General features: G+C 53.8%; 52 protein-coding genes (2 of these 52 only partly in view). 25 read left to right on the top strand and 27 right to left on the bottom strand.

Annotated features, from left to right (window positions below):
* On the bottom strand, window positions 1-34 hold the 5' portion of the coding sequence (greA, locus tag BQ5379_RS01180) for a transcription elongation factor GreA (RefSeq protein ID WP_071133740.1). 437 nt of this gene lie to the left of the window's left edge; only the first 34 of its 471 coding nucleotides appear in the window; its start codon is at window positions 32-34; its stop codon lies off the left edge, out of view.
* Between the two features lie 215 nt (window positions 35-249).
* On the opposite strand from greA, the gene BQ5379_RS01185 reads away from it, so the two are divergent.
* Genes BQ5379_RS01185 through BQ5379_RS01210 form a run of 6 tightly spaced genes read left to right on the top strand, consistent with a single transcriptional unit; the run spans window position 250 to window position 7097 of the window.
* Entirely contained in the window at window positions 250-864 is a 615-nt protein-coding gene (locus tag BQ5379_RS01185) for an IMPACT family protein (protein ID WP_071133741.1), read from the top strand.
* An 8-nt stretch (window positions 865-872) separates the two neighbouring features.
* The gene (gene pyrB / locus BQ5379_RS01190; protein WP_071133742.1) at window positions 873-1784 is read left to right on the top strand and encodes an aspartate carbamoyltransferase; all 912 of its coding nucleotides are present in this window, start codon (window positions 873-875) and stop codon (window positions 1782-1784) included.
* Between the two features lie 29 nt (window positions 1785-1813).
* Window positions 1814-2296: an aspartate carbamoyltransferase regulatory subunit gene (locus tag BQ5379_RS01195; protein WP_071133743.1), complete on the top strand. Its 483-nt coding sequence runs from the start codon at window positions 1814-1816 to the stop codon at window positions 2294-2296.
* 45 nt (window positions 2297-2341) lie between these two features.
* Window positions 2342-5188 carry an excinuclease ABC subunit UvrA gene (uvrA, locus tag BQ5379_RS01200; RefSeq protein WP_071133744.1) on the top strand — a complete coding sequence of 949 codons (2847 nt, stop codon included), beginning with the start codon at window positions 2342-2344 and terminating at the stop codon, window positions 5186-5188.
* 17 nt (window positions 5189-5205) lie between these two features.
* Entirely contained in the window at window positions 5206-6453 is a 1248-nt protein-coding gene (locus tag BQ5379_RS01205; RefSeq protein WP_071135491.1) for a M16 family metallopeptidase, read from the top strand.
* Window positions 6454-6455: 2 nt separating this feature from the next.
* Window positions 6456-7097 carry an O-methyltransferase gene (locus BQ5379_RS01210; protein WP_071133745.1) on the top strand — a complete coding sequence of 214 codons (642 nt, stop codon included), beginning with the start codon at window positions 6456-6458 and terminating at the stop codon, window positions 7095-7097.
* Here BQ5379_RS01210 and BQ5379_RS01215 read toward each other — a convergent pair.
* The 8 genes from BQ5379_RS01215 to rplM form a co-directional block, all read right to left on the bottom strand.
* Window positions 7081-7923 (bottom strand): metal ABC transporter permease, encoded by an 843-nt coding sequence (locus BQ5379_RS01215; protein WP_071133746.1) that lies wholly within the window; start codon window positions 7921-7923, stop codon window positions 7081-7083. The genes BQ5379_RS01210 and BQ5379_RS01215 overlap by 17 nt on opposite strands.
* Window positions 7920-8696, bottom strand: a complete 777-nt coding sequence (locus BQ5379_RS01220) for a metal ABC transporter ATP-binding protein (protein WP_071133747.1) — start codon at window positions 8694-8696, stop codon at window positions 7920-7922. The genes BQ5379_RS01215 and BQ5379_RS01220 overlap by 4 nt, the downstream gene beginning before the upstream one ends.
* Window positions 8697-8715: 19 nt before the next feature.
* Window positions 8716-9579 carry a metal ABC transporter solute-binding protein, Zn/Mn family gene (locus tag BQ5379_RS01225; protein ID WP_071133748.1) on the bottom strand — a complete coding sequence of 288 codons (864 nt, stop codon included), beginning with the start codon at window positions 9577-9579 and terminating at the stop codon, window positions 8716-8718.
* 1 nt (window position 9580) lies between these two features.
* The gene (locus tag BQ5379_RS01230; RefSeq protein WP_071135492.1) at window positions 9581-10069 is read right to left on the bottom strand and encodes a GAF domain-containing protein; all 489 of its coding nucleotides are present in this window, start codon (window positions 10067-10069) and stop codon (window positions 9581-9583) included.
* Window positions 10070-10181: 112 nt separating this feature from the next.
* Window positions 10182-11006, bottom strand: coding sequence for a translation elongation factor Ts (gene tsf / locus BQ5379_RS01235; RefSeq protein ID WP_071133749.1), 825 nt, complete (start codon window positions 11004-11006; stop codon window positions 10182-10184).
* Between the two features lie 113 nt (window positions 11007-11119).
* A complete protein-coding gene (gene rpsB, locus BQ5379_RS01240) occupies window positions 11120-11959 on the bottom strand; it encodes a 30S ribosomal protein S2 (RefSeq protein ID WP_071133750.1) in 840 nt (279 codons plus the stop codon).
* A gap of 212 nt (window positions 11960-12171) precedes the next feature.
* Complete coding sequence (gene rpsI / locus BQ5379_RS01245; protein WP_071133751.1) at window positions 12172-12567, bottom strand: 30S ribosomal protein S9; 396 nt, start codon at window positions 12565-12567, stop codon at window positions 12172-12174.
* The gene (gene rplM, locus BQ5379_RS01250) at window positions 12567-13022 is read right to left on the bottom strand and encodes a 50S ribosomal protein L13 (RefSeq protein WP_071133752.1); all 456 of its coding nucleotides are present in this window, start codon (window positions 13020-13022) and stop codon (window positions 12567-12569) included. Before rplM ends, rpsI begins: the two co-directional genes overlap by 1 nt.
* 199 nt (window positions 13023-13221) lie before the next feature.
* Here rplM and truA point away from each other — a divergent pair, with 199 nt between their 5' ends.
* Genes truA through BQ5379_RS01265 form a run of 3 tightly spaced genes read left to right on the top strand, consistent with a single transcriptional unit; the run spans window position 13222 to window position 17839 of the window.
* Entirely contained in the window at window positions 13222-13959 is a 738-nt protein-coding gene (gene truA / locus BQ5379_RS01255; protein WP_071133753.1) for a tRNA pseudouridine(38-40) synthase TruA, read from the top strand.
* A gap of 8 nt (window positions 13960-13967) precedes the next feature.
* A complete protein-coding gene (locus BQ5379_RS01260) occupies window positions 13968-16391 on the top strand; it encodes a glycoside hydrolase family 95 protein (RefSeq protein WP_071133754.1) in 2424 nt (807 codons plus the stop codon).
* A gap of 8 nt (window positions 16392-16399) precedes the next feature.
* Window positions 16400-17839: an aminoacyl-histidine dipeptidase gene (locus BQ5379_RS01265; RefSeq protein ID WP_071133755.1), complete on the top strand. Its 1440-nt coding sequence runs from the start codon at window positions 16400-16402 to the stop codon at window positions 17837-17839.
* A 168-nt stretch (window positions 17840-18007) separates the two neighbouring features.
* On the opposite strand, the gene BQ5379_RS01270 is transcribed toward BQ5379_RS01265, so the two are convergent.
* From BQ5379_RS01270 to BQ5379_RS01280, 3 genes are all read right to left on the bottom strand, one after another.
* Window positions 18008-19552, bottom strand: a complete 1545-nt coding sequence (locus BQ5379_RS01270) for a sulfatase (RefSeq protein ID WP_071133756.1) — start codon at window positions 19550-19552, stop codon at window positions 18008-18010.
* Window positions 19553-19567: 15 nt separating this feature from the next.
* Complete coding sequence (locus tag BQ5379_RS01275; protein ID WP_071133757.1) at window positions 19568-20620, bottom strand: acyltransferase family protein; 1053 nt, start codon at window positions 20618-20620, stop codon at window positions 19568-19570.
* Between the two features lie 72 nt (window positions 20621-20692).
* Complete coding sequence (locus tag BQ5379_RS01280; protein WP_071133758.1) at window positions 20693-21184, bottom strand: PspC domain-containing protein; 492 nt, start codon at window positions 21182-21184, stop codon at window positions 20693-20695.
* 788 nt (window positions 21185-21972) lie between these two features.
* On the opposite strand from BQ5379_RS01280, the gene BQ5379_RS01285 reads away from it, so the two are divergent.
* Window positions 21973-22368, top strand: a complete 396-nt coding sequence (locus BQ5379_RS01285) for a hypothetical protein (RefSeq protein ID WP_205408184.1) — start codon at window positions 21973-21975, stop codon at window positions 22366-22368.
* Between the two features lie 496 nt (window positions 22369-22864).
* On the opposite strand, the gene fabD is transcribed toward BQ5379_RS01285, so the two are convergent.
* The gene (gene fabD, locus BQ5379_RS01290) at window positions 22865-23746 is read right to left on the bottom strand and encodes an ACP S-malonyltransferase (RefSeq protein WP_071133760.1); all 882 of its coding nucleotides are present in this window, start codon (window positions 23744-23746) and stop codon (window positions 22865-22867) included.
* Between the two features lie 144 nt (window positions 23747-23890).
* Here fabD and BQ5379_RS01295 point away from each other — a divergent pair, with 144 nt between their 5' ends.
* The 6 genes from BQ5379_RS01295 (at window position 23891) to BQ5379_RS01320 (ending at window position 33002) form a co-directional block, all read left to right on the top strand.
* Entirely contained in the window at window positions 23891-25978 is a 2088-nt protein-coding gene (locus BQ5379_RS01295; RefSeq protein ID WP_071133761.1) for a glycoside hydrolase family 2 protein, read from the top strand.
* A gap of 22 nt (window positions 25979-26000) precedes the next feature.
* Window positions 26001-26747, top strand: coding sequence for a lysophospholipid acyltransferase family protein (locus BQ5379_RS01300; protein ID WP_071133762.1), 747 nt, complete (start codon window positions 26001-26003; stop codon window positions 26745-26747).
* A 17-nt stretch (window positions 26748-26764) separates the two neighbouring features.
* The gene (locus tag BQ5379_RS01305) at window positions 26765-28672 is read left to right on the top strand and encodes a DNA topoisomerase IV subunit B (RefSeq protein ID WP_071133763.1); all 1908 of its coding nucleotides are present in this window, start codon (window positions 26765-26767) and stop codon (window positions 28670-28672) included.
* Window positions 28673-28698: 26 nt separating this feature from the next.
* Window positions 28699-31401, top strand: coding sequence for a DNA gyrase/topoisomerase IV subunit A (locus BQ5379_RS01310; protein ID WP_083377514.1), 2703 nt, complete (start codon window positions 28699-28701; stop codon window positions 31399-31401).
* A gap of 218 nt (window positions 31402-31619) precedes the next feature.
* Complete coding sequence (locus BQ5379_RS01315; protein WP_071133764.1) at window positions 31620-32138, top strand: shikimate kinase; 519 nt, start codon at window positions 31620-31622, stop codon at window positions 32136-32138.
* A gap of 9 nt (window positions 32139-32147) precedes the next feature.
* A complete protein-coding gene (locus BQ5379_RS01320) occupies window positions 32148-33002 on the top strand; it encodes a UbiA-like polyprenyltransferase (protein WP_071133765.1) in 855 nt (284 codons plus the stop codon).
* On the opposite strand, the gene BQ5379_RS01325 is transcribed toward BQ5379_RS01320, so the two are convergent.
* The 4 genes from BQ5379_RS01325 to BQ5379_RS01340 are packed head-to-tail and all read right to left on the bottom strand — an operon-like array spanning window position 32999 to window position 36936.
* Window positions 32999-34039: a glycosyltransferase family 2 protein gene (locus BQ5379_RS01325; RefSeq protein ID WP_071133766.1), complete on the bottom strand. Its 1041-nt coding sequence runs from the start codon at window positions 34037-34039 to the stop codon at window positions 32999-33001. The genes BQ5379_RS01320 and BQ5379_RS01325 overlap by 4 nt on opposite strands.
* Before the next feature lie 35 nt (window positions 34040-34074).
* The gene (locus BQ5379_RS01330; protein WP_071133767.1) at window positions 34075-34962 is read right to left on the bottom strand and encodes a glycosyltransferase family 2 protein; all 888 of its coding nucleotides are present in this window, start codon (window positions 34960-34962) and stop codon (window positions 34075-34077) included.
* A 28-nt stretch (window positions 34963-34990) separates the two neighbouring features.
* Window positions 34991-36637: an ABC1 kinase family protein gene (locus tag BQ5379_RS01335; protein ID WP_071133768.1), complete on the bottom strand. Its 1647-nt coding sequence runs from the start codon at window positions 36635-36637 to the stop codon at window positions 34991-34993.
* Window positions 36634-36936: a hypothetical protein gene (locus tag BQ5379_RS01340; protein WP_071133769.1), complete on the bottom strand. Its 303-nt coding sequence runs from the start codon at window positions 36934-36936 to the stop codon at window positions 36634-36636. Before BQ5379_RS01340 ends, BQ5379_RS01335 begins: the two co-directional genes overlap by 4 nt.
* Before the next feature lie 200 nt (window positions 36937-37136).
* On the opposite strand from BQ5379_RS01340, the gene BQ5379_RS01345 reads away from it, so the two are divergent.
* The 5 genes from BQ5379_RS01345 (at window position 37137) to BQ5379_RS01365 (ending at window position 42042) form a co-directional block, all read left to right on the top strand.
* Complete coding sequence (locus BQ5379_RS01345; protein WP_071133770.1) at window positions 37137-37829, top strand: response regulator transcription factor; 693 nt, start codon at window positions 37137-37139, stop codon at window positions 37827-37829.
* Between the two features lie 60 nt (window positions 37830-37889).
* Window positions 37890-39335, top strand: a complete 1446-nt coding sequence (cls, locus tag BQ5379_RS01350; protein WP_071133771.1) for a cardiolipin synthase — start codon at window positions 37890-37892, stop codon at window positions 39333-39335.
* Between the two features lie 87 nt (window positions 39336-39422).
* Window positions 39423-40055, top strand: coding sequence for a porin family protein (locus tag BQ5379_RS01355; protein ID WP_071133772.1), 633 nt, complete (start codon window positions 39423-39425; stop codon window positions 40053-40055).
* A 6-nt stretch (window positions 40056-40061) separates the two neighbouring features.
* Window positions 40062-41054 (top strand): PhoH family protein, encoded by a 993-nt coding sequence (locus BQ5379_RS01360; RefSeq protein ID WP_071133773.1) that lies wholly within the window; start codon window positions 40062-40064, stop codon window positions 41052-41054.
* A gap of 22 nt (window positions 41055-41076) precedes the next feature.
* The gene (locus BQ5379_RS01365; RefSeq protein WP_071133774.1) at window positions 41077-42042 is read left to right on the top strand and encodes a phosphoribosylaminoimidazolesuccinocarboxamide synthase; all 966 of its coding nucleotides are present in this window, start codon (window positions 41077-41079) and stop codon (window positions 42040-42042) included.
* Window positions 42043-42122: 80 nt separating this feature from the next.
* Here the strand turns inward: BQ5379_RS01365 and BQ5379_RS01370 are convergent, their stop codons facing one another.
* The 6 genes from BQ5379_RS01370 to BQ5379_RS01395 all read right to left on the bottom strand — a co-directional run bounded on the left by BQ5379_RS01370 (window position 42123) and on the right by BQ5379_RS01395 (window position 50312).
* Window positions 42123-43265, bottom strand: a complete 1143-nt coding sequence (locus BQ5379_RS01370; RefSeq protein ID WP_083377515.1) for a sialidase family protein — start codon at window positions 43263-43265, stop codon at window positions 42123-42125.
* Between the two features lie 221 nt (window positions 43266-43486).
* On the bottom strand, window positions 43487-44845 hold the full coding sequence (locus BQ5379_RS01375) for a citrate/2-methylcitrate synthase (RefSeq protein ID WP_071133776.1): 1359 nt from the start codon (window positions 44843-44845) through the stop codon (window positions 43487-43489).
* 21 nt (window positions 44846-44866) lie between these two features.
* On the bottom strand, window positions 44867-46135 hold the full coding sequence (gene icd, locus BQ5379_RS01380; protein ID WP_071133777.1) for an NADP-dependent isocitrate dehydrogenase: 1269 nt from the start codon (window positions 46133-46135) through the stop codon (window positions 44867-44869).
* A 2-nt stretch (window positions 46136-46137) separates the two neighbouring features.
* Window positions 46138-48408 (bottom strand): aconitate hydratase, encoded by a 2271-nt coding sequence (locus BQ5379_RS01385; RefSeq protein ID WP_071133778.1) that lies wholly within the window; start codon window positions 48406-48408, stop codon window positions 46138-46140.
* A gap of 115 nt (window positions 48409-48523) precedes the next feature.
* A complete protein-coding gene (locus BQ5379_RS01390) occupies window positions 48524-49204 on the bottom strand; it encodes an SIMPL domain-containing protein (protein ID WP_071133779.1) in 681 nt (226 codons plus the stop codon).
* A 4-nt stretch (window positions 49205-49208) separates the two neighbouring features.
* A complete protein-coding gene (locus BQ5379_RS01395; protein WP_071133780.1) occupies window positions 49209-50312 on the bottom strand; it encodes an acyltransferase in 1104 nt (367 codons plus the stop codon).
* Between the two features lie 347 nt (window positions 50313-50659).
* On the opposite strand from BQ5379_RS01395, the gene BQ5379_RS01400 reads away from it, so the two are divergent.
* The 4 genes from BQ5379_RS01400 to BQ5379_RS01415 are packed head-to-tail and all read left to right on the top strand — an operon-like array spanning window position 50660 to window position 52911.
* A complete protein-coding gene (locus BQ5379_RS01400) occupies window positions 50660-50932 on the top strand; it encodes a hypothetical protein (protein WP_143039360.1) in 273 nt (90 codons plus the stop codon).
* Complete coding sequence (locus BQ5379_RS01405) at window positions 50919-51761, top strand: ABC transporter ATP-binding protein (RefSeq protein ID WP_071133782.1); 843 nt, start codon at window positions 50919-50921, stop codon at window positions 51759-51761. Before BQ5379_RS01400 ends, BQ5379_RS01405 begins: the two co-directional genes overlap by 14 nt.
* Window positions 51751-52548, top strand: coding sequence for a hypothetical protein (locus BQ5379_RS01410; protein WP_071133783.1), 798 nt, complete (start codon window positions 51751-51753; stop codon window positions 52546-52548). Before BQ5379_RS01405 ends, BQ5379_RS01410 begins: the two co-directional genes overlap by 11 nt.
* Window positions 52549-52557: 9 nt before the next feature.
* Window positions 52558-52911: a GntR family transcriptional regulator gene (locus BQ5379_RS01415; RefSeq protein ID WP_071133784.1), complete on the top strand. Its 354-nt coding sequence runs from the start codon at window positions 52558-52560 to the stop codon at window positions 52909-52911.
* 144 nt (window positions 52912-53055) lie between these two features.
* Here BQ5379_RS01415 and BQ5379_RS01420 read toward each other — a convergent pair whose 3' ends face one another.
* The 4 genes from BQ5379_RS01420 to BQ5379_RS01435 form a co-directional block, all read right to left on the bottom strand.
* Window positions 53056-54234 carry an MFS transporter gene (locus BQ5379_RS01420; RefSeq protein ID WP_071133785.1) on the bottom strand — a complete coding sequence of 393 codons (1179 nt, stop codon included), beginning with the start codon at window positions 54232-54234 and terminating at the stop codon, window positions 53056-53058.
* A gap of 121 nt (window positions 54235-54355) precedes the next feature.
* Window positions 54356-56194: a M56 family metallopeptidase gene (locus BQ5379_RS01425; RefSeq protein ID WP_071133786.1), complete on the bottom strand. Its 1839-nt coding sequence runs from the start codon at window positions 56192-56194 to the stop codon at window positions 54356-54358.
* A 60-nt stretch (window positions 56195-56254) separates the two neighbouring features.
* Window positions 56255-56656, bottom strand: coding sequence for a BlaI/MecI/CopY family transcriptional regulator (locus BQ5379_RS01430; RefSeq protein ID WP_071133787.1), 402 nt, complete (start codon window positions 56654-56656; stop codon window positions 56255-56257).
* A gap of 215 nt (window positions 56657-56871) precedes the next feature.
* A protein-coding gene (locus BQ5379_RS01435) for a threonine/serine exporter family protein (RefSeq protein WP_071133788.1) crosses the window boundary here: on the bottom strand, window positions 56872-57671 show its 3' portion. Its footprint extends 601 nt past the window's final position; the window shows 800 of its 1401 coding nt (coding positions 602-1401); its start codon lies off the right edge, out of view — the gene reads right to left on this strand; its stop codon occupies window positions 56872-56874.

Here is a 57671-nt window from a genome sequence, read left to right on the forward strand (position 1 = left end):
GCCCGGCTTCGGTTATGTAAGTCGTTTTTGCCATAACTTTTGGTTTTTCTATGCGATAAAAAGAAAGACCCCCGAAACCCTGCGGGTGACGGGAATCCACTTCGTTTGAAACTGAAACAAAGGTAAGTATTTATTTCCGATAAACCAAACCCCGGGTGCGGTGAATCTCGTCCCGAAAAATTATTCTGCGGAGGCTTTGGTTATCCGGGGGCGAATGGCTATTTTTGTTCAGTTTATCCGACTCGGAGCGTGATTAGCGATACCTATCTCACCATCGCCGCCCCTGCCGAGGGGCTTTATAAAGACAAAGGCAGTCGTTTCCTGGCCTTTGCTTATCCGATTTGTTCCGAAGCCGACGTCAAACCCCTGGTCGATGCCCTGAAAACAAAGTACTACGACGCCCGACACCATTGTTATGCGTGGCGGCTCGGTACGGAACTCTCCGACGGCGGCGTGCGTTTCCGCGCCAACGACGACGGAGAGCCGGCCGGTACGGCCGGTCGGCCCATTCTGGGGCAGATCCTCTCGCGCGAGTTGACCAACCTGCTGGTTGTGGTTGTGCGTTATTTTGGAGGGATCAAACTGGGAGTGCCCGGGCTGATTGCCGCCTACAAGGGGGCGACGCTCGATGCACTGGAGGCTGCCGAGGTTACCGAACGAACCGAAGACCGGACGATCGTTGTGGAGTTCCCATATTTGGTGATGAATCAGGTGATGAAGGTGGTGAAAGATATGGAACCCCGGGTGCTGGGGCAGGAGTTTGACCTGGCCTGCACGCTGCGGGTGTCGGTGCGGATGCGTGATGCCGAAAGTTTTGCCCGGCGGGTCGGAGACATCGAAGGAGTTAATGTGTCATTCTCATAGCGCGTATTATGAAAGAAAAACAAAGCCTGGTGTCGATCCATGACTTTACCAAGGAGGATATCCTCCGGATCATGGAACTGGCGGCCGATTTCGAAGCGAATCCCAATCAGCGGTTGCTGTACGGAAAAGTGGTCGCATCGCTCTTTTTCGAACCCTCCACGCGGACGCGGCTCAGTTTCGAGAGCGCCATCAACCGACTGGGGGCTCGTGTCATCGGATTCTCGGATATGAACAATACGAGCGTCACCAAAGGCGAGACGCTGCACGACACCATTCGCGTGATCTCGAATTACTGCGACATGATCGTGATGCGTCACCCGGTCGAAGGGGCGGCCCGCTATGCCAGCGAAGTGTCGCGCGTGCCCGTGGTCAATGCCGGCGACGGAGCCAATCAGCACCCCAGTCAGACCCTGCTCGATCTCTATTCGATCCTCAAGACCCAGGGGCGGCTCGACAATATCAACATTATGATGGTCGGGGACCTGAAATATGGCCGCACTGTCCATTCCCTGCTCGAGGCACTGTCGCACTTCAAGGCTGAGTTTACCTTTGTTTCACCGCCCGAACTCCAGATGCCGATGGAGTACAAGATGCAGCTCTATGAGCGTGGCATCTCCTACTACGAAACCGCCGACATTATGGAACGCATGGAGATGGCCGACATCATCTACATGACCCGCGTGCAGCGCGAGCGTTTCTCGGACATCATGGAGTACGAACGTGTCAAGAATGCCTACATTCTGCACAACGATATGCTGACCAACACCAAGCCCAACATGCGTATCCTGCACCCGCTGCCCCGTGTCAATGAGATTGCCACCGACGTGGACGACAATCCCAAGGCTTACTGGTTCCAGCAGACCGAAAACGGGGTCTATACCCGTATGGCGATTATGGCATACTTGTTTGGGGTCAAATAATTGAGGGGTTTTACTTAAACTGCACAGTCATGTCTGAACAACAGGAAAATAAAAAGGGCGTCCTCGAGGTGAGCGCCATTGAAAACGGAACCGTCATCGACCACATTCCGCCGACCAGCCTTTTCAAAGTCATCAAACTGTTGAATCTCGATCAAACGACGCATCAGGTAACCTTTGGTACTAACCTGAAAAGCAAGCGGTTGGGGGCTAAGGCGATCATCAAGATCGCTGACAAGTATTGTGCCGATGAGGAGATCAGCTACATCTCGCTGGTGGCTCCCACGGCGCGGCTCAGCATCATCCGGGACTATGAGGTGGCCGAAAAACGTCAGATCGAGGTACCTACCTCCGTCGAAGGTTTCGTTAAATGCGCCAATCCCATGTGCGTGACCAACCATGAGCCCAACGTGAAGACCCGTTTTGATGTTTTCACCCGTGGAGGAGAGCTGGTGCTGCGGTGCAAATACTGCGAAAAGGTAACCACGCAGGAACAGATCGAAATCATACGATAATCGCGTCGTTCTGCGTTGTTAGGTTGTAGAATTTAACAGGAACGGATGGAACAATACATTCATGTCAAGGGCGCCAGAGTTCATAATCTCAAAAACGTAGAGATTAAAATTCCGCATAACAAGCTGGTCGTGGTGACCGGTTTGTCAGGCTCCGGAAAATCGACCCTGGCGTTCGACACGATATTTGCAGAGGGACAGCGGCGCTATGTGGAGAGCCTGTCGGCCTATGCCCGGCAATTCCTGGGCAAGATCGAAAAGCCCGACGTGGACTTTATTACCGGTATTGCGCCGGCCATTGCCGTGGAGCAGAAGGTCAATACACGCAATCCCCGCTCGACGGTCGGCACCTCCACCGAGATATACGACTACCTGCGGCTGCTCTATGCCCGGATTGGGCGGACCTACTCGCCGGTGAGCGGTTGCGAGGTGAAGGCCCATACTGTGCAGGATGTGATCGATTACGTGGTCACGCTGCCGGTCGGTTGTCGGGCGATGCTCGTGGCCCCCGTGGCGCTTCACGAGCAACAGGGCGTGATCGAGAAGTTGACCCTGCTGATGAAAGACGGTTTTGAACGTCTGGTGCTTCCATCCGCCGAGATGAAATATACGCAGGATATCCTGCCCGAGATCGAACACTATCGAGCCGAGGAACTTTCCGTGCTGGTCGACCGTTTTTCCGTGCCCGAGCAGGCCGCTGCCGCGCAGGAGTGGCAAAGCCGACTGTTCGACTCCGTACAGACCGCATTCGAAATCGGCGACGGACATTGTTCGATAATCTCTTTCCCGGCTGATAAACAATCCGGAACAGGGCCTCACTTTGAACCCTTCTCTAACTGTTTTGAGGCCGACGGCATTACCTTTCAGCGCCCGTTTGAACACATGTTCAGTTTCAATAATCCGCTGGGGGCATGTCCTCGGTGCGAAGGGTACGGGCGTGTCGTGGGAATCGACGAAGATCTGGTGATTCCCGACAAATCGAAAACCATCTACGAGGATGCCATAGTCTGCTGGCGCGGTGAGACCATGAAGTGGTGGAAAGAACAGTTGATTATGAATGCCTCGAAATTCAACTTCCCGATCCACAAATCGTTCCATGAATTAACTGAAGCGCAGCGTCGCCTTCTGTGGCGCGGAAATCAGTATTTTCACGGGCTGGACGAGTTCTTCGAGTTTCTGGAGAAAGAGCGTTACAAGATTCAGTATCGTGTGATGCTGTCGCGCTATACCGGCAAAACGACCTGTCCTGATTGCGGCGGGGCCCGGTTGCGTCCCGAAGCCACCTACGTGAAGATTGGTGGCAAGGCCATTACCGATCTGGTGCGTATGCCCGTCAGCGAGCTCAAACGGTTTTTCGATGAGCTGGAGCTCGACGAACACGATGCTTCGGTCGGAGGGCGTGCCCTCACCGAGATCAAAAACCGGCTGCAATATCTGGAGGATGTGGGGCTTTCGTATCTCAATCTCGACCGGCTCTCCTCGACCCTCAGCGGTGGTGAAAGCCAGCGAATCAATCTGGCGACTTCGTTGGGCAGCAGCCTGGTCGGTTCGCTCTATATTCTCGACGAGCCGAGCATCGGGCTCCACCCGCGTGATACCGACAAACTGATCGGGGTGCTCAAACAGTTGCGCGACTTGGGGAATACGGTCATTGTTGTGGAGCACGATGCCGAGATTATCCGCGCGGCCGACGAGGTGATCGATATTGGCCCCCTGGCCGGTTATCAGGGTGGGGAGGTGGTCTTTCAAGGCGCTTTTGCGGAAATGGAAGCAGCTGCGGAGCGTCCCGACAACCGTAGCCTCACGGTGCGTTACATGACCGGGCGCGAAGCGATCGAAATGCCGGCGCATGTCCGAAAAACAGGTAGTTATATCGAAGTGCACGGCGCCCGGGAACACAACCTGAAAAACATTGACGTGAAGATTCCGCTGGGCGTGATGACCTGTATCACCGGGGTGAGCGGCAGCGGTAAATCATCGCTGGTCAAAAATATCCTCTATCCGGCGCTGCGGCGCGAAGTGACCGAAACGGGCGACCGGCCCGGCGATTTCGACGGTCTGTCGGGTGATATTTTCCGCATCAAGGGAGTTGAGATGATTGACCAGAACCCCATCGGACGCTCTCTGCGGTCGAATCCCGTAACCTATATCAAGGCTTACGATGAAATTCGAAAGCTGTTTGCAGACCAGCAACTTGCGAAACAATATAAATTCGATTCTTCAAGTTTCTCCTTCAACATCGCCGGAGGGCGGTGCGAAGAGTGTAAGGGAGAGGGTGTGATCCGCGTTGAGATGCAGTTTATGGCCGACGTGGAGCTGGTTTGCGAGGCTTGTAACGGCAAGCGTTTCAAGGACGAAGTGTTGCAGGTTCGGTACCACGGCAAATCGATCTACGACGTGCTGGAGATGAGTATCGATGAGGCGATCGAGTTCTTTGGACAATATACCGAACAGGATAAGATAAATCTGCGTATCATCGAGAAACTCAAAACGTTGCAGGATGTCGGTTTGGGGTATGTGAAACTCGGGCAGTCATCCTCGACCCTCTCGGGCGGTGAAAGCCAGCGTGTGAAACTCGCCTCGTTCCTGCTGAAGGAGAACAGTTCGCAGCCGATCCTCTTTATCTTCGACGAACCGACAACCGGTCTCCATTTCCACGATATCAAGAAGTTGCTTCGGTCATTTGATGCGTTGATGCAACGCGGCCATACGGTTGTGGTCGTGGAGCACAATATGGATGTCGTGAAGTGCGCCGACTGGGTGGTCGATCTGGGACCCGACGGCGGGCAGCAAGGTGGCAATCTGGTGTTTGCCGGCACGCCGCGTCAGCTGGCGGCTGCTTCGGCGAAAACCGGCAGTTATACGGCGCGTTATCTGAAGGAGGTTATTGGCTGATAGTCTGATGAATGAGTATGTCTGAAACTGAATTCGATACATTTACCCTGCCGAACGGGATTCGATGCGTCCATCGGCGTCCGCCGGGTGGTCGTAGTGCTGGTGTGGCTCACCTGGCCCTAACCATCGGTGCCGGAACCCGTGACGAGGCGCCCGACCAGCATGGTGTGGCCCATTTGGTCGAACACTTGATGTTCAAGGGTACGAATCGTCGCTCGGCCTATCAGGTGAATAGCCTGCTCGAAAACTCCGGCGGTGAGTTGAATGCCTTTACGACAAAAGAGGAGACAGTCATTCATACGACGCTCCTGCGATCGGAATTTACAAAAGGAATTGATCTGCTGGCCGATATGGCCTTTAACTCCAAGTTCGATACGCGTGAGCTGGAGAAGGAGCGCGAAGTGATTATTGACGAAATCAATTCGTACAAGGACTCACCGGCCGAGCTGATCTTTGATGAATTCGAGGAGCTATTGTTTGCCGGTTCGCCGCTGGGACGTAATATACTTGGAAACAAACGGAATCTTAAGCGTGCGACCCGTCAGCAGTTGATCGATTACGTGCAGGGACACTATCGGCCCGATCGAATTGTGATTTCTGCTTCGGCGCAGATGTCCCATCGTCGTTTCCGTGAAATATGCGAGCGATATTTGGGGGCACTCGCTCCGTTCGATACCGCGTCGGTGTCTCAACGAGTGGCTCCCGAACGGCAGCCGCGATTTGAATGGACGAGGCATAAAAATACTTATCAAACGCATTGTTTAATAGGTGGATATGGCTATAACCTGAACGATGAGAAGAGGGCGCTGCTGGCATTTCTCGTACATGTGCTGGGTGGACCATATTCAGTGTCTCGTCTCAATATGCAGTTGCGTGAAAAACATGCGCTTACCTACAACGTCGAAGCCGGTTATGTGCCTTATGGCGACAGTGGCGTCTATACGATCTATCTAGGGTGCGACAAGGATAAGCTAGAACAGTCCGTCGAATTGGTTCGCAGTGAGTTGCGCAAGTTACGTGAAGTGAAAATGACCGCTTCGCAACTGGCACGGGCTAAGAAACAGTTTATCGGTCAGCTGCTGATCACCTCCGAAAATACCGAAAATCTGATGCTGGGGATTGCCAAAAGTGTGCTGGTATACAATACCTTCGACAGTACGGAGACGATCGCGGCCAAGATTAATGCCATCCGTGCCGAGGAGTTGCTGGAGGTGGCTAATGAAATTTTTTGCGAAGAAAACCAATATTCATTGATATATCGGTAGTTATGTCTTCCAATCTGGAGCGTTACATCATTGATCATATTTCACCTGAAGATCCCGTACTGACCGAACTCGACCGGCAAACCCATTTGCGTGTCATTCAGCCGAGAATGTTGTCGGGGCACCTGCAGGGCCGTCTGCTGGAGATGTTTACGGCCATGGTGCGCCCGCAGTATGTGTTGGAGCTGGGAACCTTCACCGGTTATTCGGCTATTGCGATGGCGCGCGGCCTGGAGCGTCCCGAGGCGGTGCTGCATACGGTGGAGGTGAACGACGAACTGTACGATTTTGCGGCCGAATATATCGAAAAGGCCGGACTGAGGGACCGGATTGTGCAGCATATTGGTCCGGCACTGGAGGTGGTACCGCAGTTAGGGCTGGTTTTCGATCTGGTCTTTATTGACGCCGACAAGCGGGAGTATCCCGACTATTTTCGGATGTTGCTGGATGGTGGCTATGTGCGTTCCGGAAGTATTATTTTGGCTGATAATGTGTTGTGGAGCGGCAAAGTGGTAGAGGAGGTGGCCCATAACGACCGGCAGACACTGGGCCTTCTGGAGTTCAACCGCATCGTGCGCGACGATCCTCGGGTTGATCAGGTGATTGTCCCGTTGCGTGACGGACTGACGATTATCCGCGTAAAATAACCCGCTTTCGGCGGCGTGAGACGGCCTGGATGAGTTTGATGATGCCGTAGGTAACCGCCAATGCTGCAATCGCAGCGGCACCCGACGGAATGTTGCTCTCGTAGCTGACGTAGAGCCCGATCCACGTTGCTGCTACGCCCACGACGCAAGACCCGACGGTGAGGCGTTTGTAGTTGCGGGTGAGTGTGCCGGCGATCACGGCGGGCATGGTGAGCAGCGACATCAGCAGTACGATTCCCATCGTTTTGATGTTCAGTACGATCGTTACGGCGATCAGCATCATCATCAGGTAGCTGATAAAGGTGACGGGCAGCTTCTGCGAGGCGGCGAACTCACGGTCGAATGCCGTGTAGACGATGGCGCGATAACAGAGACTGAAAAGCAGTATGAGGCTCAGGTCCAATGCGCCGAGCCACAGAAGGTTTGCCCCGTCCACCAGCAGAATGTTCCCGAACAGGAAACTCATCAGATTGGGGGCATATCCCGGCGTCAGAAAGACGAAAATAATCCCGATAGACATACCGAGTGACCAGAGAACGCCCGTTGCGGCATCTTCGCTGATTTTGCCCTTTCGGCTGAACAGTTCTATGCCGACGGCGGAACAGATGGCAAAAATCAGCGCTCCGAAGAGCGGATTGGCGCCGAGGTAGTAGGCGATGCCGATTCCGCCGAACGAGGCGTGTGTGATCCCGCCGCTCATGAAGACCAGTCGGCGTGACACGATATAGGTTCCGATCAGCCCGCACGCAATGCCCGACAGCAGGGCGGCCAGGGCTGCGTTGCCCAGGAAACGGTAGGTGAATATCTCTTGCAGGAATTCGATCATCGGGATTCGTTCGATTTGCGGTCGCAACAGGCGCATCCGCGGTGTTGCGACAGGACGGTATGGGGTACCGGACCGTGCGAAATCAACTGGATCGGACAGTCATATTCTTGCAACTGTTCGGGGCTGATGATGTTCGACGGATGGTAGTGAAAACAGCGGTTGATGCAGACGATGCTCTTGACGTAACGGCTGATGGTGCCCAGGTCGTGCGAGACCATCAGAATTGCCATGCGGCGGTTCAATTCGGCAAGCAGTTCGTATAGCTCTTTTTCGAACTTGTTGTCTACGAAGGTCGTTGGTTCGTCGAGGATCAACAGTTGCGGGTCGGCAATCAGTGCGCGACAGAGCAGCACTCGTTGAAGCTCGCCGCCCGAAAGGCCGCCGATGGTGCGACCGGCCAGCCGACCGACTCCAATCTCGTGAAGCAGCCGTACGGCCCGTTCCCGGTCTTTCTTTCCGTAACGTCCGAAGAGGCCTTTTTCGGAGGCCAGTCCCGACATAACGACGTCCGTAACGGCAATCGGAAAACTTTTGTCGATGCTTTTGATCTGCGGCAGGTAGCCCACGCGGAGTTTCGGGTCTGTGCGTTCGATCGTGCCGGCCAGCGGTACCAGTGCGCCGGTTAGCGTGCGGATAAAGGTGGTTTTACCTCCCCCGTTGGGCCCGATCACACCGATGTAGTCCCGCTCGCCGATGGTCAGGTCGATGCCGCTGACAATCGGATTTTCGCCGGGATAACCGACCGACAGATTTTTGATTCGGAGCAGTTCCATGATTTTGTTTCGGGCTGTTCTATTCGTTCAGAATCACCTGAAGGGAGTCGGCAAGTCGGTACATGTTTGACAGCCAGTCCGGCGCCAGCGGGTCGAACTCTACGGCGTGTCCTCCAGGCAGTTCGCGGGCAATGGTTTGTGCGGCGGCATCGCTGGTCTGACGCTGGTAGAGCACCCCTTTTATCCCGAGGCGCTGCAGCGAGTCGACCAGCTGTTTCATCACCTTGACGCTGGGCTCTTTCCCCTCGTTCTCGATGGCAATCTGCCGGAGCCCGTAGTCGTTGGCGAAGTAGGTGAGTGAGGTGTGCCCGATGGCGAAGCTGTTGCGCTGCGCGCCGCCTAATGCCTGGCGGATATGGTTGTCGAGTGAATCGATCTGTGCAGCAAACTGTTCGGTACGCTGCTGAAATACCTGTGCAGAATCGGGATGCAGTTGCTGCAGTTGAGTGGCGATGCGGCCGCCCATCTGTTTGACGATGCGGGGCGATAGCCAGATATGCGGATCGACGCCATGGTGGTGGCCGTCGTGTCCGTGACTGCAGTGGCCGGCTACGGTTTCAACCCCTTCCGAAAGGTCGAGAATGACGGTATTCGGAGCGATGTCGCCGATCTTTCCGGCCAGCGCCTGTTCGAAGTCGATCAGTCCGGTCGAGATGTAGAGTCGGGCGTCGGCGAGGGCTTTGATCTGCTGTACGGTCGGTTCGTAACTCTCGGGCGAAGTGGTCTCGGGAACCAGCACTTCGACGCGGGTCCCGGGGCTGGCGATCTGCTCAACGACATATCGCAGTGGGGCGATCGATACGTATATTACTTCATCTTTCGGTTTGGATGATTGTCCGCAGGCAACTAACAATAAGGATATTATCGGGATTAATTTTTTCATCTTAGAACAGTTTTGCTCCGATTCGTTCCATCAGGGTTTCCAGTTGTGTGAGGTCTTCTTCGGAAAAGTCGTCGAGGCGGTCGCTGTCAATGTCGAGGACACCGAGCACTTCTCCGCTGGGAGCAAAGATGGGGATGACAATCTCGGACCGTGAGGCGGAACTACAGGCAATATGGCCGGGAAAGGCATCGACGTCGGGAACGAGTTGGCTTTTGCGCTGTGCCCAGGCTGTTCCGCATACTCCTTTGCCGTGGCCGATCCGTGTGCAGGCCAGCGACCCTTGAAAGGGACCGAGCACCAGCCGGTCACCGATCACGCGATAAAACCCGACCCAGAAAAAACCGAAGGCTTCGCGCAGCGCGGCGGCCGTGTTGGCCATGTTGGCAATCGGATCGGTTTCTGCGGCTACGAGCGCCTCGATCTGGGGGAGCAGAGCAGTGTAGCGTGCTTTGCGGTCGTTGGTCTGTGGGAGGTTCAGTTGTTCTGCCATGGTTTCGCTTTGGAAAAACAAAGGTAACGAAAAAAGCCGTTCTTTCCATGTGCGGAAAGAACGGCTTTCAAAGGTTTCGAGCGGCGCAAGGGATTGTACCGCCCGATGAGAATTAGTCGTTCAGCGAGAAGCGTTTGTAGGCTACGACGGTTGCTTCGGGGTTGGCGTTTTTGATGAACTGGGCAACGGTGAGTTTGTTGTCTTTCACCAGAGCCTGGTTCAGCAGGGTAGATTCTTTGAGGAATTTACCCACTTTACCTTCGGCGATTTTGTCGAGCATGGCTTCGGGCTTGCCTTCGAGACGAGCCTGTTCGCGACCGATTTCACGTTCTTTTTCGAGGATGTCGGCGGGGCAGTCGTCTTTGCTGATCGAGATGGGGGCCATGGCGGCAGCCTGCATGGCTACGTCGTGGGCAACTTCAGCGGGGATCTGGGCGTTGAAACCTACCAGGGTACCGAGTTTGTTGTTCATGTGAACGTAGCTGGCGCACTGAGTGGCTTCGATTTTGGCGTAGAACGAGAGTTCGATTTTTTCGCCGGTCTGGCCCGATTTTTCGGTTACCATCTCTTCGACGGTCTGGTTGCCTACTTTGAGGGCTTTGAGCGAATCGAGGTCGGCAACGTCGTTTTTCACGGCGATGTCGAGCATTTCGTTCACGGTTTTGATGAACTCTTCGTTTTTGGCCACGAAGTCGGTTTCGCAGGCCAGGCAGATCATGTATCCTTTGGTGTCACCGTCGGTCAGGCGAGCGGCAACAACGCCTTCGGTAGCTTCGCGGTCGGCGCGTTTGCTGGCAACGAGTTTACCTTTTTCGCGGATGATGTCTTGGGCGCGGTCGAAGTCGCCGTTGGCTTCGGTCAGTGCTTTTTTGCAGTCCATCATGCCTGCGCCGGTCATTTTACGTAATTTGGCTACGTCTGCGGCTTTGATTTCCATGGGTTGTGTCCTTTCTAAAGGGTTATTGGTTATATACGTAACGTGCCGTGAGTGTCGTTTATTGCAACAGACTCCCGGCACGCTGACGCTGTCAATGTAAGTTGTATGGTCGCTTATTCAGCTGCGGTTTCGGAAGCTGTTTCTGCTTCGGTTTCGGCTACTGCTTCGCCTTCGCTGTCGGCAGCTTTGCGCGTGCGGGGACGTGCTTCTTTTTTAGCTGCGGCAGTGTTTTTAGCGGCTTCGGCTGCCTCTTTTTCTTTTTCCACCTTGCGTTCAGCGAGACCTTCCTGGATAGCTGCGGTTACGGTGTCGAGGATGACTGCGATCGATTTCGATGCGTCGTCGTTGGCCGGGATCACGTAGTCGATGTTGGTGGGGTCACAGCAAGTATCAACCATGGCGAACACCGGGATGTTCAGGCGTTTGGCCTCTTTCACGGCGTTGGCTTCCTTCTGTACGTCGATGACGAACAGGGCGGCCGGCAGACGGGTCAGGTCGGCGATCGAACCGAGGTTCTTTTCCAGTTTGGCGCGCTGGCGAGCGATTTGCAGTTTTTCGCGTTTGCTGAAGTTGTCGAACGTGCCGTCGTTGCTGAGTTTGTCGATGGTAGCCATCTTCTTCACCGCTTTGCGGATGGTGGGGAAGTTGGTCAGCATACCGCCGGGCCAGCGTTCGGTTACGTAGGGCATTGCCACCGAAGCTACTTTTTCGGATACGATCTCTTTAGCTTGTTTTTTGGTGGCAACGAACAGGACTTTGCGTCCCGATTTTGCTATTTGTTTGAGTGCGGCGGCGGCTTCGTCGAGTTTCACCACGGTTTTGTGGAGGTCGATGATATGGATCCCGTTCTTTTCCATGAAGATATAGGGAGCCATTTTGGGGTTCCACTTCCGTTTGAGGTGTCCGAAGTGTACGCCTGCCTCTAAAAGTTGATTGAAATCTGTTCTTGGCATTGTTTTGATTTTTAAAAATCTGTTTTAACTCTTTCGTCACCCGTGGGGTAGTGTCGTGTCTGCATCACGCAGAGATCGGCAGTCCTCTCGGGTTTTCCGCAGCTTATGCAACGAAGCGGTAGTACTGTATGGGTAGTCTGCGTTCGTTTGGGCCTACAGAGGGGCCGGTAACATAGGCTGTGCGATGAGGATGGTGCGTAGGTCGCGTAGGATTAACGTTTGCTGAACTGGAAGCGTTTGCGTGCGCCCGGACGACCCGGTTTCTTACGTTCTACGACGCGTGCGTCGCGGGTAAGGAAGCCGTGTTTTTTCAGTTCGGGGCGAAGCTCTGCGTCCATTTCGATCAGGCAGCGCGAAATCCCGAGGCGTGCAGCTTCGGCCTGTCCTTTGATACCGCCGCCGGTGAGGTTGATCTTGATGTCCACGCCTTCGGTGAGGTTGGTCACCATCAGCGGTTGTTTAACAACGAATTGGAAGATCTCCAGCGGGAAGTAGGTTTCGAGCGGACGGTCGTTGATCGTGATGTTGCCGCTTCCACCTGCGGTCAGGTATACGCGTGCAACGGCGGCTTTTCTGCGGCCTACGGCGTTTACAACTTCTTGACTCATTATTTAATTTCGTTTAATTTGATGGTTTTGGGGCTTTGTGCCGTATGCGGGTGTTCTGCGCCTGCATAGACTTTCAGGTTGCCGAGGATAGCCGCTCCGAGACGGTTTTTGGGCAACATCCCTTTGACTGCTTTTTCGATGAGGAAGGTCGGTTTCTTGGCCAGGTAATCGGCGGGGGTGGCATAGCGTTGGCCGCCCGGATAGCCGGTGTGGCGGGTGTAAACCTTATCGGTCATCTTTTTCCCCGTGAGACGTACTTTGTCGGCGTTGATGATGATGACGTTGTCACCGCAGTCAACGTGGGGAGTGTAGCTGGGTTTGTTCTTACCGCGCAGGATTTTGGCTACCTGCGAAGCGAGCCGGCCCAGCGCTGCGTCTGTCGCGTCGATGAGGTACCACTCTTTGTTGGCGGTCTCAGCGTTGACAGAGATGGTTTTGTAGCTTAATGACTCCACTTTTCTACGTGTTTGTGTGTTAATACTGTGTTAGTTGTGACCCATTCCCATACTTTATGGGGCGTGCAAAGGTAAGAATTTTCCCTGATTTTACAAATATTCCGTCATTTTGAATTGCTTCCCCTCGGGCGGGCGGTGATTTTTTCTCGATTTTTTTGGCTATCTTGCACGTTCCATTTACGACCGATCGTTTTTGATTATGGCAAGATATTTCATCGAACTGGCTTATAACGGAGCCGCTTACAACGGCTGGCAGCGTCAGCCCAATGCCCCTTCGGTTCAGGAAACTCTGGAAAAAGGACTCTCCATGTTGCTTGGTGCTCCCCACGAGATTGTCGGAGCGGGACGGACCGATACCGGAGTCCACGCGGCATTTGCCGTGGCGCATCTCGATACGCAGGTCGACCCCGGGCGGGTGCTGGCTCCCGAGTTTGTCTATCATCTGAATTGCGTATTGCCCAAAGATATTGCCGTACGACGGATATATGCTGTCCCGGACGATCGCCATGCCCGGTTCGATGCCCGGCGTCGGGAGTACAAATATTATATCACGACCGTTAAGGATCCCTTTGCGACCGGAACGGCCTGGCAGATCACCCAGCCGCTCGACGTGGATGCCATGCAGACCGCTGCGGTATCACTGATGCGGTACGAAGATTTTACCTCCTTTGCCAAACTCCATTCGGATAATCGCACCAATATCTGCACGATTTACGGAGCCAACTGGCAGACCGAAGGCAGCCGGCTGATCTTTACGATAGCGGCCGACCGTTTTCTTCGGGGTATGGTCCGGGCCATCGTCGGGACGCTGGTCGATGTCGGACGGGGTAAAATGACCCCTCCACAGTTTTGCACGATCATTGAGAGTCGGGCACGGGCCGAGGCCAGTGCTCAGGCTCCTGCACACGGACTTTTTTTGACTGACGTACAATACTAACCAAACTCATGAAGCACAAAACTTTGACTTTTTTAGCCGTGGCGACGATAGGGTTGGCACCCCTTTCTGTCGAAGCGGCCGTACCGTTGAAATTGACTTACGACCGACCTGCAAAGGACTGGATGACCGAAGCGCTGCCCATCGGAAACGGATATATGGGCGCAATGTTTTTCGGAACACCGATGGAGGATGTTATTCAGTTTTCTGAGGAGAGCCTTTGGGAAGGGGGGCCCGAAACGGGTGGAACGTATGACGGCGGCAACAAGATAGGGGCCTGGAAATATCTGGCTCCGGTGCGGGCCTTGCTCGATTCGGGACAGTTGGATAAAGCCTATGCGTTGGCCAACAGTCAACTGACCGGTCGCATCGACGGTAGCAAGACCTATCCCGGTGGCCCCTCGTTCGGGGACTACGGAGCGCAGCAGACTTTCGGCGAGGTGCTGGTGCGGACGCTTCCCACGGGAGCGGACACCGATACCGTATCCGATTATCGTCGCGAACTCGATATCGCGCAGGCTGTCGGAGGTGTAAATTATCGTCGGGGGACGGTCGATTACTCCACCGAATACTGGGCATCCTATCCGAAGCGGGTCGTTGTAGCTCGTTACAGCAATACAGCGCCGACCGGTTGCGGGTACGAAGTAGCGCTGGCTACGCCCCACAAGGATGTCACGATCCGCCGCACCGCTTCCGGACAGTTGACTCTCGAGGGACGTTTGGCCGGAAATAAACTCGGCTTCGAAGCCGTCGTGCAGGTGTTGACTGACGGTAAATTCGTTTCGACCCCCAAAACGGCTCCGGCCGTCAAGGTCGAAGGGGCACACTATATAGAGGTATATCTGACAGCCGCCACGGAGTACAGGAACAGCTATCCTGACTATCGCGGCAACGATCCTGAGGCTCAGAATAAACAGGTGTTGGCCGCGTTGAAGGGGAACAGCTACGATTCGCTGAAGGCCGAGCATATCCGCGACTATCGTTCTTTGTTCGATCGTGTGTCGTTGGAACTCGGCACCAACAGTCAGACCGACTTTATGACCTCGGAACGGCAGTTGCAATACGGCATGGGAGCCTACGACCCCGCGCTTGAAGCACTCTTTTTCCAATGGGGACGCTACCTGCTGATCTCCAGCTCGCGTCCGGGAACCCTTCCGGCCCATCTACAGGGCAAGTGGAACAACTCGGCCAATCCGCCGTGGGCCTGCGACTATCACATGAACATCAACCTGCAAATGATCTACTGGCCGGCGCCGCTCACCGGACTGCCCGAAGTGAACCGGCCGCTGATCGACTATATCCTCTCGCTGCGTGAACCCGGCCGGGTGACCGCGCGTGAGTTCTTCAACGCCCGCGGTTGGAGTGTCCATACGATGAACAATCCGCTGGGCTATACCGCTCCCGGATGGGAATTCAACTGGGGGTACGCCCCCAACTCGGCCTCGTGGCTGGCCCAGCACCTGTGGGAACAGTTCGCCTTCTATCCCGACACTGCCTACCTGCGCAGCGTGGCATATCCCGTGATGAAGGAGCTGGCCCACTTCTGGTTCGACTACCTGAGCGTCGATCCGCGCGACAGCACGCTGGTCAGCTCGCCCTCCTATTCGCCCGAGCACGGAGCCATCTCGGCCGGCGCCACGATGGACCAGGAGATCGCCTGGGACCTCTTTACCAATATTCTCGAAGCCGACCGGGTGCTGCCCGATGCCGACCGTGCCTTTATCGACAGTGTTGCGATGGTACGCCAACGGCTCTCGCCGCTGAAGATCGGTCGCTATGGTCAGTTGCAGGAGTGGAAAGCTGACCTCGATGATCCGCAGGACAATCACCGTCACGTATCGCACCTCTTCGCCCTCCATCCCGGGCGTCAAATTGCGCCGCAAACCGACCCGAGACTGGCCGAAGCCGCTCGCAAAACGTTGGTCTATCGCGGCGATGATGGAACCGGCTGGTCGCTGGCCTGGAAGATCAACTTCTGGGCACGTCTGCAGGACGGAGACCATGCCTATACGATGAGTCGCCGTGTGCTGCGCCCCGCCGGCGGAGTGGCCACAAATATGGCCACTGGAGGCGGCTCCTACTCGAACCTCTTCTGCGCCCACCCGCCGTATCAAATGGACGGGAATATGGGCTATGTGTCGGGCGTGACCGAAATGTTGCTTCAGTCCCATACCGGCACGGTGCTCGAACCGGTTATCGATCTGCTGCCCGCCCTGCCTGCCGCATGGCCCCAGGGCAAAGTTCGTGGTCTCCATGCTCGCGGCGGTTATACGGTTGATATGGTGTGGGAAAACGGCAAACTTGCCGAAGCGGTGATTCGCGCCTGCGAAAACTCGCCCGAGACCGTTACGGTGCGTTACCGCGGCACCGAACAAAAAGTGTCGTTCAGCTCGTCGGAACGACAGTCTGGAACTGAAAAACACCTCAAATTCTAATCCATACTATGAAAGAAATCACAGAACTCGAACCGAAGGCACTGTGGAAACAGTTTGCCAAAGTGTGCTCGATACCGCACCCTTCGAAGCACGAAGAGAAACTGCGTGCGTATATCATCTCGTTTGCCGATGAACACGGACTCGAATATCAGCAGGACACGGTGGGTAATATCGTTGTGCGCAAGGCTGCCACGGCCGGTTATGAAGATCGTCCCGGAGTGATCCTTCAGGCCCATATGGATATGGTGCCTCAGAAAAACAGCGATCTGAAATTCAATTTCGAAACCGACCCCATCGAACCCTATGTGGATGGTGAATGGGTGACCGCTCGCGGTACGACGCTGGGGGCCGACGACGGGATGGGAGTCAGTGCGATGCTGGCCATCCTCGAATCGAACGACGTGGCTCATCCGGCTCTCGAATGCCTCTTTACGGTCGACGAAGAGACCGGTCTGACCGGCGCCAACCAGCTGGCCACCAACATGCTCAAGGGGAGTGTGCTGATCAATCTCGACTCGGAAGACGAAGGCGAACTCTACGTTGGGTGCGCTGGTGCCGTGAACGTTACGGCCAATTTTGAATACAAGGAGGAGGCGACGCCCGACGATCACGTTGGCTACGAAGTGTCGCTCTCGGGCCTTAAAGGTGGACACTCCGGGCTGGAAATCATCCTGCAGCGTGCCAACGCCAACAAACTGCTGGCTCGCTTCCTGCGTGAGAATAGCTACGTGCTGCTGTCGACGATCGACGCCGGTGGATTGCGCAACGCCATTCCGCGTGAAGCCAAAGCGGTCGTAGCGGTACCCGTGGCACAGACCGAAGCGTTCGAACAGGCTGCCACGGCATTCTGCGTGACGCTGCAACGTGAATTCGCCCATGTCGAAGACAGCATCAAATTCGGAGTCAAGCGTGTCGCTGCGCCCACAATCGTGGCTTCGCGCGACTTCCAGACCCGTTTTATCGCGGCTCTGACGGCCATGCCGAACGGTATCATGCGCATGAGCGATACGGTACCGGGCCTGGTTGAAACCTCCACCAATATGTCGCGTATCGAAATGACGGGAGGCAAGGCTCAACTGCTCTTCATGGTTCGCTGCATGGTCAACTACGGCAAACCCCAGGTGGTGGCCATGATCGAATCGGTAGTGACGCTGGCCGGCGGTCGTATCGAAGCTCAGGGCGATTACGACGGTTGGGCACCGAATCCCGATTCCCGTATTCTGCACGTGATGAAAGAAGGGTACGAAAAACTCTTCGGCAAGACACCGGCCGTCAAGGCGATCCATGCCGGATTGGAATGCGGTATTATCGGAGCCAAATATCCGCAGCTGGATATGATTTCCGTTGGTCCGACGCTGCGTTATCCTCACTCGCCGGACGAAAAGGTTGAGATCGCATCGGTGGTACGCTTCTACGACTTCCTGATCGATACCCTCAAGAATTTCTAAGCCTTTTGCCTCTGTATGGGGCGCATGTCAAAACAGAGAGAGGCGAATTCCCCGAAAGGAATTCGCCTCTCTCTGTTGGTTTATACCGGGTCATTACGTCTGCGCGATTGTGTTCTTGTGCAGGGTGTTGTCAGACCGGCTGTTGTGTGGATTACATGCCGTGAGTGTTTATAGTACCTCGTCCGGATAGGCAGCCTGCTGACCGGTCGATTTGCGGATCGGCATGTTGGCGTTGTAATGGCGCAGATGGTCGCTCAGGACTTTGGCCAGACGGGCTTCGATCTTTTTGTATTTCGGCGAAGCCTCCTGCAACAGGTCGTGTTGTTCCGAGATGTCGTCGCGCAGGTTGTAAAGCTCGTTGCGTCCCGATTCGTAGAGATGAACCAGTTTCCAGTCGCCCATGCGGATGGCGCTCGACGGAACGCCGACGTCGCCGCGGCGTTCACCCCAGCTGTTGGGGTAGTGGAAAATGAGCGGTCGATTTTGCCAGATCGACTTTTTGCCGCCGCCTTTGGTCAGCGCGGGGGTAAAGTCCTGACCGTCGATCTGCTGGACGGTGGTGTAGTCGCGAATGCCGGCCATGGCCAACAGGGTGGGGTAGAAGTCTTCGATGATAACCGGCGTCGAATTGACTGTGCCGCTCTCGGTGACGCCGGGCCAGTAGACGATCATCGGTTCGCGGATGCCGCCTTCGTAGCAGGCGCCTTTGCCGCCGCGTAGCGGGGCGTTCGATTTGTCGTCGCGAACGCCGACGCTGTACCCGCCGTTATCCGACATGAAGATGATAATGGTGTTGTCGGCAATGCCGCGTTTTTCGACCAGATCCATCAGGTCGCCCAGGCTCTTGTCCATCCCCTCGACAATGGCGGCATATTGCGCTTCGGTCTCCGAAAGGCCGCGGTCGCGGTATTTTTGTATGAACCGTTTGTCGGCTTTGTAAGGGGCGTGTACGGCATAGTGGCCCATGTAAAGGAAGAAAGGCTTGCCGACGCTGGCCGAGCTGTCGATTAGTTTGGCGGCTTCCAGGGTCAACGCTTCGGTCAGGAAGGTGTCGGAACCGTGGTATTTCTCCAGGTTGGGGACTCCCCAGGGGGCGGTGTAGCTTCCTGCCGGATGGTTTCCGTAGTTCTCTTCGCCGAGGTAGCTGCCCATGGCGCCGGCTGCATGTCCGGCGATGTTTCGCTCGAAGCCGAGTGTCAGTGGATCTTCGGCCGGGGTGCCGAGTGCGCCGAAGTGAGCTTTTCCAACGAACAGGGTGGTGTATCCGTTGTCTTTGAATATCTGAGCCAACGGCGTGGCGTAGAAGGCGTTTTCGATGCCGGGAACAGGTGAGGTACCGTTGTAGTTCCAGTGGCCGAAGGTCAGGGAGTCGCTGCGTGAGTCGGTTGCCTGATTTTTGTTGAGCGTCCAATTCGATACCTGGTGCTGGGCGACGTTGGTTCCGGTGATAAGGCTGATGCGCGAGGGGGAGCTGACGGGGCAGGCATAGGCATCGGTGAACTTCGTACCGATGGCGGCCAGCCGCTCCATGTTGGGGGTGTGATACTTCCGATTCAGGTCGGTCGTGTCTTTCCAGAAGGGCAGCGAGGTGTCTTGCCATCCCATGTCGTCGACCAGAAAGAAGATGATGTTGGGACGCTGATTGCGTTCGGCTGCTGCGGCCGTCAGGGCTGTCGTGGTCAGCAGCAGGGTGCAGGAGGGTATGATTTTCATGGTGTAACGGGTAGGTTAGGCGGAAATGAAGATGCGCATCCGATAGAGCGGCCAGGTAATCAGCCAGCAGACGATGACCATAGTGAGTGACCACAGCAGTGACGCAATGGTATCGGGCAGCATGTAGCTTTGGTAGAATCCGAATACGGCCTGCGTGACGCCCCAAATGGCGAACATCTTGGCCAAAATCATTGACAAACTGTATATGAACAGCGAATTTGTGCCGGCAATGGTGAAAAACTCACACCATTTTTGGGCCTGCATGTATTCGATGATGAAGGAGAGAAGGCTCCAGACGACCATGGCGGCTCCGGACGTGAACAGTACGTAGCTCGGGGTCCAGAGTTGTTTGTTCATGGGGGAGACCATGCCGAAAAGGGCGCCGGAAATGCCCAGCAGTACGCCGATGATCATCAGTGTGCTGATACCGCCGCTGGCGCTGTTGGGCTGATCCATGGCACGTCCGGCCAGGTACCCGATCAGTACGCTGGCAATGGACGGAATAGTGCTGAGCAGCCCTTCGGGGTCGAATGTGGGGGTCCACAGGTGGGCAGAGCCAAGCAGAGCCACGTCTACTCGTCCGACGATGTCGGTATCCATGGAGTCGAGCAGGAACCAATATCCGCTTAGCAGTATGATACTGGTCAGAATGACTGATCGTACACTCGAGAAGTAGAGTGTCAATAGTGAAGCAAACAGGTAGGCTAGTGCGATGCGTTGCAGTACGCCGGGAATTCTCACATTGGCGAAAGCAGTGTCGAAGGGGATCCAGTTGAGCAACAGACCGACAGCGAAGAGAATTAAGGTGCGGCGCAGGATGTGACCGATATGTTTCGCGCGTGAACGGCTGGTGTTCATGCCGTAGTCATCGTGACGGTGGGTGGAGAACCACATGGCGGCTCCCATAATGAAAAGGAAAAACGGAAAGGCCATGTCTGCCAGTGTAATTCCGTCCCACGCGCTGTGTACCAGCGGGGCGAACACCGTTCCGCCTGTCTGGTTGTTCAGGACGATCATCAATAGAATGGTCATGCCGCGGAATACGTCGAGTGAGAGAAACCTTTTCATGCGTTTTGGCCTAATTCATTGGGTCTTGATGGTGGAGATGTGATTTTTTGATTTAAGGCAGGGCAGAGGGCCTCAGGATTTGTTACCCCAAAATGTCAGTGGATGTTGGGGGACAAGGAGCCACAGAATCAAGTAAATCATGATGCCGCCTCCGGCAAAGAGTATCAACAGCAGAAATGCCAAGCGAACAGCCGTGCTGTCGATGTCGAAATAGGCTGCCAGTCCGCCACAAACACCGCCGATCATTCGGTCGTTGCGACTGCGATAAAGACGTTTGGCCGGTTTTTTGTCGAATCGGCCCGTCATGTCTGAATCGAACGTCGTGCGTCCGAAGCGATCGGGGTTCCCGATCTGCTTGATTGCTTGTCGTACAGCCAGCTGGTTGATGATTTGGGCTCCGTTGGATTGGAACCATTGTGCCAGCCGGCTCTCGATGTCGGCCATTTCTGACTCTGAAACGTGGCGTCGCTCCAGTTGATATAGATAGCCGGCAAGTATATCGTATGCGTCTTCGTCGATCACGAAGGGGTGGTCGCTGAGATTGATTGAAATAGTCTTTTTCATTTATCTGTAAATCTGCGTAAAGATACTAATTCTGTGTGAGATTAGTGTTCGGGTTGGCGTGTTTTCTCGATGTCATGACAGGTGGGGGAAGTAGGGGGCTGGGGTTAATATTATATCGTGTTGTTACTTATAACATTCTGTGGGCTATTTTTATTCTATTAACTTGTATTTCGGGGGCGATATTGTGTGGCTTTCTTGAAACGTGTGGTTAGGCTTTGGAGGGTACTCAAAGGCTAATTTTGCTATGTGTTTGGTATTCTATCTTAGAAAGTTAAAGTTTAAATAATTTATATAATCACTTTGTATGGAATTTATATTGCTATTTATAAGTATGTATATTTTTCTCATTGAATACTGCCGTTATGTATGTTGTGTGTCTGAAAAATCGGCCCGTTTAGATAGGTAATGGGGGTGTTGCGTAATATGTTTTTCTCATTGTGTATGATGTTTTACTATGACATTGTTTGGACTGAATAGATGTAACGGTATTTTAGTGCTTGTTTGAAGGTTGTATATCCAAGTAGTGAAGCCTGTTAAGAGTGATTAATATATTATACAGCAGATACCACAAAAGGTGCGTATTTATAGTTTTTAATGTTTTTATAAATATGACAGTTTGGTGGGTATGAGGCTTTGTGTAAATTTGCAGCGGAAAAATCCGGATGAGATGCTGAAAATGGGTATTTTTTGGTGAGCGATTGTATGTGGTTATTAAAATACATACAGGTTTACAGCATTGCGTCTTTTTTAGTGAAACATTTTAATTAAACAACCAAATACAGATGATTATGAAACAATTGCGGAAATTCCGTTATGTGTTGATGACCATGGCAGTTTTGCTGTGTGCAGGTTTTGTAAGTTGCTCGGAAGAAACTAACGATCAAATGATCTATTCGGCCGGGTTCGATTCATTCAGCATCAGCTCGAGTGGTACTGAACTGCCGTGGGATGAAATGTCTGCAATCCAAGGGATCTTTTATGATGAGTTGGGAATAACTACTCAAATTTTCGAAATGGAAGGTCCTGCTGCGGAGTGTGATGCAAAGGTCAAAGCTGCGTGTGAGCGTGCTGTGACTCGTTTGAAACAGCAGACTTGGAAAGCGACATTCGTATTCAAGGTCTATAATGCCATTACGGAGCAGGATGTCTTTCTGTACAGCTATCCTGAGACCAGTTCGAATTAATGTTCACCTTTATTCCAAGATGAATTGATTTTTTAGGTCCAATAATTCAAAATGCTGTCTTTGGATATTTTATTGAACATGGCGGACATTAATGTTCGGTATATGTAATGTAGATTTTCCAAGGGGCAGTGTAAATCAATCTTTGTGAGAATAATGCCTATTTGCCGTTTAGCAAATAGGCATTATTTTTTGTTTTTTGAGAACAGTACAGAACTGCCCTCACGCCGGGCAGGCGGTGCCGCGGGCACTCCGTCAGAGTGGTATTACCTCGAATAAATGTCCCATACAGAGTTTAGGTAATACAGCTGTTAGAGGTTTTGCCTGTTTGCTTGGCATGACAATTATACTATCAATCGTCGCTCCGCCGCGAGCACGCGGGGCCCGCGCGGCAGCGCAGTCGAAGAACCTTTAATCGATGTAAGACCCTTCAAGTAACAAAAACGGAGAGAATCACTTTGAGGATTCTCTCCGTTTTCTATTAAAAGCAACAACGGAACTACAAAGTGCTTTTCGATTCGCAGGCAGCTTCGCGGTTCACTTTCTTAATAAGACCAGCCAGAACGTTGCCCGGGCCGAGTTCGGTGAAAGAAGTGGCGCCGTCAGCAATCATGTTTTGCACGGTCTGCGTCCAGCGTACCGGAGCGGTCAACTGTGCGATCAGGTTGGCTTTGATCTTTTCAGGGTCGGTATAAGGTTTAGCATCGACGTTCTGATAAACCGGGCATACCGGAGTGGTGAACTGTGCAGCTTTGATAGCCTCTTCGAGTTCTACGCGTGCCGGTTCCATCAGCGGCGAGTGGAATGCACCGCCGACGCTCAGTTTCAGAGCACGTTTTGCGCCTTTGGCCGTGAGTTGTTCGCAGGCTTTGTCGATACCTTCGATCGAACCGGAAATTACCAACTGGCCGGGGCAGTTGTAGTTGGCAGCCACGACCACTTCAGGAATCGAAGCGCAAACCTCTTCGACCACTTCGTCCGGCAGTGCGATGATGGCAGCCATGGTCGAAGGCTGGAGTTCGCAGGCTTTCTGCATGGCCTGAGCACGTTTCGATACCAACTTCAGACCCTCTTCGAAACTGAGAGCACCGGCAGCAACCAGGGCGCTGAATTCGCCGAGCGAGTGACCTGCGGTCATATCGGGTTTGAAGTCAGGCAGCGATTTAGCCAGAATTACCGAGTGCAGGAATACGGCCGGCTGGGTAACCTTGGTCTGTTTGAGTTCTTCGGCCGTACCGTTGAACATGATGTCCGTGATGCTGAAACCGAGAATTTCATTGGCTTTTTCGAACAGTTCTTTTGCGGCGGGCACGGTGTCGTACAACTCTTTGCCCATGCCGGAGAACTGTGCTCCCTGTCCGGGGAAAACGTATGCTTTCATGCTTTTTTCAAATTAATGTGATGGGCAAATATAATCCTTTTTTTCAAAAGTTTCGACAGAGTCATTCAAGGCCGTTAAGAGCCGATTGGCAGTGGGCATATCCCGAAAAAACGTTATATTTGTCGTTTAGAAATTAACTACCCCATGAAACGACTCTTTGCCGCAATTGCTTTACTATCCGTGACATACGGCGCGTATGCCGGACCTAAAAAATATGCAGCTCCCTATGTGATCTCCGATCGCCAGGAGTTGCCCCGTTCGGTGTTCGTGAGCTATCGTAATCAAAAAGATGCTTTCCGAAACGACTTCGACAGTTCGCAATATTATGTTGGATTAAACGGCGAATGGAGTTTTCGGCTCTTTTCCTCGCAGAATCTGGTGCCCGATGAGGTGGCCGGGAAAGGGGATGTGCTGGAAAATCTGATTCAGGACTGGTCGACGATCACGCTGCCCGGAGCCTGGGAAATCAAAGGAAGCGGCGGAACCGGTGAGGCTATTTTTGCATCGAAAGCCTATGATTTTGTCCGAAAAAAAGGACAGGTTAAGCCGCCGCATCTACCCGATGCCTCGCCCGTAGCCGTATATATCCGCAAGTTTACCGTCCCGTTCGATCTTTTTGACAAGGCTCATTTCCTTCATATAGGTGCGGTAAAGGCCGGTGCGAAGGTCTATGTCAATGGCAATGAGGTCGGATTCAGCCAGAAAGACTCCAAAAATCCCGTCGAGTTCGACGTGACCAAATATGTCGGCGAAGGACGCAATTGGATTGCCATTGTCGTTCCGCAATACACCGAAGCCAGCTACCTCGAGGGTTGGCAGGACTGGCGACTCTCCGGGATTAACCGCGACATGTTCCTCTTTGCTCAGCCCAAGATCCGCATGCGTGATTACTTGGTGCAGACGACCCTCGACCCCACCTATACCAATGGTTTGCTTGAAACGGCCATGTTGTTGAAAACCCAGTTATTGAATGCTCATACCGTGACCGTTTATTACGATCTGTATGATCCGCAGGGCAAATTGGTGAACAGTAATTCGCGCGATGTGGAGGTCGGCATGCGGATCGAGGATACCGTTCGTTTCACCGCCTCGATCCCGAACGTGGTGAAGTGGTCGGCTGAGCAGCCCAACCTTTATACGATCCTTTACCGCATTAAACGCAATGGACGCTTTACCGAATATGTCGCCTGTCGGGTCGGGTTCCGTACCGTCGAGACCAAAGGCGAGCAGTTCCTGGTGAACGGTCAGCCTGTTATTTTCAAAGGGGTGAACCTCGCAGAGCATATGCCGCAGAGCGGGAATGTAGTCGACACTGCGCAGATGCGTCAGTTGCTGACCGACATGAAACTGGCCGGCGTGAATGCCATCCGTACCGACGGTTATCCCCTGCCGTACAGTTTTTACCAACTGTGTGACGAGCTCGGCTTCTATGTGTGCGATGTGGCCAATATCGATGCCTGGGGAACCGGGACCAGTATTTACAAGGGCGGTACACTCTCGAACGATCCGGCGTGGTGCGATGCCTACCAGGCCCGTATCGCCGCCATGTACGAACGCAATAAGAACCATCCTTCGGTGGTGATGTGGTCGCTCGGTGATCGTTCCGGAAACGGTTACAACATGTATCAGGGTTACTTGATGCTCAAGGCGCGGGAACGCACCCGGCCGATCGTCTATAATGGGGCTGCGAAAGAGTGGAATACGGAGGTCTATTGTCCCGATTATCCTGAATCGACCGAAAACAATTCGGGCCGTCCGCTGATCCCCTCGCGGGTAGAGTTTGACGCCAAGTGGTGGACGACTCCCGGATTGCAGGGAGCCTTCCTCGAACGTTGGAACGACATGTCGCTCACGGCTGCCCTACCAGGCGGGAAATATATTCTCTCGGACAACTACGAACGTCAGCAGGCCTCGAGCGGCAAAGTGAAGCTGGCCGCCATGTCGAAGAATGACCAGCTGAGAGAACTGTTTGCCAACGTGATCATTGAGCAGGTTGATGCGGCAAAAGGGATCTACAAATTTGAAAATCGTCTGCAGTTCACCGACTTGGATCAATATACCGTAAGCTATCGTTTGGTCAATACCAGCGGCAAGGTGTTGCGTGAAGGTATTGTCAACGTATCGGCTGCGCCGGGCGAATCGGCGGAGATTGAAATTCCGGGTGTCGGTTTGAACGGCCGGGATCGCCGACTGACAATCGAGGTTGGCAATATTGCCCGTGCAGAGTTTTAAGTAAATCGACACGGAGTTGAAAATGAATCGATTGAGAACGATATATTATCTGACAGTTCTGGCACTCTTCACCATCGTGATTTTTGTGGTGTTTGGGTGTGTGTGGCTGTTGACTGTTCTATTCGACCGAAACCGTGCGGTGTGTCACCACGTGTCGCGATTCTGGTCGAAAATGATCTACCGCCTGTGCCCCTGGTGGCGTGTGGAGGTGAGCGGACAGGAGCATATCGTTCCCGGACGGTCCTATGTTGTGGTCTCGAACCATCAGGCCATGCTCGATATTCCGTTGCTGTACGTCCTTCCGTTCAACTTCAAATGGGTTTCGAAGCGTGAGGTCTACAAAATTCCTATCTTCGGGTGGGTGCTGTGGATGCACGGCGACGTGGCGATCGAACGCGGCGGAACGGCCAGCACCAAGGCCATGTTCGAGAAGTGTGAAGCCTATCTCGACCGTGGAGTGAGTGTGGTGATGTTCCCCGAGGGGACGCGGACCAAAACCGGGCAGGTCAATCGATTCAAGGAGGGTGCAATGTTGTTGGCCCGGCAGAGTGGGGCAGACATTCTCCCGGTTGTGATCGACGGAACGTTCGATGCCGTCGGTGCACATGGCGTTACGGCGCCGCATACTTTTCAGGTTCGCATTCTGGAACCGATTGGGGCAGATGAGATTGCCCGCACGTCGGTCAAAGAGTTACGTGATCGACTTAACACTCGCATGAGCGAGGTGCATCGTGAGATTGCTCCCCGCCATTATCAAGACAATCAGTAGGAGTACAAGATACTAAAATGACAGCAGCAGAAGAGGCAGCCAGCAGTTATTCGGAAGAACATATCCAGACCCTCGACTGGAAAGAGCACATCCGTCGTCGTCCCGGGATGTACATCGGGAAACTCGGCGATGGTTCGCAGCCCGACGACGGGATTTATATCCTGATTAAGGAGGTGTTGGACAACTCGCTCGACGAGTATATGATGGGATTCGGCAAGCAGATCGAGATTAAGGTCGAGGAGAACACCGTAACGATCCGCGACTACGGCCGTGGTATCCCGCTGGGAAAGCTCGAAGAGGTCGCCTCGAAAATGAATACCGGCGCCAAGTACGACTCCAAGGCGTTTAAGAAATCCGTAGGTCTTAATGGTGTGGGTATCAAGGCGGTAAATGCACTCTCCTCAAGTTTTATTATCACCAGTACCCGTGACGGAGAGGCCCGCACGATCGAGTTTTCGGCCGGACAGAAGATCGGCGAACACACCGATGCGACCGGTGAAAAGACCGGTACCCGTGTGCAGTTCATTGCCGATACCGCCGTCTTCGGCGCATATCACTACAATTTCGAGTACATCGAAACGATGCTCCGCAACTACACCTACCTCAATGCGGGGCTGGTCATCAAGTTCAACGGAGTGCCCTACGTCTCGAAACACGGTCTGCTCGACCTGCTCACCGAAAGCGTAGGTGGTGATTTCCTCTATCCGCCCATCCACCTGATCGGCGAAGACATTGAGGTGGCCATGACGCACGGTAACGGCTACAACGAGAGCTATTATTCGTTTGTGAACGGTCAGCACACCACTCAGGGCGGTACCCATCAGGCCGCTTTCCGTGAAGCGGTGGTGAAGACCGTGCGTGAGTTCTATAAAAAGGATTTTGACGCATCGGATATTCGTACTTCGATTATCGCGGCCATCAGTATCAAGGTCGAAGAGCCGGTTTTCGAGTCGCAGACCAAGACTAAACTCGGTTCGAAAGAGATGTCGCCCGATGGGGTTACGGTGCGAAACTTCGTGATCGATTTCCTGAAAGAGCAGCTTGACAACTACTTGCATAAAAACCCCGAAACGGCTGATATCCTGTTAAAAAAGATTCAGGAGGCCGAGAAGGAACGCAAGGCCATTAGTGGAATTCAGAAAAAGGCGCGCGAGTTCGCCAAAAAAGCCTCGCTGCACAACAAAAAATTGCGCGACTGCCGGATTCACCTCGGCGATAAGGACGAACGGGCCGAAGAAAGCGCCATTTTCATCACCGAGGGCGACTCCGCGAGCGGTTCCATTACCAAAAGTCGTGACGTCAATACGCAGGCTGTCTTCAGCCTGCGTGGAAAACCCTTAAATACCTATGGGTTAACGAAGAAGATCGTTTACGAGAACGAAGAGTTTAACCTTCTGCAGGCAGCTCTGAATATCGAGGAGGATATGGATAACCTGCGTTACAACAAGGTGATTATCGCCACCGATGCCGATGTCGACGGAATGCATATCCGGTTGCTGCTGATCACCTTTTTCCTGCAGTTCTTCCCCGATATCATCCGCAGTGGCCACCTCTATATTCTGCAAACCCCGCTGTTCCGGGTGCGCAATAAAAAGGAGACCCGCTACTGCTACACCGAAACCGAACGCCAGCAGGCCATCGCGCAACTCGGTACGAATCCCGAAATCACCCGGTTCAAGGGGTTGGGAGAGATCTCGCCCAATGAATTCAAGGAGTTTATCGGCGAAGGAATCCGGCTCGAAAAGGTGCGCCTAACCAAAGGGGACCCCATTTCGGATATGTTGGAGTTCTACATGGGCAAGAATACACAGGAACGACAGGATTTCATTATCGACAACCTGAAGATCGAAGAAGACCTGATCGAGGAGTTGGAGAATGCCCAGGCCTTCAAGGAGGATGATATCGAAACAGCAGAAGCGATTTAATAGATAAGACACGGAATCGAATATAAATGAGCACGATAGACGATCAGGAAAATCCCGGCGCAGAGGTGGAGGAAACCACCGAGGTGACCGAGGTTTCAGCGGAAAAACACGGCAAATATACCCAGTTGATTAACGATGCGGTGGCCCATCGGCTGACGGGAATGTACAAGGACTGGTTCTTGGACTATGCTTCGTACGTTATTCTCGAGCGGGCCGTGCCCCATCTGGATGACGGTCTGAAGCCCGTGCAGCGGCGTATTCTCCACTCCATGAAACGGATGGACGACGGCCGCTACAACAAGGTGGCCAACATCATCGGTTTTACGATGCAGTTCCACCCCCATGGCGACGCTTCGATCGGCGACGCTTTGGTGCAGCTCGGGCAGAAAGACCTGCTGATCGACACTCAGGGGAACTGGGGAAATATTCTGACCGGTGACAGCGCCGCCGCTCCCCGTTATATCGAGGCACGTCTGTCGAAACTGGCACTGGATGTGGTTTTCAATCCGAAAACCACCGAGTGGATGCTCTCTTATGACGGTCGGAATCAGGAACCCGTTACGTTGCCCGTGAAATTTCCGTTGCTGCTGGCTCAAGGTGTCGAGGGGATTGCTGTGGGGCTGGCTTCCAAGATTCTTCCCCACAACTTCATCGAGCTGTTGGAGGCTTCGATTGCCTACCTGCGCGGTGAAGAGTTTACGCTCTATCCCGATTTCCCCACCGGCGGGATGATCGACTGCTCGAAATATAACGACGGGATGCGTGGCGGAGTGGTGAAAGTACGTGCGAAGATCACCAAGCAGGATAAAAAGACGCTGGTTATCAGTGAAATTCCGTATGGGAAAAGCACTTCGACCGTGATCGAATCGATTCTGAAGGCCAACGACAAAGGGAAAATCAAGATCAAGAAGGTCGATGACAATACGGCGGCCAACGTCGAGATCGTCGTGCACCTTTCGGGAGACGTTTCGCCTGACAAGACGATCGATGCCTTGTATGCATTCACCGATTGCGAAGTGTCGATCTCGCCCAACGCATGCGTGATTGAGGATAAAAAACCGCTGTTTATCGGTGTGAGCGACATGTTGCGCCGCTCGGTCGAAAACACCAAAGGACTCCTCAAACGTGAACTGGAGATCCGGCTCGGAGAGCTCACCGAAGAGTGGCACATGTCGTCGCTCGAACGGATCTTCATCGAAAACCGCATCTACAACTCCATCGAAGAGTGTACCACCTGGGAGAGTGTTCTCGAAACCATCGATCGGGAGCTCACTCCGTTTAAGCCGATGTTGCAGCGTGAGGTAACGCGCGAGGACATCATCAAGCTGACCGAGATCAAAATCAAACGCATCTCGCGCTACGATTCGTTCCGTGCCGATGAGCAAATCCGCAGCATCGAGGCGGAAATCGATGAAGTAAAACATCATCTCGATACGCTAACCGACTATACGATTGACTATTACCAGAATATTCTGAAGAAATACGGCAAGGGGCGTGAACGCAAAACCGAGATTCGCAGCTTCGATACCATTGAGGCAGCCAAAGTGGTGGTAGCAAACGCCAAACTCTACGTCAATCGCGCCGAAGGTTTCTACGGTATCGGTGCGGGAATGAAGAAAGAGGAATTCGTGTGCGACTGCTCCGATATCGATGATGTGATTATATTCAACAAACAGGGGAAATATACCATCACCAAAGTCTCCGAGAAGGCGTTCTTCAGCAAGAATATCCTCTATATCGGGGTGTTCAAGCGAAACGACGAGCGGACCATATACAATGTCCTTTATCGCGACGGCCTCAAAGGGGCCATTATGATGAAGCGGTGCGCCATCAAGGGAATTACGCGCGACCGCGAGTACGACATCACTAAAGGTACAGCCGGCAGTGAGGTGCTCTATATGAGCGTGAACCCCAACGGGGAAGCCGAAACGCTGAAGATCTACTTTAAGCCCCGCCCGCGTCTCAAAAAGCTGATTACCGACCTCGATTTCAGCAATCTGGTTATCAAGGGACGGCAGTCGCAGGGTAACCTCTTCTCGCGTTATGCCATTCACAAGATCGTACTGAAAGAGCGGGGTACTTCGACGCTCGGCGGTCAGAATATCTGGTTCGACCACGATATCAATCGCCTCAATACGGAGGGACGAGGTGAGTTGCTGGGTGAATTTGCCGGGGACGACCGACTGGTGGTCTTTACGAAAGACGCGCAGTACTACACCTCCGGTTTTGATCTGGGACAGCATTTTCCTGAAAACCTGTTGTTTGTCGAAAAATATAATCCCGACAAGGTTTATACCGTAATATACATCGACAAGGCACAAGGGTTGCATTATATCAAGCGTTTCCAGGCTGAAGTGTGCGACCAGAAACCGCAGCAGTTCGTGGAGCCCGAAAATGAATTTGTCACGATGAACGACGACAAATATCCGGTAGTGCAGCTGTTGTACGGCGGCAAATACAACGGACGTTCGCCCGAGGTGGTGGATGCCGAGTCATTTATCGGTGTCAAGAGTCATCGAGCCAAAGGGAAACGTTTGTCGAACCTGACCTTGGAAGAGGTGATCTGGTTGGAACCGTTGCAGAAAGAGGCTCCGGCAAATGACGATACTGCGACTGAAAGCGGCGTGTCGGATGCTCAAGGCGGGGTCTCTGCCGATGGTTCCGTGATGGGGGCCGAAGATGCGGATGAAACGGAGACACCGGGCGGTAACCAGCTGGAACTATTTTAGATTTTGTCGGGTTTAGCTGAATAACTGCATTGAGTGAAAATGTTGCGCAACTTTATTAAGCTAAAGTGTTAAGGATGCAGTGTTTTCGCTCGGCACATGAACCTGTACTTTTTGTTGTTGATAAGGTAGCTTTGGTACAAATCGGTTTGGTGCGGTTGTAAATTGCGATACTTGTTCAAATAAAACACCCTAACTCAGGGATTACAGAATGTAATACGATGCTGATATTTCTGATTGGATATATGGGGAGCGGAAAAACCACGTTGGGACGTCCGTTGGCTTCACGCTTGGGATACCGCTTTACCGACCTTGACAAGGCGATTGAAGATGGAGAGGAGCGAACCATCGGCGAAATTTTTTCGACCGATGGCGAGGCTTACTTCCGGGATTTGGAGCGAAAATACCTGCAAAAGATTGTCGACGAGGGCGGTGACTGGGTTATCTCGACCGGAGGTGGAACCCCCTGTTTTGGCGAGAATATGGCGCTTATGAATGCCAGCGGGGTGACTGTCTATCTGAAAATCGCGCCCCGTATGCTGGCTGACCGCCTGCTTGCGGCTAAAGTGTGCCGCCCGCTGGTCGCCGGCAAGACGCCCGACGAACTGCTGAGCTATATCGAAGAGACGCTGGCCGTACGTGAAAAGTTTTACGGACAGGCCAATGTTATTGTGTCGAATCCGTCACGCGACGTTACAAAACTGGTTCAGATACTGGAACCTTATTTGTCTGTCAAGTAATAAATTGAGATGGCTAAACTGAAGGACTACTTTTCGCTGGTCAAGTTTGCCCACACGGCCTTTGCGCTACCTTTTGCACTGATTGGCTACACGCTGGGGGTGCTCGATGCCGGTTTTGAACCGTGGACCTTGGCGGCTGTGCTGGCCTGCATGGTGTTTGCTCGCAACGCGGCGATGGGCTTCAATCGTGTCATCGACCGCCGGTTCGATGCCCGAAATCCGAGAACTGCACAGCGCGAAATACCGGCCGGTAAAATCAGCGTCAGGGCCGGAAAATGGTTTGTTGCACTGAATGCTTTGGCGTTCGTGGGTGTAGCCGCTACGTTCAATCTGCTGACCCTGGTGCTTTCCCCCGTCGTGCTGCTGGTGGTGCTGGGGTATAGTTATACCAAGCGTTTCACTTCGCTGTGTCATCTGGTTCTGGGACTGGGACTTGCCATTGCCCCAAGTGCTGCTTACATAGCCGTTACCGGGACGTTGGTGATGACGCCGGTATGGTTGTCGGTATTGGTATTGACCTGGGTGTCGGGTTTCGACATCATATATGCGTTGCAGGACACGGGATTCGACCAGTCGGAGCGTCTACATTCCATCCCGGCAGCGCTGGGTGTACGTGGGGCGTTGATGGTCAGTGTGTTGTTGCACCTGCTGACGGTCGTGATGGTAGTCGTCGTGGGGATGCAACTCGGCAATGGAGCGCTTTATTGGGTCGGAGCTGCCGTATTTCTGGCTCTGTTACTCTATCAGCACTGGATCGTGCGACCGAACGATCTTTCACGAATCGGGGCTATGTTCGGCTTTACGAACGGCTTGGCAAGCATTGCTTATGCCGTCTGCGTGATCCTCTATCTTACGATTGATTAATTGAGACTTTTTGTACTGCCGCCGAGCCGCTTGGAGATGCTTTTCTGAATGCGCAGCCCGGTGGTGATCAGTTTCCCGATCCATGCAGTTGCCGGGTGGCGGTGCATGCGTATGATGGTACGTTGTGGTGTCGAAAAGATGCGCCGATAGAGCGGGCGCACACCGGCAGTTTTCAACTCGTTGTAGAGCTGAATGGTGTAGGGGTGGTGCGACATGCCGGGATTAGAGGTCTTGTTGATATACATGGTGAAGAAGTAGGTCTTCATCATGACAAACCACGGTCGGATGGCGCGGTAGTCGCTCTCAGAGAGGTGGGCCTGCAAATATTCGTTCACGTAGCCGGCAAAGCGGGTGTGAAATTCGAACGGGAGTATATGATGGCTCAGCGACGATGTCCGCTTGATATAATAATAGACCGGACGATCTATGTGTGTGACAGTTGGCTTGCGACATCCGATCTGAAGGTTTACGTAAAGATCTTCAGCAAAATCGCTGTTGTTTCGGTTGTCGATTTGGCTGAAAAGTTCACGCTTGTAAAGCTTCGTGCAGAGAAATCCCTCTATCCAGTGGCTTAACAAACCTTGTAGATACTCGAGTCCTGTACAGGTGCCGATCTGTTTGCTTTTGACTTCGATGCAGTAAGCGGGGCTGGTTCGATAGTAGTTCCCCGAAACGATGTCTGCCTGGTTTTCGGCTGCAGCCTCATACAGCAACTGGACGGCATCGAGCGGAAGATAGTCGTCTCCGTCCAGGAAATAGATATATTCGCCTTGTGCAGCTGCAATAGTACGCCCCCGCGTGACCATAAGACCGGCATTCGGCTGGTGAATGGCGTGGATGCGCAAGTCCCGGGCGGCATATTGATCCAGGATTTCGCCTGTTTTGTCGGTGCTTCCGTCGTCAATGACGACGATCTCCAAGTTGCTATAAGTTTGTCCAATGGCCGAGTCCAGGCACTGGGGAAGATATTCGGCGATGTTGTAGGCCGGAATCAGGATGCTGATTAACGGATTGTTCGATTCGTTGGTATTGCCCATGTTGGTGTCGTCGGATCTGTCGTTTGGCGGGGGCGTTATTCCCAAAGGTTTTTTGCGTGGCCCGGTCGTTTGATGGAGGTCAATATCCGCTTGATCTGGCTGCGGATCAAGTCTTTACGCAGCTTTAGAAAGTCTGTGGCCGGTTTGTTGTCGTTATACGGTTCGCCGCGTTGCAGCAGGTCGTTGACGAACGACGAGGAGGTAATTCCCCATTTGTTGAGAAACTGCCGGCTCCCTTTGTTCTTGGTTACGCGTCCGGTCGATCGAGCTTCGAAGTGGTATACGCGGCTGGCGTTGAGCCCTTTAAAGATGCGCACGCCGGCCATCCAGAGTTTGGCCGAGAAGTCGGGGTCGGAGTACATGCCGGGCGAAAATTCGATGCTGTATCCGCCGACCAGGTCCCACATGTCGCGGTGAACGACGTTCGGCGGCCAGGTCGATCCGAACCAGTCGTCGTGCGGGAAGTCCATGTAGTGTTCGAGTAAATCCTGTTCCCGAAACTCGGAGGTGTTTTGTCCGAAGTCGGCCGGAGCGATCACGCTCTTGCAGTAGAACGGTCGCGGCTGGAGCAGGGTAGAGGAGAGGAAAAACCGGTTGTGGCCGATGCGCTGTATCTCGTCCCACAGCACGCGGTCCCAATTCGGAAGTACATACATGTCGTCATTCATGAACAGGATGTAGTCGGTGCGTACCAGTGGACGAAGGCCGTTCAGGGCCCAGCAGACGCCGACATTGTCTTCCGTATGGCGATACTCGATACCGCTCTGCTTGATCCATTCCAGTGTCCCGTCCGAGCCGTCGTTGACGTGAACGATAATTTGGTGGGGATAGGTGGAGTTCTGGCGGATGCTGTGAATACACAGTTTTAGGTACTCCAGGTTGTTCCACGTAGGGATGAGGATCGAAAATTTGGGTTCTTCCATAGTTCAAAGGTAGTAAAATTCCCTTTGTTTATTTATGTCGGAATATCCATTTAATAATTAGAATGAAAATTAGTATAGAAGAGCCCCAAAGCAGGAATTTTGCATAGGCCAGGTCAGACCGGGTATTAATCAACAGCACGGAACCGATAAACAGCCCTACAAGGATAATGGCGTAGGCCATGCGGAACCCGACGTTACGAACCGCTTTCTGGAGCATCTCGCTGTTTTCGAAGCGGATGTTGTGTCGGATCTCGCCTTGCTTGAGTTTGTAGAGGATTTCGCTGACGTCGTTGGGCAGATTGATTGCCAGATTGCCGTAGTTCTTGAGGGTTTGGTACAACTCTTCGGCCATCTTGCGGGGCGAAAAGCGCTGCATGATGACATCTTTGGCGTAAGGGGTGATAAGCGGCGTGAACGGAATGTCTGGATCGAGTTTCTCTGCCACTTTCTGAATCGTAGCCAACGACTTGATCAGCATAAAGATACCGTTCGGTATTTGAAGTGAAAATTTGGTGATCAGGTTGATGCACTGCTGGATCATGGTGGCGTAGTCAAGCTTGTCGATCGGCACCTGGCTGTACTGTTCGGTCATCTGGCGGAGCCGGAAGATCAGTTCGTCGCGCTTTTTGAAGAAGCGTACGTTGCCGAGTGTGATCAGGGCGTCGGCAATGGCGGCCGGGTCGCGGCGCACGAAGCCTAACGATATGTTGGCCAGGAAGTTCATGTCGCGTGGGGTCAGTACGCCGACCATACCGAAGTCGATGAATCCGATCACGTTGTTGGGCAGGATAAAGATGTTGCCGGCGTGGGGGTCGGCATGGAAGAAGCCGTATTTCAGAATCATCGTGAGCAGGGCGTTCGCACCGTTGAGCGCGATTTGCTGGGTGTCGAGGCCGTTGGCTTTCAGAACGGTCGGGTCGTCGGGGGTGATGCCGGTGATCCGCTCCATGACCAGCAGACGCTGGGTGGTGTACTCCTGGTAGACTTTGGGAATATAGACCGTCGGATTGCCGTCGAACATCTGCTGGAAGCGTTTGATGTTCGCCGCTTCGTTGTTGTAGTCCAGTTCACGAAGGATACTTTCTCCGAACTCGTCCACGACGCCCACGATGTTGATAGCGGCCATTTCGGGGTAGTTCTTGGCCAGTTTGGCGGCCAGGAAACGCATCAGGTAGAGGTCGAGTTTGATCTTTTGTTCGATCTTGGGCCGGCGGATTTTGACGATCACGGGTGACCCGTCGAGCAGAATCGCGCCATAGACCTGACCGATCGAGGCCGATGCCATGCAGGTCTCGTCGAAGGTGGCGAATACGTGGTCGATGGGCATGCCCAGCTCGTCTTCGATCAGGTTGCGGGCCAGCTGATCGTCGAAGGGAAGCGCGCGCGACTGAAGTTTCTTCAACTCCTTGCGGAATCGTTCGGAAACGACGTCGGGGCGGTCGGCCAGGATCTGACCGAACTTGATATAGGTCGGGCCGAGGTCTTCGATGGTGAGTCGCAGCCGCTCTTCGGTCGTGTAGACCGGTTTGGCCTGCCGGATGCGTCGTTTGCGCATGCGTCGTCCGAGCCAGGTGCGGGCGATCAGTTCGTCGAACCCCTGGTGGAGCAGTATCCCGGCGATTTCGAGCGCACGGTTGATTTTGAGGTACCCTACGTAAACGTTGGTCAGTTTCATTTGACGATCTTTTCGAGATTAACGTTCAGCTTGTTGATGGCTTCGGTAAGCTGGTCGATTTTCTTTTCCAGTTCCGGCGAGTGGTTCTCTTTCGCATAGCCGGTCAACTGTTCGAAGAGCAGGTGTTGGTCCAGCATATCGACCAGTTTGTCGATGTTGCCGGCAATGGTTTCGGCCTTTTCGGGCGAGGCGCCTGTCTTTTCTTCGATCAGCGAGCTGACTCTGTCTACGAATTTTTCCCGGTCGCTGGCCGCAGCCGCTATGGCCGCACGCAACAGCAGGTTCATGGTGCTGTTCATGGTTAACTTTCCGTTAAAATTAGGCAAACTTATCCGTATTTCGATAATTATACGTTAAACTTGCAACAACAAAAACGAGCCGATCGACCGGATGGGACCGCGACGAAAAGAGTGGGAGCGGTTTTCAGTCGGGAGTGATTCCGGATGCCGGGTGCAGATCCCTCGCTGAGCAGTTTCTAATGCAAATATCGGACAAAACTATGAATTACCGGATACTGATTGTGGACGACGAGGCGGATATCCTCGAATTTATCCGTTACAACCTGAAAAAGGAGGGATACGAAGTCTACACGGCCTCGGACGGGCTGGAGGCGCTGAAGGTCGCTGCCGAAGTTTCGCCTCACCTGGTGTTGCTCGACGTGATGATGCCCAACATGGACGGGATGGAGACCTGCCGCCAGCTGCGTAAGATGCCGCAGACCGAAGATGCCGTCATCGCCTTTCTGACTGCCCGTTCGGAGGATTATTCGCAGGTTGCCGGTTTCGATGCCGGTGCCGACGACTACATCGCCAAACCGGTTCGTCCCAACGTGCTGGTCAGCCGCATCCGGGCTCTGCTCAAACGGGTTGACAACGGTTCGTCGGCTGAAACGGCTGCCACTACCGACCGCCGCTCGCTGATCATCGACCGCGAGCGTTATGTGGTGCTCAAAAACGGCGAGGAGATCGTACTGCCCCGCAAAATGTTCGAACTGCTCGCCCTGCTGTACTCCAAACCGCAGAAAGTCTTCCTTCGCGACGAGATCTTTACGGCCGTATGGGGTGACGACGTGGTGGTCGGCGAGCGCACGATCGACGTGCACATTCGTAAACTGCGGGAAAAGATCGGAGCCGATTATATTGTGACGGTCAAAGGGGTGGGATATAAATATCAGGACATCCACGAAGCGTAAAAACGCATTTCTTCGGCCCTCCGGCATATACCGTCCCGAAAAAATCGCTACCTTAGCGATATGGACTTTTGGGGCATCGTCATATACGCACTGCTGGTTTTCTACTTCCTGCTGGTGATTGCCACGGTCTTCACCGTGTTGCACGAACGGCGCGACCCGGTCCGTGCGCTGTCGTGGATCGCAGTGATCGTGTTGTTGCCCTTTGCCGGAATGGTGCTGTTTGTCTTCTTCGGTCAGGACTATCGCAAACAAAAGATATTCAATCGCAAGGAGATCAAAGACCTTATACAGTTCGAACAGCTCAGCTACAAACAGTTGCGCGAAATCGACACCTTTTCGAACCCCGAAGTCGCCGCCAATCGCGAAATTATCACCCTGCTGCTGAACAACAATAAATCACTTCTGACGACCAACAACCGACTGGAGGTGTTGAACGACGGGAGTGAAACCTTTGCTTCGCTGATTGATGCACTGCGAAAGGCCGAATCGTTCATTCATCTGGAGTATTACATTTTCGAAAACGATGAGTTGGGCGGACGGATCGCCGACATTCTGAAGGAGAAAGCTCGCTCCGGTGTCGAGGTTCGTTTCATTTACGACGACGTGGGCAGTTGGAATCTCAAGCGGAGTTTTATCCGCTCACTGCGCGAGGCGGGTGTGCAAGTCCACTGTTTTATGCCCGTCGTGTTCCCCTGGCTAACAAGCAAGATCAACTACCGCAACCATCGTAAGATTGTCGTGATCGACGGGAAGGTGGGCTACACCGGCGGTCTGAATATCGCCGACCGCTATCTGCGCGGTACCAAACACGGCCCATGGCGCGACACACACCTCAAAATCGAGGGAACGGCGGTCAATATGTTGCAGTTGACCTTTTTGGCCGACTGGTATTTTGCAACCGGAATCCAGTTGAAGGATAAGGACAAATATCTGATGGTATCGGATGATTCCGTGGGAGATACGGCTGTACAGGTTGCCACCTCCGGTCCGGACTCCGACTGGGCTACCATCATGCAGGCCTATTTTGCCGCCATCACCAAAGCCACTGACCACATTTATATTTCGACCCCTTATTTCATGCCCGGCGAGTCGCTGCTGACTGCCCTGAAGGTGGCGGCACTCAGCGGTATCGACGTGCGGATCATGCTACCGTCGCGTTCCGACAGTAAAATAGTCTATTGGGCCTCGCGTTCCTACATTGCTGAGCTATTGGAAGCAAAGATTAAAGTATACCTTTACAATAAAGGGTTTAATCACAGTAAAATCATAACGATAGATAATCGTTTTAGTTCGATCGGAACAGCCAATATGGACAACCGGAGTTTCGAGGATAACTTCGAAGTGACGGCCATGATTTACGACCGAAACATGACGGATCGACTGGAAAGCCGGTTTCTGGCCGATCTGGACGGATGCACACGTCTGACCTATCGCCGTTGGGCCACCCGTTCGCGTACCGACATGTTCAAAGAGTCCGTGGCACGCTTGTTCAGCCCGTTGCTGTAACCGGAAAATTGGCGTATATTTGTCCACTGAAAACAGGATCGGCGAGCGTCGGGAACGCAGCCGATTCCGCTTAACAACCAGATTCGGATGAAAAAGATTCTTCTCGCTGCATTATTTCTGCTTGGCGGTCTCTCCGTCGCCCAAGCCCAGTCCCTGTTCCAGTTTGGGGTCAAGGGCGGTCTGCTGATTAATAGCTCCGACTTGAAATATACCTTTTCCGGGGCTCAGAACCGGTACGATGAAAGCAGTACGAAACCAGGCTTTGAATTGGGTGTACAGGCACGTATCAACCTGCCGCTGGGATTCCTGTTGCAACCCGAAATCGTGTATAGTCGTACGAACGGCTCTTTCCCCGTCGATGCCGCCACAGTTGGCAGTGACCGTCTTAAAGTTCGCTCCAACTGGATCGAAGTACCGGTGCTGGTGGGGTGGAAGTTCTCGATCGTGCGTCTGATGGTAGGGCCGTCGTTCCGCTTCCCGATGGACGAAGTGATGACTTCCGGTGGCGAAGAGGCGAAAATCGCGCCTCGTCTCCAAAACTTCGTACTCGGTTTCCAGGCTGGCGTAGGGGTCGATCTGGGACGTTTGACTCTCGATGCCCGTTACTGCGGCAACTTTACCAATATCACCGATCAGGGCGTATTCCAAAATTATACGCCCAATCTGAAAGTCAACGAACGAAAAGTGGCTATCTCGATCGGATACATGTTAATCAAATAAGCCTGTATGAGCGAAAAAATCATCGACCTCGACGGAGTGATTGACCCGGTGGATTTTTACGGGCCTGCACATGTCAACTTCAACTGTCTGGCAGCAAAATTCCCGGAACTGAAAATCGTGGCCCGCGGAGGAACGATGAAACTTTTCGGCTCAGCCGATCAAATCGCGCGTTTCGAAAACCGTTTCGACCAGCTGGTTCAGTATTATGGTCGGTACGGACACATATCGCCCGAAGTCCTCGATCAGATTTTCGACACCCCGGTTCACCTTCGCAGCGACGATCCCGCCCGAACCAATATCACGATCCCGAACGACGCCGACACTACTGGTACCGAGGACGTGATCGTGTATGGCAATAACGGTAATGTAGTGCGGGCGCGAACCGCCAACCAGCGAAAACTGGTGGAGCTTTATGCCAAGAACGACCTCTTGTTTGCCATCGGTCCCGCCGGCAGCGGCAAAACCTATACGGCCATTGCGCTGGCCGTGCGTGCGCTGAAGAACAAAGAGGTGAAACGGATCATCTTGACCCGCCCAGCCGTGGAGGCCGGTGAAAAGCTCGGCTTCCTGCCCGGCGACATGAAAGAGAAACTCGATCCCTATCTCCAACCCCTGTACGATGCGCTGAACGATATGATTCCGCCCAAAAAACTGCAGGAATACATGGCCGAAGGGGTTGTTCAAATCGCTCCGCTGGCCTATATGCGCGGTCGGACCCTCGATAATGCGTTCGTCATTCTGGACGAGGCTCAGAATACGATTCTTTCGCAGATCAAGATGTTTCTGACCCGTATGGGACGCAATGCCAAGTTCATCGTAACGGGCGACATCACGCAGGTCGACCTGCCCAACAAAGGCGATTCGGGTCTGATGCCTGCCATTGAGATGCTCCGCAACATCGACGGTATCGCCGTAGTCGAATTCGACCGCAAGGATATTGTCCGGCATGAACTGGTAAAACATATAGTTCAGGCATTCGACAAGCAATCAATACATTAAAGTTTTCATAAATTCCAACATCATGGCGAAAGCATTGGTAAAAACCGACATGCACTTCGACGGTCAGAAATCCGTCTATGAAGGCAAAGTGCGCGATGTGTACAACATCGACGACAAATATCTGGTAATGGTCGTATCCGACCGTATTTCGGCCTTCGACGTCGTTCTGCCCAAAGGCATCCCCTACAAAGGACAAGTGTTGAACCAGATTGCCGCCAAAGCGCTCGACGCAACGACCGACATTTGCCCCAACTGGAAAATTGCGTCCCCCGACCCCATGGTGACCGTAGGGCATAAATGCGAACCGTTCGCCGTAGAAATGATCGTCCGCGGTTACCTGACCGGCAGTTCGTGGCGCGACTACAAAGCCGGAGCCCGTTCGATCTGCGGAATTCCGCTGCCCGAAGGGATGCGCGAACACCAGAAATTCGAAAAACCGATCATCACCCCGACCACCAAAGCCGAACTCGGCCTGCATGACCAGAACATCTCGAAAGAGGAGATTATCGCCCAGGGACTTGTATCGGCCGAAGATTATGCCATACTCGAAAAATATGCCATGCAGCTCTTCGAACGCGGTACGGAGATCGCAGCAAAGCATGGTCTGATTCTGGTGGACACCAAATACGAATTCGGTAAGAAGGACGGCGAAATTTATCTGATCGACGAGGTTCACACGCCCGACAGCTCGCGTTACTTCTATGCCGACGGCTACCAGGAACGTTTCGACAAAGGCGAACAGCAGCGTCAGCTCTCGAAAGAGTTCGTGCGCGAATGGCTGATGGAACACAATTTCCAGGGCCGTCAGGGCGATGTGATGCCCGAGCTGACCGATGAATTCGTCGACAGCGTGAGCGAACGTTACATCGAACTGTATGAGAATATCACCGGCGAGAAGTTCGATCGCGGTGCCGAAGCTGCCAGTGCCGAAGCCATTCAGGATCGCATCGAAAACAACGTCAAAAACATGCTGGCCCGCCTCAAATAGTGGGCGGTCCGTACGGACGAGTTATTAGGTTTCCTAAATAGAGCGGGGGAGGGATCCGAACGATCCCTCCCCCGCTCGTTTTATCGGACTGCGATTCGCGTAGCTTCGATACGCTGTTTTCGATCGGTTTTGGTAGCGATGTAGTAAACTGCTACGAAGTTTCGCTTCCCGGTATGGAACAGTTGCGGATACCCCAAATCCCAGCTGCGACCGTCGGTTCGAAGAGCGACAGGTGGCTGCCACGAGGCTCCGTTGTCGTCGCTGGCTCGGATGCAGATTCCGTACGGTTCGCGACGGGAGCCGTAACATACGAGCAGTTTCCCGTCGTCCGACAGGGCCAGTGCCGGCGGATTGCCATTCCGCGTGCCCGTATCGGTCTGGGCCACAAACGACAGATAGCGCCACGTGCGGCAGTTGTCGGTCGATTCGTAACAGGCGATCCAGTTGTACGAGCGGTCGTCGTCGAGCGACACCTTGCGCCGGAGTGCCGTGATGAAACGTCCGTCGGCAGTCCGAACCGTCGATGGCATGACGGAGCGTGCCGTACGGTCCGACGGTACATCGATGGCGGGATTCATGTCGCTTCGGGCCAACGACTCCAGATAGAGTGGGGCGATCCACCCCAGATTGACCATTGTTCGTCCCCGGTTCGTGGCCAGAACCGTGAAAGCCCGGTCTTGACGTTTATTCTTGGCACTCAGGAAAATATAGCAACTGTCGCCCGATACGATGTAGTCGGTTCGGGCGGTGATTTCACTGTCGAAGCGGGGAAATTGTACCGGTCCGCTCCACGTAGCTCCCCGGTCGTGCGAGTACCAAAACAGGTTCTCGCGGCAGCGAAGGGCAAAACCGGGCGACGTAAAGTCCATACCTTCACCCCGTGCAAACGTTTCGAACGGAACCGGAGTCTGCTCCTCTGCATGGTCAAACTCGGGAGCGGCTTCGATCTGCCAATGCCGTCCACGGTCGGTCGAGCGGGCCAGATAGTGGAACTCGGAGGCCTCTTTGACTGCATTGTGGCCGTCGACGGTGTCGCCCCGGTCTTTGAACGCTTTGGCTACGAAACCGACCAATAATTCGTTGCCCCAACTCCATCCGCCCTCATTGGCGCACCATCCGCAGAACATGCCTGGCAGATCGGCAACAACCGTATGGCGGCGAATCTGAGCGGATGTCGAAAAGCAGCCTAACGCTGCAAACAACAGAAGTAAACGTTTTTTCATGAGGCGGGTATTCTTATATTATCTGGGTTGCCGTGCGGTGAAAAAGCCTTTTTTTTCTTAGGAACGTGCTGTAGGCTCCCTCTTCGCTCGCATGTGGCTGCTCGAAATTAATCATTTTCAATCAATATATGCCTGAATGATTTTCTACTGGCATGTATAAAAATAAAGCGGGACAATCCGTTAATGGACTGTCCCGCTCGTACGATTCGATGGATAATCGATTACCGTTTGTCCAGCGGTTTGTATTCGGTTGCCGAGGCAACGTTTTTGTATGCCGGGCGGATGATACGACGGCTGTCGAAGTTCAGCTCTTCGATGCGGTGAGCGACCCAGCCCGCAATACGCGACATGGCGAACAGCGGAGTATAGACCTCACGAGGCAGGCCGATCATGTCGTACACGAAGCCCGAGTAGAAGTCGACGTTCGCGCAGACACGTTTGTTGACCGAGTTGCCTTTGAACTCCATGAAGCTTTCGACGGCGAGCCGTTCGACCAGTTCGAGGAATGCGAACTCTTTTTCGCGTCCTTTTTCCTGTGCCAGTGAACGGGCCATCTCCTTGAGCAGCAGGGCACGCGGGTCGGAGATGGTGTAGACGGCGTGGCCGATGCCGTAGATGAGCCCCTTCTTGTCGTATACCTCTTTGCGGAGCATGCGCATCAGATACTCTTTGACCTCTTTTTCGTCGGTCCAGTCAGAGATGGCTTCGCGCAGGTGGGTGAACATGTCGATCACCTGCAGGTTGGCACCCCCGTGGAGCGGGCCCTTGAGCGAACCGATGGCGGCGGCGATCGAAGAGTAGGTGTCCGTACCCGACGAGCTGGTCACACGGGTGGTGAAGGTCGAGTTGTTACCACCCCCGTGTTCGGCGTGGAGGATCAGACAGAGGTCGAGTACCTTGACGTCAAGCGGCGTATAGCCTTTCGAACCCTTCATCATGTAGATGAAGTTCTCGGCCAGCGAGAAGCCGGGTTTGGGGATACGGATATGGAGCGAACCACCGTTTTTGTTGTGGTTCATGGTGTGGTATCCGTAGGCGATGATCGACGGGAATTTGGCGATCAGGTCGACCGACTGGCGGATCAGGTTGTCGCGCGAGGTGTCATCGGCGTTTTCGTCGAAGGCGTACAGCACGAGTACCGAACGGGCCAGAATGTTCATGATGTCATTCCCGTAGAGCTGCAGGATGTTCATCTTGGTGGCGTGCCGCAGGGCCATCTGCTCGTTGAGCAGGTTGGTGAAGGTCTCGAGCTCCTCGCGGTCGGGCAGGTAGCCCGAGAGCAGCAGGAAGGCGGTCTCTTCGTATCCGAGACGGTTCTCGGCCTGCACGCCGTGTACCAGGTCGGACACTTCGATGCCGCGGTAGAGCAGTTTACCGGGTATAGCTTTAAGACCGCTGCCGTCGGGGAGGCGTTCGTAGCCCACAACGTCGCCGATGTTGGTCAGACCGACAAGCACCCCGGAGTGGTCTTCGTTACGCAGGCCGCGTTTCACGCCGTAGCGTTTGAAGAGTTCGTTGTCGATCCGAGAGGTCTCCTTGACGGTTTCCGAGAGCTTGTATATCAGATAATCTTTGTTCATGGTGAGTTGGGTTTGGTTGGGTTAGTGGGTCGAGATTTTGTCGATCAGCAGGTCGGCGAATTCGCTGGTCGAAAGTTTGGTGCCGTTCTCCATGAATCGAACCAGATCGTAGGTGGCTTTGCCTTCGCCGAAGGCGCTCTCCATGGCACTGATGATGGCATCGCCGGCTTCGTTCCAGCCCAGGTACTGGAGCATCATGACGGCCGACAGCAGCAGCGAGCAGGGATTGGCCTTGTTCTTGCCGGCATGGATCGGAGCGGTGCCGTGGGTGGCTTCGAAAATTGCGTGACCGGTAACGTAGTTGATGTTTGCCCCGGGGGCGATCCCGATACCACCGACCATGGCGGCCAACTGGTCAGAGATGTAGTCACCGTTCAGGTTCGGGGTGGCGATCACCGAGAATTCACGCGGTTTGAGCAGGGTCCACTGCAGGAAGGCGTCGGCGATGGCATCTTTGATGATCACTTTGCCGGCTTTGACGGCAGCTTCCTGCGCAGCGTTTGCAGCCTCTTCGCCTTCGGCCTTCTTGATGCGTTCCCATTCGGCCCAGGTGAAGGTCTGGTCGCCGAATTCGCGCTGAGCCAGTTCATAGCCCCAGTTTTTGAACGATCCTTCGGTGAATTTCATGATATTTCCCTTGTGGACCAGAGTTACAGAGGGGCGTTTGTGGTCGATGGCGTAGCGGATAGCGGCGCGAACGAGTCGTTCGGTTCCCTCTTTCGAGATGGGTTTGATGCCGAACGAGGAGGTTTCGGGGAAGCGGATCTTTTTCACACCCATTTCGTTCACGAGGAAGTCGAGCACCTTTTTCGCTTCGGGCGTGCCGGTCTGCCATTCGATCCCGGCATAAATATCTTCGGTGTTTTCGCGGAAGATGACCATATCGACGTCCTGCGGACGTTTGAGCGGGGTCACTACACCCTGAAAATAGCGGGTCGGACGCTGGCAGACGTAGAGGTCGAGTTCCTGACGCAGGGCCACGTTGAGCGAACGGATACCGCCGCCGATGGGGGTGGTCAGCGGCCCCTTGATGCCGACCAGGTATTCACGGAAGGCTTCGAGTGTGGCTTCGGGCAGCCAGCTGCCGGTCTGGTTGAAGGCCTTTTCGCCGGCCAGCACCTCTTTCCATTCGATGGAGCGTTTCCCGGCGTAGCAGGTTGCGACTGCAGCGTCAACGATGCGACGCGTGGCGGGCCAGATGTCGACCCCGATACCGTCGCCTTCGATGAAGGGGATTACCGGTGAATCCGGTACTTGCAGTTTTCCGTCTTTGATCGTGATTTTTCCCATGGCTATTTTGTGTTTTTACTAATCAGGTTAAGGGCGCTGCCGGCTTTGAACCACTCGATTTGCAGCGCATTGTAGGTGTGGTTGGCTTCAAACGTTTCGCTCGTTCCGTCGGCGTGGTGGAGCGCTACGGTCAGCGGTCGGCCGGGTGCGAACTCTTTGAGACCGAGGATGGAGATGGTGTCATCTTCGCGAACTTTGTTCCAATCGTCCTTGTGGGCGAAGGTCAAGGCCAGCATACCTTGTTTCTTGAGGTTGGTTTCGTGGATGCGGGCGAACGATTGAGCGAGAACCACTTTGACGTTCAGGAAGCGGGGTTCCATGGCGGCGTGCTCGCGCGAGGAGCCTTCGCCGTAGTTTTCCTGTGCCACGACGATACTGCCCAGACCAACCGCTTTATAGGCTTTGGCCACGGCCGATACTTTGTCGTAGCTGCCGGTCAGCGGGTTCAGTACGCTATTAACTGCACCGTCGTTGAAGGCGTTGGTGGCCCCCATCAGCAGGTTGTCCGAAATGTTTTCGAGATGTCCGCGGAAGCGGAGCCAGGGACCGGCGGCCGAGATGTGGTCGGTCGTACATTTGCCCTGCGTTTTGATCAGCAGGCGCAGGTCCTGATAGTCGTTGCCGTTCCATGCGGCGAAGGGTTCGAGCCGCTGCAGACGCTGCGAGTCGGGAGCAATGGCTACCGTTACGGTCGAACCGTCTTCGGCCGGGGCCTGATAGCCGGGGTCTTCGACGGCAAAGCCCTGTACGGGCAGTTCGCTACCTTGCGGAGCATCGAGTTTGACCTCCTGTCCCTGTTCGTTCACGAGGGTGTCGGTCAGCGGATTGAAGGTGATGCGGCCGGCGAGGGTCAGGGCGGTGGTCAGTTCGGGCGAGGCTACGAAGGCGTGCGTTGCGGGGTTGCCGTCATTTCGTGCGGCGAAGTTACGATTGAAACTGGTGACGATCGAGTTGGCACGTTTCGGATCGTCGGTGTGACGTTTCCACTGGCCGATGCAAGCGCCGCAGGCGTTGGCCATCACCACACCTCCGATGCCTTCGAGCGCTTTCAGCAGCCCGTCGCGTTCGGCCGTGTAGCGTACCTGTTCCGAACCGGGCGTAATGATGTACTGCGCCTCTACCTTGAGCCCCTTTTCAGCGGCCTGACGGGCCACCGAAGCGGCGCGGGTGAGGTCTTCGTACGAGGAGTTGGTGCACGAGCCGATCAGGCCGACCTCCATCCGTTCGGGGTAGCCTTTTTCCTTGGCGATGCGCACGAATTCCGAGATGGGTGCGGCGGCATCAGGGGTGAAGGGACCGTTGATATAGGGTTCGAGCGTGGAGAGGTCGATCTCGATTACGCGGTCGTAGTAGCGTTCGGGATGTTCGAGCACGGCAGCGTCGGCCGTGAGACATTCGGCTGCAATTTGGTCGGCCATGTCGGCTACTTCGGCACGGCCGGTGGCGCGCAGGTAGGCGGCAATCTTGGCGTCGTAGGCGAAGAGCGAGGTGGTAGCACCGACTTCGGCACCCATGTTGCAGATGGTGGCCTTACCGGTGGCCGAGAGGGTGGCGGCACCCGGACCGAAATATTCGATGATGGCATTCGTCCCGCCTTTGACGGTCAGAATACCGGCCAGTTTCAGAATAACGTCTTTGGGGGATGCCCAGCCGTTCAGACTGCCGGTGAGTTTCACGCCGATCAGTCGGGGCATTTTCAGTTCCCAGGGCATGCCGGACATGACGTCGGCAGCGTCGGCCCCGCCGACACCCACGGCAATCATCCCCAGACCGCCTGCGTTCGGGGTGTGGGAGTCGGTTCCGATCATCATCCCGCCGGGGAAGGCATAGTTTTCGAGCACGACCTGGTGGATGATACCGGCTCCGGGTTTCCAGAATCCGATGCCGTATTTGTTCGACACCGAGGCGAGGAAATCATATACCTCTTTGTTGGTATTCCGGGCTGCGGGCAGGTCTTCGGCGGCTCCGCGGTCGGCCTGGATCAGGTGGTCGCAGTGTACGGTCGAGGGTACGGCCACGCGGCTGCGGCCGGCGTTCATGAACTGGAGCAGGGCCATCTGGGCCGTTGCATCCTGCATGGCCACTCGGTCGGGGGCGAAGTTGACGTAGTCTTCGCCGCGTTGATAGACGGGATGCTGAACCCGGTCGTAAAGGTGGGTCAGCAGTATCTTTTCGGCCAGCGTCAGAGCGCTGCCGGTGGCTTTGCGGATTTCGGCTACAGCCTGAGGCATTCCGGCGTATCGTTGCCGGATCATGTCGATGTCGAATACCATGATTTCGTTTTGAAAAATTTTCCTTAATTCTTTTCCAGCCCGCAAGGTACGAAAAACGGCGGGATTTTCCCGCCGTTTTGTTAAATTGCTAACAAAATAATCAGCTTCTGTCCTATTATTCCAGAGCGAAACGCACCGTAACGTTCTGGCTGACGCGAACGTCGTTGAATTGCAGGTCGGGCATTGAGGCCTCTTCCACCGCATTTCCGCTTTTGGCCGCCATCAGTCCACGAATTACCAGATTGTCGGTTGATGAACCCGTATAGCTTTGGATCATGATGGCTGAGCCGATCTTCTGGCCCAATGCACCGGCCAGTTCGCTCGCGGTGGTTTGGGCGGTTTTCATGGCCTTCACGCGTACCAGCGCCTGTAATTCACGCAGGTCACTGCGGGTGCTTTCGGTCAGTGAGGCGTTCGAAATACCATTGGTTTTCAGTTCGCTGAAGACGGTTTCGACCTGTGCCGGGTCGGTGAGCGTCAGCAGGTAGCTCTTGAATTGATAGATATCCTTGCGTTTGCCGTCGGCGTTGGACTGACGGGTGATAACGAGCTGTTCTTTCATGTCCACTCCGGAGGCTTTCAGGGCTGTTGCCAGCGATTTTTCGAGTTGGGCGATCGGCGTTTTGCCTTTATCTGTAGCTTCGGAGAGGGTGATCGAGATGCGGAACTTATTGGGGGCCACCAGCGTATCGGCCGTGCAGTTGATCTCTACGTAGGGCTTGTCCGATTCCATGTTGTGGGCAGTCGCCACGCCGGCCATCAGCAGGGCCGAAGCAACAAAAAACACTCTTTTCATGGCTTTATCCGATTAGGTATTTGTGTTTGGGTATTCTCTGCAAAAACCATACCACACCGGCCGTCACGCTGAATGCAGCGATGGCGATGACCGGAATCTGAAGGTAGGGAGGAAGGGGGATGTACGCGTACACAAGATCATAGCCGACCTGTACGACAAAGAAGTGGCTGAGGTAAATTCCGAACGTAAGTCCCGCTATGCGACAGAGCCGCCGCTGGCACTTTTCGCTTTCGACGCGGATGGTCTGCATGGCGGTAAAGAGGGCGTAGGTCATCAGGAATACGTTGAAACTGGTGAAGAACCACGGGATCTCCAGATAGTTGTAGTCGGTCGGGTAGAACTTTTGGGTCAGCACGAAACTACCAAAGGTGAGGGCGTAACCCAGTACGAAAAGCAGGGCCGAACGGGTCAGAATACGGCTCCGGGAGCTTTTGGACGGAAATTTATTCAAATAGAAGGCCAGAACGATGTAGCCGATGAATCCGCTGAAGTAGTAGAAAGTGCCGAACGGGTTCCAGGCACATTCGCCGAGGATGCCGGTGTGGCCATAGTTGCCGACGTAGCCGAGCAGCGGAGCGATGACGCGGATATAGGGAATGAACAGCGTGATGCCCCAGATGCAGAGGAACCGTTTGATTTCGTGCTGCGAGGCCTGCGCCAGCCACGGCGAGATGATCGGAAGGATCAGGTAGATTCCGACCAGCATATAGAGGTACCAGAGTGGAGTGGTCGTGTAGTTGAAGTTTAGGATCCAGGTCACGAGGTTATAGCCCGTATTGGCCGCTTCGGAATGTCCGTAGGCCCAGTAGAAGAGCGGCGTGACGAGGCTCCATACTACCAGGGGCCAAAGAATGCGGCTCAGGCGGCGGCGGTAGAAGGCTCCGCTATCGAGCCGAACGGGGAGCAGTAGTACGCCGGAGATCATCACGAAGAGCGGCACGCTGGCACGCATCAGACTTCCCCAGAATGCGCCGGAGAGGAATTCGGTTCGGTCGGCATCGAATTTGGCGACGAATGGGTCGCAGCAGTGGGCCAGGACGACCATGAAGCAGGCTGTGATGCGCAACACATCTAGCCACGGAATGTGGCGAGGCTGAGTTTGGGTCATAAGTAAGGGGTTGGTTTGGGTTTAGTTATAGGTTTGGTTAGAGCAAAGGTAAAATTTTCGCCGATAAGTTTGCATTTCGTTAAAATTAATCTACATTTGCAGTGTACTAATATAATGATACACTATAACGGAGAGGGATTTGGAGTGTCGGTGGGAAAGTCCGAGAATTTAGGATGCAGTTGTCAGCGTGATTTGTGATTGACAGACAACTGATAGCACTATACGCCCGATGCTGCACTGAACCTGAAAGCAAAAAGGATAGAACGACGCAACAGGACAGGGTAGTTGCGAGATATCCGATGCCTTGATAATATGAACTCATCTAGGTCTCATTTAAACCATACGCTATGAAAAGAGAATTAACACCCGCTGAACGTCAATGGAAGGTGCGTCTGATGTGGTCCGGATTGGGGTGGGGTTATTTGGTAATGCTGATGTATCCGTTTATTGATTGGCTTATGTGGAATGAAGCTCCGAATCTGAGCATCTCACGCATCATTATCAACGTGGTTATATGGACACTGGCCGGGATCGGCATGGGCCGCTGGCTCCAGTGGCGTGCGGGACTGGTCGGCAAACGGTATGTAAACACTAAAAACGTCAAACATGATAACATTTAAGCAGGTTTCCTTCGGATATCGCGGAGGACGATTGTTCGAAGGGCTCGACCTGGAGCTCCGACAGGGAGCCATCTATGGTCTGCTGGGTAAAAACGGTGCGGGCAAAAGCACGCTGCTAAAATTAATCTCCGGCCTGTTGTTCCCAAAAGCAGGTGAAATCACCGTGATGAATCACATCCCCCGGAAACGTGAGGTCGATTTTCTGAGTCAGGTATTTCTGCTACCTGAGGAGTTCGACCTGCCGCGGATGAATATGGATGAATACGCGCGGGTTTACGGCTGTTTCTATCCGGCCTTTTCACGGAGCCAGTTGTCGGAACTGATGCGTGAGTTGGAGGTTTCCGAGACGCAGAATCTGCACCAGATGTCGTTCGGTCAGAAGAAGAAAGCCTACATTGCCTTTGCCATCGCCTGCAATACGCCGCTGCTCCTGATGGACGAACCCACCAATGGGCTGGACATCCCCTCGAAAAGTTCGTTCCGTCGGGTGATCGCTTCGGTGGCCGACCAGGGGCGTACGATTATGATCTCGACCCATCAGGTCCGCGACTTGGACCAGCTGATTGACGCAGTGGTGGTGCTCGACAACAGCGAAATCCTGTTGAATGCAACGACTGCCGATATCACCGAACGGCTGCGGTTTGTCCACCTGGAAGAGAACGAATCGGCGCTCTATGCCGAACAGACCATTCACGGTCGTTGGGGCGTATGCCGTAACGAAACGGGAGCCGAGTCTCCGCTCGACATGGAGCTACTTTTCAATGCTGCGGTCGCCAACCGCGAAGCCATCAAAAACATTTTTAAAGAAACTCAAAGCGATGAACAATAAATTTTCATGGAGTCGTTTCGGCCGTTTCGCGTGTGCCGAACTGGTCGGCGAACGACGTGCCTGGCTGTTGAAACTGGGTAGTTTTCTGGCGCTCTGCATGGTGATCTATCTGCTGTGCAATATCAGTGTGTTTATCGACCAAATGAGCGGAGAGGGTATAGAGGATATCAGTTTAAACTACATGATGGCACGGTTTTTTACCTCTATTGTGCTGTTTTTCCTGATTACCTATAATCTGTCGTGCAGCTTTAAGCGGTACTTCTCGAAGGGGCGTGCCACAGCTATCATGATGTTGCCGGTGACCAAAAACGAGAAATTCCTCTATGCGACACTGGTGAACCTTATCGTCATTCCATGCGTACTTCTGGCGCTGTATCTGTTAAGCGATGTGCTATGGGCACGACTGCTCGGTTTTGACAATGTGTTTGTGCAATTGAGCGAATTGAAGGCAGAGATGTTGGAGTCGGATTTGGAACTGTTTTCTCGACAGATGGGCATTAATGTCGTAGCTGGCCTGGCTTGTATGGCATTTTTCTTGGCCGGGGCTGCTGTGTTCCGTCGTCATCAGTTTCTGTGGACACTGCTGGCCAGTTTTATCTTGACATTGCCGTTTATTGTTTATTTCCAATATATTTTGTTCTACGGCTCGGTATGTGCCCGCTCCATTTTCGACTGGCTCTTCAGTGTTCAGGGCTTTTATTTCCAGTTGCTGTGGTGTGTGTTGTGGGCTTGTCTGTGGATTTTTGTTGCATGGCGGCGCTTTTCCACGTTGCAAATTTCAAAGTAGAGGGAGAGTATGGATTTCAAATCTGAAAAACCGATCTATCAGCAGATCGTCGATTATGTCTGCGATCATATCGCGTGCGGACGCTGGCTCGAAGAGGAACGAGTGCCTTCGGTACGCGATCTGGCCGCACAGCTGCAGGTGAATCCCAATACGGCGATGCGCGCCTACGAAAGGCTCCAGATGGCGGGTATCATTACCAATAGCCGCGGTGTCGGATATTTCGTCTCGACCGGAGCCAAACAGCGGGTCATCGATCTGAAACGGGCTGAATTTTTTGAAACGACTCTTCCCGAAGTGTTTGCCACCATGGACACTCTGGGTATCACGTGGGAAGAGGTAACCGCAAAATATGAAAAACGATGAAATTACTTGTATTGATGGCAGGGATGCTGGCAATCGATACGGCTGCCGCTTAGAATTGAAATGGACTTGACGTGAAGTTCCAGGATTGAACGACAGTGACGATCTAAAAAGTGGGCTGCGAATATCCGCAGCCCACTTGTATTTTTACCGCAACTTGTTTCGATCGAAGTAGGGACCGGCCCACAAGAAAAAGAGAGTCAGCCCGATACACAGCAGGATGGTACCGAGTGTGAAGGCCCACGAATAGGAGGTGTGTTGGGCGATCACGCCACCCAGCAGCACTCCGGCACCGACGCCGAAATCCCATGAGGTCAGGTAGGTGGCATTCGCCGTGCCGCGTTGATTGTGCTGGGCCAGGTTGATGAACATCGTCTGGAGGGTCGGGCAGAGCAGGCCATAGCCTACACCGATCGCCACGCCACAGGCATAGAATACGGCCGGAATTTTAAACAAGACAAAGCAGAGGAAACTGGCAATCAACAGCGAGATGCCCATTTTGCTGACCTGTGTCAGGTATCCGCGGTTGATGAGCTGTCCCGAAATCAGACGCGATACGACCAGACCGCCCGACAGGCAGACGAAAAACATGCCCGTTCCTCCAGTCAGCCCGATCTCCTCGGTGCCGTAGACTGCCACGTAGGTACTCAGCACACCGTAGGCGAACGAGAGGAAGATGGTGGTAATAGCGCCGGGGATCCCCTTGAGCAGCAGGAAGCGGTCGAGCGAAATGGTCTGTTTGGCCCCGACGATTTGGGTTTTGCCACCCTTGATTCGCGAAGCGATGAACAGGCCGAGCAGGCCGACGCCGAGAGCGGTTCCGAATACCCAGTCGTAATTGGGCGTGGCTTCGTGGATCATCAGGGCGGCCATCGGACCGATGGCCATGGCCAGGTTGGTCGAGACGCCGTAATATCCGATTCCTTCGCCACGTCGCGAGGCGGGCATGATGTCGATGGCCATGGTATTGACCGATACGGTGACCATCCCGAAGGCCATACCGTGCGTGGCGCGCAGGATGGCGAAGACGGCGAGTGCGCCGGCCAGCATGTAGCCCCCGAAGTACGAAATAAAGAAGGTGTAGCAGATCAACAGCAGGGGCTTGCGAGGAAAACTGTCAACCATGAAACCGGCAAAGGGTCGGAACAGCAGCGCCATGATGGTGTAGGACGAGAGGATCAGCCCGGCGGTGGATCGGGTGACGGCGAATTGGTCGGCCAGATACATCGGCAGGATGGGGAGAAGCATGTAGAATGCGAAAAACATCATGAAGTTGGCGCCGCAGGCAGCGAAAAAACTGCCGGTCCAGAGTCTCTCTTTTTGCATGGCCGCTATCGTGTGTTAAGTTTCGGCAAAGATAGGGAATAAATGGCCAGAACAACGGCCGTATATAAAAACAGCAGCCAGAACCCTATCGAGTTCTGGCTGCATTATTACAGAGCGAATATCATATTTCTTCGAGAATAGAGATATATACCTGACGCGTAGCTTCCAATTTCCCGTTTCCCCCTAGTTTAAGGATTTCCGGATACTCTTGCAGAAGTTTTTGCTCGACAGTGATACCCTGTTTTTGGTCCTCTTTCGTGTATCGCATACTGATAACGGTGTAAACGGGTAAGGCATTCTGCCGAAGGCTGGGGGTTTTGACAGGGTAACGTTTCACATGCCATTGGCGAATATCCGAACTGCTGTCGGAAAAAGCACCGGGTCCACGGAAAATATTTTTCTGTCTTTTAGGTGCGATTTGCATCACTTTCAAGGAATCCAATTGACGGTTTATCCCCCCAAATTGGGATAAGCTCGTTGATTCATTCAGCTGAAAGTGTTGCGACTGGGAAGTTGACTGTGGCAGATCGGTAGTGAACTTGGCTTTTTTTGTGGTAATGATAATCGCTCCGTTGCGTCCCTGCTCTCCGTATTTTTCAGTTGCGGCCTTACCTTTCAGTATCATGACACTCTGGTAGTCTTCCGGGCTGATGTTTTTCTTCTGAAACTCCTTTGACGTGTAGATTACTCCGTCCACCACATAAATCGGTTGTTTGGTCGAATCTCCGGCCGCTGTGCCACGAACCTCGATTTTCGGTGTCGATTGAGCTGAAGGGGTTTCGACAGAGGATTCAGTAGCGTTCAAATTCTGCGTATTTAACGGTTTATATATCCCCTTATAAACAAACACTTTCGTTTCGGTCTGTTTGGTTTCAGGAATGGTGGGGGCTTCCTGATCGATGCGCTGACCGTCGACATAAACAGGAACCTGACTCTGCACGGACCGATTTTCGTCCAGGCTGCGACCATCCACATATATGGAAGCCTGTGGAGACAACATTTTACCGTCAACGATCCGGATCGTATAGACTGGTTTTTGAAGCGAATCGGCTGCAACAGGCGCGGGAAGGGGGTCGGAGACTGGCTGAGGCTCGGCCGCACGCACGGTCAGTGAAAAGGCGCCCAGCAGGATGCCAGTTACGGGGATTAGTGCAGCCAGCCGGACATATCCTCCGAGGCTGGTTCTGCGGGTGGCTTGTGCAATCATTTGGAGGCGTTTTTTAGTCAGTGAATAGCAGAATGCCTGGGCCGTGCCGGGATAGATGCCGGCTTCGGTGCCAATCAGCAGTTCAACATAGGGTGCCACGGGATGTCCCTGTCGGATCACGTCGCGATCGGCCTGGAATTCGTGCACCTCGCGCAGCAGTTTCGTCGCGTGCCAAATGGCGGGGTGAAACCACAGCAGTGCCCGCCACACTCCCATCCACACGATGTCCAGCGTGTGTCGATGGGCGATGTGGCTCTGTTCGTGGGCGATGATCTGACCCACCATGGGTGAACCTTCGTATTTGGGGTTCAGAAAGATCACGCCGAATGCGGAATAGGCGCCGGGAGACTTCGGCGTGTAAACAATCTGATTGGGATTTCGGCGTGTGGCCCGTTTGGCTTCAATCCAGGCTCGAACAACGCCGGTTCCGAGAATCATCCCGACGATAACGACACCAATCAGATAGAGCCAACCGACAACCGGCATAATGGGATCAGCGGCTGGAGCTTCAGCAATCGTCTCGGGTGCAACCTCTTCGACGAGGTAAAAGACCTCCGTATCGATCGGTGCGACTGACGGGGCCGGCAACAGCGGAATCCGGATCAGCGGGAGCAGCAGACCGACCGGAACGAACGTCAGGAGGAACCAACGTGCAGCGCGTAAATTTGTCCGTCGGTGCAGGACGGCGATATAGAAGAGCCACAGTGCGGCAATGCACACCAGACTGTCGATCAGATATCCTTGCGAAAACATGGTCGGTATTTTTTACGAGTTTAGGGCTTCGGGACAAGGGAGGGGGAGCGTAGCGGTACGCTATTTTATCTGCGCAGGATCGGCTTCGACGATCTGTCGGGCCACGCGACGGAGCTCCTCGTACTGTTCGACGGTGAGACTGCCACTTTCGGCCAGATAGGAGAGCACTTGTCCGGGCGAGTTGTCGAACAGTTTGCTGACCACGCGCTGCATGAAGCGTCCGCGGTACTCCTCTTTGCTGATGGCCGGGTAGTAACGGTGGCTCTTGCCCACAACGTGATGTTTGACAAAGCCTTTGGTTTCGAGCGTGCGAATGACGGTCGAAATGGTTGTATAGGCCGGGCGAGGTTCGGTAAACGAATCGACAATCTCGCCGAGGAATGCTTCGCGCAGGCGCCAGATATGCTGCATCACTTCCAGTTCGGCACGGGTCATCTCGGTAGGTTGTTTTTTCTGTTTCATAGGATTGTATTGTGTTGGGTAAGGTTTCTTTTTTCCAAAGATATAAACTTTTTTCGAGACTACAATTATAATTTTAGTCTTCTGTGAATTTTCTTCTACTTAGCTGTAGTTGCCTGTCGTTTAGAAACGATAAACCCACACAGGAAAAACCCCGGTAGTGCGTTGAAGCACAGACCGGGGTTCAAAATGGGTTGTCGTAACGGTGGTGACGTTGATTAGTCGAGGCTGGTCAGGTCGACAAATTTGCCTCTCTCGCGCCGCTGCTCGATCAGGAAATTGAGTTGTTTCTGGCGCTTGGGCGTAATGAGGCGGCGGGCAAAGATGTTCGGAATCGCCACGCCGATGGCAATACAGAGGATCATCAGCGATGCCTGGATGGCATTTTTCATGGCGACGGTCACTTCGCCGACTACACCGCTCATCTCGATAAAGGCAAACAGCGCACGGTACATCAGCACACCGGGGATCATCGGGATGACGCTGGGAATGGCCAGGCAGTGGTGAGGAGTGCGCAGCTTGTGGAGCAGACGGGTAGCGATGATACTAATCAGCGCCGAACCCACGAGCGAGCCGATCACAGGTCCCCAGTCGAGACCGATGTTGTCATTGCTGGGGCCGAGGTTAACAAAGTTGCGCGTGCAGACGGCGATGATACCGCCCAAAGCAACGACCCACAGCAGACGACGCGGAATGTTGAAGATCATCGAGAAGCCCATGGCCGAGATGGCAGCCGCAATGGCAAATTCGATGTAGCTGTGGTGGGGAGTCATGCTCAGGTCGGTGACAAAGTTGTCGATGCCGCAGATGCGAATGGCCAGCGCAATGCCGAACGCCATGGCCAGGACAATCAGCAGCGTATTGACCGCTCGTGTTATGCCTATTTCCACGTAGCTGTCGAGCATGTCGCTGACAAAGTTGATCAGTGGGACGCCTGGGACGATAAAGAGGGCGCAGGCCATTAACGGGTGCCACGGGGTGTCGGAGTGAAGTATCGCGTATAGTGGAGCGGGCAGGT

Source organism: Millionella massiliensis, assembly GCF_900104655.1.
Classification (GTDB): domain Bacteria; phylum Bacteroidota; class Bacteroidia; order Bacteroidales; family Rikenellaceae; genus Rikenella; species Rikenella massiliensis.

Coding starts and splice junctions, on each gene's coding strand:
- pyrB (WP_071133742.1), top strand. CDS start 873: ATGAAAGAAAAACAAAGCCTGGTGTCGATCCATGACTTTACCAAGGAG.
- BQ5379_RS01195 (WP_071133743.1), top strand. CDS start 1,814: ATGTCTGAACAACAGGAAAATAAAAAGGGCGTCCTCGAGGTGAGCGCC.
- uvrA (WP_071133744.1), top strand. CDS start 2,342: ATGGAACAATACATTCATGTCAAGGGCGCCAGAGTTCATAATCTCAAA.
- BQ5379_RS01205 (WP_071135491.1), top strand. CDS start 5,206: ATGTCTGAAACTGAATTCGATACATTTACCCTGCCGAACGGGATTCGA.
- BQ5379_RS01210 (WP_071133745.1), top strand. CDS start 6,456: ATGTCTTCCAATCTGGAGCGTTACATCATTGATCATATTTCACCTGAA.
- BQ5379_RS01215 (WP_071133746.1), bottom strand. CDS start 7,923: ATGATCGAATTCCTGCAAGAGATATTCACCTACCGTTTCCTGGGCAAC.
- BQ5379_RS01220 (WP_071133747.1), bottom strand. CDS start 8,696: ATGGAACTGCTCCGAATCAAAAATCTGTCGGTCGGTTATCCCGGCGAA.
- BQ5379_RS01225 (WP_071133748.1), bottom strand. CDS start 9,579: ATGAAAAAATTAATCCCGATAATATCCTTATTGTTAGTTGCCTGCGGA.
- BQ5379_RS01230 (WP_071135492.1), bottom strand. CDS start 10,069: ATGGCAGAACAACTGAACCTCCCACAGACCAACGACCGCAAAGCACGC.
- tsf (WP_071133749.1), bottom strand. CDS start 11,006: ATGGAAATCAAAGCCGCAGACGTAGCCAAATTACGTAAAATGACCGGC.
- rpsB (WP_071133750.1), bottom strand. CDS start 11,959: ATGCCAAGAACAGATTTCAATCAACTTTTAGAGGCAGGCGTACACTTC.
- rpsI (WP_071133751.1), bottom strand. CDS start 12,567: ATGAGTCAAGAAGTTGTAAACGCCGTAGGCCGCAGAAAAGCCGCCGTT.
- truA (WP_071133753.1), top strand. CDS start 13,222: ATGGCAAGATATTTCATCGAACTGGCTTATAACGGAGCCGCTTACAAC.
- BQ5379_RS01260 (WP_071133754.1), top strand. CDS start 13,968: ATGAAGCACAAAACTTTGACTTTTTTAGCCGTGGCGACGATAGGGTTG.
- BQ5379_RS01265 (WP_071133755.1), top strand. CDS start 16,400: ATGAAAGAAATCACAGAACTCGAACCGAAGGCACTGTGGAAACAGTTT.
- BQ5379_RS01270 (WP_071133756.1), bottom strand. CDS start 19,552: ATGAAAATCATACCCTCCTGCACCCTGCTGCTGACCACGACAGCCCTG.
- BQ5379_RS01275 (WP_071133757.1), bottom strand. CDS start 20,620: ATGAAAAGGTTTCTCTCACTCGACGTATTCCGCGGCATGACCATTCTA.
- BQ5379_RS01280 (WP_071133758.1), bottom strand. CDS start 21,184: ATGAAAAAGACTATTTCAATCAATCTCAGCGACCACCCCTTCGTGATC.
- BQ5379_RS01285 (WP_205408184.1), top strand. CDS start 21,973: ATGAAACAATTGCGGAAATTCCGTTATGTGTTGATGACCATGGCAGTT.
- fabD (WP_071133760.1), bottom strand. CDS start 23,746: ATGAAAGCATACGTTTTCCCCGGACAGGGAGCACAGTTCTCCGGCATG.
- BQ5379_RS01295 (WP_071133761.1), top strand. CDS start 23,891: ATGAAACGACTCTTTGCCGCAATTGCTTTACTATCCGTGACATACGGC.
- BQ5379_RS01300 (WP_071133762.1), top strand. CDS start 26,001: ATGAATCGATTGAGAACGATATATTATCTGACAGTTCTGGCACTCTTC.
- BQ5379_RS01305 (WP_071133763.1), top strand. CDS start 26,765: ATGACAGCAGCAGAAGAGGCAGCCAGCAGTTATTCGGAAGAACATATC.
- BQ5379_RS01310 (WP_083377514.1), top strand. CDS start 28,699: ATGAGCACGATAGACGATCAGGAAAATCCCGGCGCAGAGGTGGAGGAA.
- BQ5379_RS01315 (WP_071133764.1), top strand. CDS start 31,620: ATGCTGATATTTCTGATTGGATATATGGGGAGCGGAAAAACCACGTTG.
- BQ5379_RS01320 (WP_071133765.1), top strand. CDS start 32,148: ATGGCTAAACTGAAGGACTACTTTTCGCTGGTCAAGTTTGCCCACACG.
- BQ5379_RS01325 (WP_071133766.1), bottom strand. CDS start 34,039: ATGGGCAATACCAACGAATCGAACAATCCGTTAATCAGCATCCTGATT.
- BQ5379_RS01330 (WP_071133767.1), bottom strand. CDS start 34,962: ATGGAAGAACCCAAATTTTCGATCCTCATCCCTACGTGGAACAACCTG.
- BQ5379_RS01335 (WP_071133768.1), bottom strand. CDS start 36,637: ATGAAACTGACCAACGTTTACGTAGGGTACCTCAAAATCAACCGTGCG.
- BQ5379_RS01340 (WP_071133769.1), bottom strand. CDS start 36,936: ATGAACAGCACCATGAACCTGCTGTTGCGTGCGGCCATAGCGGCTGCG.
- BQ5379_RS01345 (WP_071133770.1), top strand. CDS start 37,137: ATGAATTACCGGATACTGATTGTGGACGACGAGGCGGATATCCTCGAA.
- cls (WP_071133771.1), top strand. CDS start 37,890: ATGGACTTTTGGGGCATCGTCATATACGCACTGCTGGTTTTCTACTTC.
- BQ5379_RS01355 (WP_071133772.1), top strand. CDS start 39,423: ATGAAAAAGATTCTTCTCGCTGCATTATTTCTGCTTGGCGGTCTCTCC.
- BQ5379_RS01360 (WP_071133773.1), top strand. CDS start 40,062: ATGAGCGAAAAAATCATCGACCTCGACGGAGTGATTGACCCGGTGGAT.
- BQ5379_RS01365 (WP_071133774.1), top strand. CDS start 41,077: ATGGCGAAAGCATTGGTAAAAACCGACATGCACTTCGACGGTCAGAAA.
- BQ5379_RS01370 (WP_083377515.1), bottom strand. CDS start 43,265: ATGAAAAAACGTTTACTTCTGTTGTTTGCAGCGTTAGGCTGCTTTTCG.
- BQ5379_RS01375 (WP_071133776.1), bottom strand. CDS start 44,845: ATGAACAAAGATTATCTGATATACAAGCTCTCGGAAACCGTCAAGGAG.
- icd (WP_071133777.1), bottom strand. CDS start 46,135: ATGGGAAAAATCACGATCAAAGACGGAAAACTGCAAGTACCGGATTCA.
- BQ5379_RS01385 (WP_071133778.1), bottom strand. CDS start 48,408: ATGGTATTCGACATCGACATGATCCGGCAACGATACGCCGGAATGCCT.
- BQ5379_RS01390 (WP_071133779.1), bottom strand. CDS start 49,204: ATGAAAAGAGTGTTTTTTGTTGCTTCGGCCCTGCTGATGGCCGGCGTG.
- BQ5379_RS01395 (WP_071133780.1), bottom strand. CDS start 50,312: ATGACCCAAACTCAGCCTCGCCACATTCCGTGGCTAGATGTGTTGCGC.
- BQ5379_RS01400 (WP_143039360.1), top strand. CDS start 50,660: ATGAAAAGAGAATTAACACCCGCTGAACGTCAATGGAAGGTGCGTCTG.
- BQ5379_RS01405 (WP_071133782.1), top strand. CDS start 50,919: ATGATAACATTTAAGCAGGTTTCCTTCGGATATCGCGGAGGACGATTG.
- BQ5379_RS01410 (WP_071133783.1), top strand. CDS start 51,751: ATGAACAATAAATTTTCATGGAGTCGTTTCGGCCGTTTCGCGTGTGCC.
- BQ5379_RS01415 (WP_071133784.1), top strand. CDS start 52,558: ATGGATTTCAAATCTGAAAAACCGATCTATCAGCAGATCGTCGATTAT.
- BQ5379_RS01420 (WP_071133785.1), bottom strand. CDS start 54,234: ATGCAAAAAGAGAGACTCTGGACCGGCAGTTTTTTCGCTGCCTGCGGC.
- BQ5379_RS01425 (WP_071133786.1), bottom strand. CDS start 56,194: ATGTTTTCGCAAGGATATCTGATCGACAGTCTGGTGTGCATTGCCGCA.
- BQ5379_RS01430 (WP_071133787.1), bottom strand. CDS start 56,656: ATGAAACAGAAAAAACAACCTACCGAGATGACCCGTGCCGAACTGGAA.